Origin of the sequence: Pantoea brenneri, from assembly GCF_038594305.1 — a bacterium.
Taxonomy (GTDB): Bacteria; Pseudomonadota; Gammaproteobacteria; order Enterobacterales; family Enterobacteriaceae; genus Pantoea; species Pantoea brenneri.
Genome location: NZ_JBCGBG010000008.1, coordinates 1 through 57671 on the forward strand (window position 1 = coordinate 1; position 57671 = coordinate 57671).

49 protein-coding genes and 1 pseudogene (1 of these 50 running past the window's edge) are annotated in these 57671 nt (G+C 54.7%); 19 read left to right on the forward strand and 31 right to left on the reverse strand.

Translation table 11 applies throughout. The features are described from left to right. Positions 1 to 131: 131 nt before the first annotated feature. The 6 genes and pseudogenes from AABB92_RS20450 to AABB92_RS20475 all read left to right on the forward strand — a co-directional run. A pseudogene (locus AABB92_RS20450) lies at positions 132 to 866 on the forward strand (membrane-bound PQQ-dependent dehydrogenase, glucose/quinate/shikimate family); the annotation flags it as partial. A 143-nt stretch (positions 867 to 1009) separates the two neighbouring features. Next, complete coding sequence (locus AABB92_RS20455; protein WP_031378131.1) at positions 1010 to 1582, forward strand: pyridoxamine 5'-phosphate oxidase family protein; 573 nt, start codon at positions 1010 to 1012, stop codon at positions 1580 to 1582. Positions 1583 to 1645: 63 nt separating this feature from the next. Then, the gene (locus AABB92_RS20460; RefSeq protein ID WP_046289437.1) at positions 1646 to 2575 is read left to right on the forward strand and encodes an alpha/beta fold hydrolase; all 930 of its coding nucleotides are present in this window, start codon (positions 1646 to 1648) and stop codon (positions 2573 to 2575) included. Positions 2576 to 2859: 284 nt separating this feature from the next. Then, entirely contained in the window at positions 2860 to 4323 is a 1464-nt protein-coding gene (locus AABB92_RS20465) for a YsnF/AvaK domain-containing protein (RefSeq protein ID WP_031378186.1), read from the forward strand. Positions 4324 to 4750: 427 nt separating this feature from the next. Beyond that, positions 4751 to 4981 (forward strand): type II toxin-antitoxin system VapB family antitoxin, encoded by a 231-nt coding sequence (vapB, locus tag AABB92_RS20470; RefSeq protein WP_031378187.1) that lies wholly within the window; start codon positions 4751 to 4753, stop codon positions 4979 to 4981. Beyond that, a complete protein-coding gene (locus AABB92_RS20475; protein ID WP_031378188.1) occupies positions 4978 to 5394 on the forward strand; it encodes a type II toxin-antitoxin system VapC family toxin in 417 nt (138 codons plus the stop codon). Before vapB ends, AABB92_RS20475 begins: the two co-directional genes overlap by 4 nt. A 105-nt stretch (positions 5395 to 5499) precedes the next feature. On the opposite strand, the gene AABB92_RS20480 is transcribed toward AABB92_RS20475, so the two are convergent. Then, positions 5500 to 5793 (reverse strand): MBL fold metallo-hydrolase, encoded by a 294-nt coding sequence (locus tag AABB92_RS20480; RefSeq protein WP_238585863.1) that lies wholly within the window; start codon positions 5791 to 5793, stop codon positions 5500 to 5502. A gap of 596 nt (positions 5794 to 6389) precedes the next feature. Here AABB92_RS20480 and AABB92_RS20485 point away from each other — a divergent pair. Together AABB92_RS20485 and AABB92_RS20490 are read left to right on the forward strand one after the other, a co-directional pair. Continuing rightward, positions 6390 to 8588: an S-type pyocin domain-containing protein gene (locus tag AABB92_RS20485; protein ID WP_275451635.1), complete on the forward strand. Its 2199-nt coding sequence runs from the start codon at positions 6390 to 6392 to the stop codon at positions 8586 to 8588. A 9-nt stretch (positions 8589 to 8597) separates the two neighbouring features. Beyond that, the gene (locus AABB92_RS20490; protein ID WP_031378219.1) at positions 8598 to 8888 is read left to right on the forward strand and encodes a hypothetical protein; all 291 of its coding nucleotides are present in this window, start codon (positions 8598 to 8600) and stop codon (positions 8886 to 8888) included. 152 nt (positions 8889 to 9040) lie between these two features. Here AABB92_RS20490 and AABB92_RS20495 read toward each other — a convergent pair whose 3' ends face one another. The 6 genes from AABB92_RS20495 to budA all read right to left on the reverse strand — a co-directional run bounded on the left by AABB92_RS20495 (position 9041) and on the right by budA (position 16646). Then, positions 9041 to 9880: an MBL fold metallo-hydrolase gene (locus AABB92_RS20495; protein WP_031378218.1), complete on the reverse strand. Its 840-nt coding sequence runs from the start codon at positions 9878 to 9880 to the stop codon at positions 9041 to 9043. Positions 9881 to 10043: 163 nt separating this feature from the next. Continuing rightward, positions 10044 to 11357: a CitMHS family transporter gene (locus AABB92_RS20500; RefSeq protein WP_046289438.1), complete on the reverse strand. Its 1314-nt coding sequence runs from the start codon at positions 11355 to 11357 to the stop codon at positions 10044 to 10046. A gap of 357 nt (positions 11358 to 11714) precedes the next feature. After that, positions 11715 to 13166: a flagellin N-terminal helical domain-containing protein gene (locus AABB92_RS20505; protein WP_031378217.1), complete on the reverse strand. Its 1452-nt coding sequence runs from the start codon at positions 13164 to 13166 to the stop codon at positions 11715 to 11717. A 206-nt stretch (positions 13167 to 13372) separates the two neighbouring features. Then, positions 13373 to 14146 (reverse strand): (S)-acetoin forming diacetyl reductase, encoded by a 774-nt coding sequence (locus AABB92_RS20510; RefSeq protein ID WP_031378216.1) that lies wholly within the window; start codon positions 14144 to 14146, stop codon positions 13373 to 13375. 23 nt (positions 14147 to 14169) lie between these two features. Further along, positions 14170 to 15849 carry an acetolactate synthase AlsS gene (gene alsS / locus AABB92_RS20515; RefSeq protein WP_046289440.1) on the reverse strand — a complete coding sequence of 560 codons (1680 nt, stop codon included), beginning with the start codon at positions 15847 to 15849 and terminating at the stop codon, positions 14170 to 14172. Between the two features lie 14 nt (positions 15850 to 15863). Continuing rightward, entirely contained in the window at positions 15864 to 16646 is a 783-nt protein-coding gene (gene budA, locus AABB92_RS20520; protein WP_031378215.1) for an acetolactate decarboxylase, read from the reverse strand. Positions 16647 to 16750: 104 nt separating this feature from the next. Between budA and AABB92_RS20525 the strand changes: the two genes are divergently transcribed. Together AABB92_RS20525 and AABB92_RS20530 are read left to right on the forward strand one after the other, a co-directional pair. Next, positions 16751 to 17641: a LysR family transcriptional regulator gene (locus AABB92_RS20525; protein ID WP_031378214.1), complete on the forward strand. Its 891-nt coding sequence runs from the start codon at positions 16751 to 16753 to the stop codon at positions 17639 to 17641. A gap of 87 nt (positions 17642 to 17728) precedes the next feature. Beyond that, positions 17729 to 17974, forward strand: coding sequence for a hypothetical protein (locus AABB92_RS20530; RefSeq protein ID WP_031378213.1), 246 nt, complete (start codon positions 17729 to 17731; stop codon positions 17972 to 17974). Between the two features lie 52 nt (positions 17975 to 18026). On the opposite strand, the gene AABB92_RS20535 is transcribed toward AABB92_RS20530, so the two are convergent. The 4 genes from AABB92_RS20535 to AABB92_RS20550 form a co-directional block, all read right to left on the reverse strand. Then, positions 18027 to 21080, reverse strand: a complete 3054-nt coding sequence (locus tag AABB92_RS20535) for an efflux RND transporter permease subunit (RefSeq protein WP_342550283.1) — start codon at positions 21078 to 21080, stop codon at positions 18027 to 18029. Continuing rightward, on the reverse strand, positions 21077 to 22213 hold the full coding sequence (locus AABB92_RS20540) for an efflux RND transporter periplasmic adaptor subunit (RefSeq protein ID WP_046289441.1): 1137 nt from the start codon (positions 22211 to 22213) through the stop codon (positions 21077 to 21079). The genes AABB92_RS20535 and AABB92_RS20540 overlap by 4 nt, the downstream gene beginning before the upstream one ends. A gap of 93 nt (positions 22214 to 22306) precedes the next feature. Continuing rightward, complete coding sequence (locus AABB92_RS20545) at positions 22307 to 23476, reverse strand: sensor histidine kinase (protein ID WP_031378228.1); 1170 nt, start codon at positions 23474 to 23476, stop codon at positions 22307 to 22309. After that, entirely contained in the window at positions 23473 to 24168 is a 696-nt protein-coding gene (locus AABB92_RS20550; protein WP_046289442.1) for a response regulator, read from the reverse strand. The genes AABB92_RS20545 and AABB92_RS20550 overlap by 4 nt, the downstream gene beginning before the upstream one ends. A gap of 130 nt (positions 24169 to 24298) precedes the next feature. Here AABB92_RS20550 and AABB92_RS20555 point away from each other — a divergent pair, with 130 nt between their 5' ends. After that, positions 24299 to 25087: a MipA/OmpV family protein gene (locus tag AABB92_RS20555; RefSeq protein WP_046289443.1), complete on the forward strand. Its 789-nt coding sequence runs from the start codon at positions 24299 to 24301 to the stop codon at positions 25085 to 25087. A 243-nt stretch (positions 25088 to 25330) separates the two neighbouring features. Here the strand turns inward: AABB92_RS20555 and AABB92_RS20560 are convergent, their stop codons facing one another. Genes AABB92_RS20560 through AABB92_RS20575 form a run of 4 tightly spaced genes read right to left on the reverse strand, consistent with a single transcriptional unit; the run spans position 25331 to position 28717 of the window. After that, positions 25331 to 25645, reverse strand: a complete 315-nt coding sequence (locus AABB92_RS20560) for a PTS lactose/cellobiose transporter subunit IIA (protein ID WP_031378229.1) — start codon at positions 25643 to 25645, stop codon at positions 25331 to 25333. Continuing rightward, positions 25642 to 27042, reverse strand: a complete 1401-nt coding sequence (locus AABB92_RS20565; RefSeq protein ID WP_031378230.1) for a glycoside hydrolase family 1 protein — start codon at positions 27040 to 27042, stop codon at positions 25642 to 25644. Before AABB92_RS20565 ends, AABB92_RS20560 begins: the two co-directional genes overlap by 4 nt. 20 nt (positions 27043 to 27062) lie before the next feature. Then, positions 27063 to 28391: a PTS sugar transporter subunit IIC gene (locus AABB92_RS20570; RefSeq protein WP_046289444.1), complete on the reverse strand. Its 1329-nt coding sequence runs from the start codon at positions 28389 to 28391 to the stop codon at positions 27063 to 27065. Beyond that, a complete protein-coding gene (locus AABB92_RS20575) occupies positions 28388 to 28717 on the reverse strand; it encodes a PTS sugar transporter subunit IIB (protein WP_031378231.1) in 330 nt (109 codons plus the stop codon). The genes AABB92_RS20570 and AABB92_RS20575 overlap by 4 nt, the downstream gene beginning before the upstream one ends. Positions 28718 to 29006: 289 nt before the next feature. On the opposite strand from AABB92_RS20575, the gene AABB92_RS20580 reads away from it, so the two are divergent. Then, complete coding sequence (locus AABB92_RS20580; RefSeq protein WP_046289445.1) at positions 29007 to 29960, forward strand: LacI family DNA-binding transcriptional regulator; 954 nt, start codon at positions 29007 to 29009, stop codon at positions 29958 to 29960. Here AABB92_RS20580 and AABB92_RS20585 read toward each other — a convergent pair. The 4 genes from AABB92_RS20585 to AABB92_RS20600 form a co-directional block, all read right to left on the reverse strand. After that, a complete protein-coding gene (locus AABB92_RS20585) occupies positions 29957 to 30841 on the reverse strand; it encodes an ROK family protein (protein WP_046289446.1) in 885 nt (294 codons plus the stop codon). The genes AABB92_RS20580 and AABB92_RS20585 overlap by 4 nt on opposite strands. A 295-nt stretch (positions 30842 to 31136) precedes the next feature. Beyond that, positions 31137 to 32423, reverse strand: coding sequence for a beta-ketoacyl-ACP synthase II (gene fabF / locus AABB92_RS20590; protein ID WP_316554140.1), 1287 nt, complete (start codon positions 32421 to 32423; stop codon positions 31137 to 31139). A 249-nt stretch (positions 32424 to 32672) separates the two neighbouring features. Beyond that, complete coding sequence (locus tag AABB92_RS20595; protein WP_031378225.1) at positions 32673 to 33287, reverse strand: TetR/AcrR family transcriptional regulator; 615 nt, start codon at positions 33285 to 33287, stop codon at positions 32673 to 32675. 146 nt (positions 33288 to 33433) lie between these two features. Beyond that, a complete protein-coding gene (locus AABB92_RS20600) occupies positions 33434 to 35392 on the reverse strand; it encodes a sigma-54-dependent Fis family transcriptional regulator (RefSeq protein ID WP_031378226.1) in 1959 nt (652 codons plus the stop codon). A gap of 189 nt (positions 35393 to 35581) precedes the next feature. On the opposite strand from AABB92_RS20600, the gene AABB92_RS20605 reads away from it, so the two are divergent. The 4 genes from AABB92_RS20605 to AABB92_RS20620 all read left to right on the forward strand — a co-directional run bounded on the left by AABB92_RS20605 (position 35582) and on the right by AABB92_RS20620 (position 39828). Further along, positions 35582 to 37030: a sugar porter family MFS transporter gene (locus AABB92_RS20605; RefSeq protein WP_046289388.1), complete on the forward strand. Its 1449-nt coding sequence runs from the start codon at positions 35582 to 35584 to the stop codon at positions 37028 to 37030. 12 nt (positions 37031 to 37042) lie between these two features. Then, positions 37043 to 38056 (forward strand): Gfo/Idh/MocA family oxidoreductase, encoded by a 1014-nt coding sequence (locus AABB92_RS20610; RefSeq protein WP_046289389.1) that lies wholly within the window; start codon positions 37043 to 37045, stop codon positions 38054 to 38056. After that, positions 38056 to 38835 carry a TIM barrel protein gene (locus AABB92_RS20615; protein WP_046289390.1) on the forward strand — a complete coding sequence of 260 codons (780 nt, stop codon included), beginning with the start codon at positions 38056 to 38058 and terminating at the stop codon, positions 38833 to 38835. The genes AABB92_RS20610 and AABB92_RS20615 overlap by 1 nt, the downstream gene beginning before the upstream one ends. A 72-nt stretch (positions 38836 to 38907) precedes the next feature. Further along, positions 38908 to 39828, forward strand: a complete 921-nt coding sequence (locus AABB92_RS20620; RefSeq protein WP_031378161.1) for a substrate-binding domain-containing protein — start codon at positions 38908 to 38910, stop codon at positions 39826 to 39828. A 330-nt stretch (positions 39829 to 40158) separates the two neighbouring features. On the opposite strand, the gene AABB92_RS20625 is transcribed toward AABB92_RS20620, so the two are convergent. From AABB92_RS20625 to AABB92_RS20675, 11 genes are all read right to left on the reverse strand, one after another. Beyond that, complete coding sequence (locus AABB92_RS20625; RefSeq protein WP_238585856.1) at positions 40159 to 40617, reverse strand: DcrB-related protein; 459 nt, start codon at positions 40615 to 40617, stop codon at positions 40159 to 40161. Beyond that, entirely contained in the window at positions 40574 to 42763 is a 2190-nt protein-coding gene (locus AABB92_RS20630) for a peptidase domain-containing ABC transporter (RefSeq protein ID WP_152659112.1), read from the reverse strand. Before AABB92_RS20630 ends, AABB92_RS20625 begins: the two co-directional genes overlap by 44 nt. A 16-nt stretch (positions 42764 to 42779) precedes the next feature. Next, a complete protein-coding gene (locus AABB92_RS20635; protein WP_046289392.1) occupies positions 42780 to 44039 on the reverse strand; it encodes an HlyD family secretion protein in 1260 nt (419 codons plus the stop codon). A 26-nt stretch (positions 44040 to 44065) separates the two neighbouring features. Beyond that, positions 44066 to 45388, reverse strand: coding sequence for a TolC family outer membrane protein (locus AABB92_RS20640; protein WP_046289393.1), 1323 nt, complete (start codon positions 45386 to 45388; stop codon positions 44066 to 44068). Between the two features lie 35 nt (positions 45389 to 45423). Beyond that, positions 45424 to 46080 carry a response regulator gene (locus tag AABB92_RS20645; RefSeq protein WP_046289394.1) on the reverse strand — a complete coding sequence of 219 codons (657 nt, stop codon included), beginning with the start codon at positions 46078 to 46080 and terminating at the stop codon, positions 45424 to 45426. A 63-nt stretch (positions 46081 to 46143) separates the two neighbouring features. Further along, the gene (locus AABB92_RS20650) at positions 46144 to 47199 is read right to left on the reverse strand and encodes a fimbrial protein (RefSeq protein WP_238585857.1); all 1056 of its coding nucleotides are present in this window, start codon (positions 47197 to 47199) and stop codon (positions 46144 to 46146) included. Positions 47200 to 47210: 11 nt separating this feature from the next. Beyond that, a complete protein-coding gene (locus AABB92_RS20655) occupies positions 47211 to 49805 on the reverse strand; it encodes a fimbria/pilus outer membrane usher protein (protein WP_082097625.1) in 2595 nt (864 codons plus the stop codon). A 27-nt stretch (positions 49806 to 49832) separates the two neighbouring features. Next, positions 49833 to 50570, reverse strand: a complete 738-nt coding sequence (locus tag AABB92_RS20660; RefSeq protein ID WP_046289395.1) for a fimbrial biogenesis chaperone — start codon at positions 50568 to 50570, stop codon at positions 49833 to 49835. Between the two features lie 64 nt (positions 50571 to 50634). Further along, a complete protein-coding gene (locus AABB92_RS20665; protein WP_031378155.1) occupies positions 50635 to 51165 on the reverse strand; it encodes a fimbrial protein in 531 nt (176 codons plus the stop codon). Between the two features lie 112 nt (positions 51166 to 51277). Next, entirely contained in the window at positions 51278 to 51502 is a 225-nt protein-coding gene (locus AABB92_RS20670; RefSeq protein ID WP_031378154.1) for a hypothetical protein, read from the reverse strand. 12 nt (positions 51503 to 51514) lie between these two features. Next, positions 51515 to 51829: a hypothetical protein gene (locus AABB92_RS20675; RefSeq protein WP_031378153.1), complete on the reverse strand. Its 315-nt coding sequence runs from the start codon at positions 51827 to 51829 to the stop codon at positions 51515 to 51517. Between the two features lie 1031 nt (positions 51830 to 52860). Between AABB92_RS20675 and AABB92_RS20680 the strand changes: the two genes are divergently transcribed. The 3 genes from AABB92_RS20680 to AABB92_RS20690 all read left to right on the forward strand — a co-directional run bounded on the left by AABB92_RS20680 (position 52861) and on the right by AABB92_RS20690 (position 54801). Beyond that, positions 52861 to 53451 (forward strand): helix-turn-helix domain-containing protein, encoded by a 591-nt coding sequence (locus AABB92_RS20680; RefSeq protein ID WP_046289396.1) that lies wholly within the window; start codon positions 52861 to 52863, stop codon positions 53449 to 53451. Between the two features lie 45 nt (positions 53452 to 53496). Next, positions 53497 to 54129 (forward strand): helix-turn-helix transcriptional regulator, encoded by a 633-nt coding sequence (locus tag AABB92_RS20685; protein WP_031377958.1) that lies wholly within the window; start codon positions 53497 to 53499, stop codon positions 54127 to 54129. Between the two features lie 117 nt (positions 54130 to 54246). Beyond that, positions 54247 to 54801 carry a hypothetical protein gene (locus tag AABB92_RS20690; RefSeq protein WP_152659113.1) on the forward strand — a complete coding sequence of 185 codons (555 nt, stop codon included), beginning with the start codon at positions 54247 to 54249 and terminating at the stop codon, positions 54799 to 54801. Positions 54802 to 55083: 282 nt separating this feature from the next. Here the strand turns inward: AABB92_RS20690 and AABB92_RS20695 are convergent, their stop codons facing one another. Beyond that, positions 55084 to 57671, reverse strand: the 3' portion of a protein-coding gene (locus AABB92_RS20695) for an autotransporter outer membrane beta-barrel domain-containing protein (protein WP_238585859.1). 316 nt of this gene lie beyond the right edge of the window; the window shows 2588 of its 2904 coding nt (coding positions 317-2904); its start codon lies beyond the right edge, outside the window — the gene reads right to left on this strand; its stop codon occupies positions 55084 to 55086.

Consider the following 57671-nt stretch of genomic DNA (forward strand, 5'->3'; position numbering starts at 1 on the left):
AGTACCAGCGGACTGCCCACAGGATAATATGACGCTCAAAATGTCGGCCTTTGAAAGGATTCATGTGCTGCTCCTTCCGCTAAACAGTGGCATCAGTTTACCATCGCCAAATCTTTGCAACAGTGCCGGGCAAGGATATGTGGGGCGCGACGATGTTCGACCAGCTGGCGTGCCGCGTAATGTTCCATCGCCTGCGATATGAAGGCCCGTTTACGCCACCTTCAGAGCAGGGCACGCTGGTGTTCCCGGGTGATTTCGGCATGTTCGAGTGGGGCGGTATTGCGGTTGATACCGACCGTCAGATTGCGATTGCGAACCCGATGGCGATGCCGTTTATCTCACGGCTGGTCCCACGCGGACCGGGCAACCCGATTGAGCCTGGTGCGGCGGGTGCTGCCGGTTCCGGTTCGGAATCCGGCGTGCAGCATATGTATGGCGTACCTTATGGCGTTGAACTGAATCCGTTCCTGTCACCTATAGGTCTGCCGTGCCTGCAGCCGTCATGGGGCTTTGTCTCGGCGATCAATCTGCAGAATCATCAGATTGTCTGGAAGAAACGCATCGGTACGGTACGCGACAGTGCGCCGGTTCCGCTGCCGTTCAAAATGGGCGTGCCGATGTTAGGCGGCCCGGTGACCACCGCTGGCAATGTCTTCTTTGTTGCCGGAACGCTGGATAACTACCTGCGCGCCTACAGTGTGCGTGACGGCAAACTGCTGTGGCAGGCCCGACTGCCGGCGGGTGGTCAGGCGACGCCGATGACCTATGCAGTCAACGGTAAGCAATATGTGGTGATCATGGCCGGTGGACACGGCTCGTTCGGCACTAAAATGGGCGATACGCTTATCGCTTATGCGCTGCCGTAACCTGCGTTAATCTGTAAAATCACGCCCCCGTCGGTCTCGCCTGCGGGGGCTTTTTTTTGCTGACATTAGCGCGCTGACAGGTGAAGCCGTGGCTTCATTGCTACGCTTGAGCCGCCCCCCTTGCCACTGAGAGAGCAAAACGGATGGATCTGAAACAGATTGACGCCTCTGCCTGGACCACACTGAGCGATGCTGCCGCTGATCCGCAGGCGGAATTCCGCTACCTGACGCTGTGTACGGTTGATGCCGCCAGTCGGCCACAGGCGCGTACCGTGGTTTTACGTCAGGTTGATAGCCGCCTGCGCACCCTGACCTTTCATACCGATCTCCGCAGTCCGAAGTGGCAGGAGATGAGCGCCAATCCGCAGGTGACGGTGCTGGGATATGCCCTGCAGACCCGGCTGCAGTTGCGCCTGCAGGGAGAGGTCGGACTGTATGCCGGGGAGAGCGATATTGCGGATGCTGCGTGGTCCCGGTTACCGGCGCGGACCCGCAGCACCTACACCGGCGGCCCGCCGGGCGAGGTGTCTGACAGTGATGAGCAGGCTGCAGTGCCCCCAGCGGATGACGATGCCGGCAGGCAGCATTTCGGCGTAGTGGTGATGCGGGTCAGTGCGCTGGACTGGTATCAGTTACACCGGGAGAACAATCAGCGGGCGCTGCTGATCTACGCCACTGACGGTGCGTTGGTCAGTGGCCAGCAGATCACCCCCTGAGCAGACGGGTTTAATCCCGGTCTACACTGACTGAACAGACTTTTTTGAAACGACGAGGTCAGGGTGGGTTTAATCAGCAATCGGGGTCCGTCCCCGTTTATTCAGGGTTTTCAGTTGCAGGATGTCACGCTGGATAACGGCATCACGCTGCGCGTCGCCACTGGCGGCAGCGGGCCGGCGCTGGTGATGCTGCATGGTCATCCGCAGAATCACCTCTGCTGGCATAAGGTGGCACCAGTGCTGGCGCAGCATTATACCGTGGTGCTGCCCGATCTGCGCGGCTATGGCGACAGTGAGAAACCGGCCAGCGATGCGCAGCACCGGCCCTATTCAAAACGGGCGATGGCGCAGGATATTGCGCTGCTGATGACTGCGCTTGGCCACCCGCGCTTTGCTTTTGTCGGACACGATCGGGGAGCCAGGGTAGGCCATCGGCTGGCGCTCGATTATCCGGATCGCGTCAGCGCCTGTACCTTTATCGATATTGCACCGACAGCCACCATGTACCAGCAGACAGACAGGGAATTCGCCACCCGCTATTTCTGGTGGTTTTTCCTAATCCAGCCTGAGCCATTACCGGAAACGCTGATCGGGTCAAATACCGAATTCTTCCTGCGTCAGCATATCCGGGCGCAACTCAAAGTCGCTGATGCCACGCCTGAAGCGATTCTGAAAGATTACCTGCGCTGCTATCAGCATCCGGCAATGGTGCACGCGGTGTGTGAGGATTATCGCGCCAGTGCGACGATAGATTTAGAGGATGATGCTGCCAGCGCAGGAGAGCGAATCTGCTGCCCGCTGCTGTTACTGTGGGGAGAGCAAGGCACGGTCGGCCAGCTGTATGATGTGCCGCAAACCTGGGCTGACAAAGCCTCACATATTCGGGGGCGGGCGTTACCGTGCGGCCATTCGCCGCAGGAAGAGGTGCCATCAGCATTGCTGGCGGAACTGCAGGCTTTCCTGACCTCTGCCGAAGAAAAACAGCCTGATTAATCCGCAACCCCACAGCCTGGGCGAGCCACCGTTAATGATGTCATATTCACTGCCAGCCGCTGCGCTGGCATTTTTTTATCTGCCGCATCGCTTAACGGATTTTAGCGCCACGTTATCCTCATATTTCCATCTTTTTACGCTATTTCCTATCTTTTAGCTTCGCTTGTGCCAGGCTTTAAATTCTCATGAAGCAGTCACTTATGCTTCATGACAGGAAAAGTCACCATTATTTCTCTGCACGCTTATCCCAGCATAACTTTCTCAGGACTACGGGCAGGTTAACCATGAACGATCGACCGCCTGAAAAACCGGAGGCAGGGGAAAATGACCAGCGACTCAGGCTGGCGGAAGAGCAGCTTGAGATTTCGAAGCAGCAGGTCAGTGACGGCCATGTCCGGGTTACCCGGCGGGTGACGGAGCATGAAGAAAAAATCGCCCTGTTACTCAGGCAGCAGACAGCCGAAATAGAGCGAGTCCCTAAATCGGAACGGCTGACGTCAATGCCGGAAATCCGCGAAGAAAACGGCGTGATCATCATTCCTGTGGTTGAAGAGGAAGTTGAGATTATCCGCCGGCTGGTGCTGAAAGAGGAACTGCATATCCGCAAAGTGGTTAACCAGGTTCCGCTGGAACAGGTGGTCACCCTGAAAAAACAGCACGCTCAGATAGACAGACATCTGCAACCAAAACAGTCTGAACCCATCACCGAGGAGAAAACTATGGCGCGTGAAACAATCGTAACGATGTTCAGCAATGTCTCACTGGCAGAAGGCGCAAAGCGCAACCTGATCAAAGCGGGCTTCCTGGACGATGACATTGATATTATTTCCGGAGAGCGCCTGCGTACTGAAGGTCAGGAAGCGCGTCATCCTGGCTTCTGGCAGCGTCTGTTCGGCAATACGCTGGAAGAAGATCAGGCCGAAGTCTATGAAGATGCGATGCGGACTGGCGGCGTGGTGCTGTCGCTACGTGCAGATGAAGATCAGTTGCCGCGGGCACTGGGCATTCTTGATGCACATGAAGAGCTCACCGAGCGCAGCGCCGCCCTGCCGGAAGATTACGCCGCCGATGATGGCCTGACCACCGCACCGGGTGCCTCGCTGAATCAACCGACGCCGGGCAGCGATCTCACCGGCAATCCGGCCCATAGCGCGACCGTACGTCCTTCGCTGACCGGCGATGAAAGTGAAGAAGACGTGCTGCGTCTGGCCGAAGAGCGACTGGAAGTGGGAAAACGCCTGGTCAGCGAAGGCTCAACCCGGGTACGCCGCTACACGGTCACCGATCAGGTGTCAGAAAATGTGTCGCTGCGTGAGCAGCATGCGGAGATTTTCCGCCGTCCGCTGAGCGAAACCGGCGCGCCGGATCAGGTCGACTGGTCGGAAAAAACCATCGAAGTTGAAGAGACCCATGAACAACCGGTGGTGAATAAAACCGCGCAAATCATTGAAGAAGTGGTGTTGCGTAAAGAGCAGAGCGATCGGGTTGAAACCATCAATGACTCGGTACGTCGGCAGGAAGTGGATATTGACCGTGCCAGCACGGATAACGTGACCGGCAACCGCACTGCGACCGATCCGCTGCTCGACGCTACGCAGCAGGCCCGCACCGGTCACGACAGTCCGGCTGTATCGCCGGGTGGCCTCTCTGGCCGGGATCCAGCGCATAAAGAGGGCGTAATCGAGAAGGCAGGCGATAAAATTGCCGAAGCCAAAGATAAGGTTGAAGACAAATTCAAAAAGCCATAAGGCTGCGGCTGTATCCGGCTTAGTCCACTGCCCGTATTAGTGAATACGGGCATTTTTTTGCCTTCAGCGCAGCGGGGCGTTAACCCGCAACGCGTCCAGTTTGTGCATGACGACAAAAATTACCCCGCGATAGCATCTGGCCTCGCGCCTCGTTCAGCAAGGCTGGCAGGCTCACTAGAGCTATTCTGGCTGTTGTATGTTCCGGCAGCCGCTGATCTGATTTCAGACAGTTCTTTGCCGTAAAGAGGGCTTGTCTGCCTGTGCCCACTCTTCCCTTACCAATAAAGCGTTCCGGTGGTGTCTGCAATCTGCAGGTGTGCCAGCTATACATATGCTTTGCATCTGCATATACTTGGCCTATGCTTGGGGTGCTTGCTGGTATTGATGCACCCGCTTTGTACAGCATTTACTCTATGGGAGAAAAATCATGCGAACCGTATCAGTATTTAAAAATGGCAATAATCGCGCCATCCGTTTGCCGCGTGATATGGACTTTGAGGGGGTGAGCGAACTGGAGATCATCCGTGAAGGCGACAGCATCATTCTTCGCCCGGTACGTCCAACATGGGGCTCATTTATTCAGGAAGAGAAAGCGGACCCTGACTTTATGACAGAGCGTGAAGACGTTATCAGTGATGAAGGCCGCGTTGACTTATGAGTAAGACTTACATGCTGGACACCTGCATCTGTTCGTTCATTATGCGCGAGCAGCCGGAAGCGGTGATCAGACGTCTGGAGCAGGCGGTGCTGCGTAATCATCGTATCGTGGTATCGGCGATTACCTATGCCGAAATGCGTTTCGGGGCGATCGGGAAAAACGCTTCTCCGCGCCATGGAAAGCTGGTTGATGCCTTCTGCGCCCGCCTTGATGCAATCCTGCCGTGGGATCGGGCAGCGGTGGACGCCACTGCGGAAATTAAAGCGGCACTGGCTTCGGCCGGAACGCCAATCGGCCCTAACGATACCGCCATTGCCGGACACGCGATTGCGACAGGGGCCATTCTGGTGACCAATAATGTCAGGGAGTTTGAGCGGGTACCGGGCCTGGTGTTCGAAGACTGGGTGAAGTAAGCATGGGTTTTCCAGCCCGCTATTTAATCGCTCCGTGGATAAATAGCGGGCTTTATCCGGCTCAGTCTGCTGGCCAACCTGATCAATACAATAATTGGTTTGCTCTTAGCGCAGCGGGGCGTTAACCCGCAACGCGTCCAGTTCGCGCGCATCGTGACTGCAGAAAAAGGTAATCTCGCCGCCACGCTGGCAGGAAAGTTCGCGCAGCCGCTGCTGATTATGCCGGCGTGCCGCGTTATCCATCGCCATCATCCACTGGTAAAAACGCAGCCCCGGCGTGCAGTGGCGCGTCGGCTGGCGCATTTCAGCGCGATAAAACCAGGCGTCACCGCCGTGCAACAGCCAGCCATCAGGTTGCTGAATCGCTATAGCATTTCCGACTGCGCTTTGGTTCATCATATTCAGCATTATTCCTACAACGTTCGTAATCTCTTACTGAGTAATCAGGCTAATCATGGCGCTGCTGCGCATTGAGTTTTTTTATCGGTCTTCAGCGGGCCAGGATTACCTGTCTGTCTCAGCCGCTACCGCAAAACGCGTTTATTACAGCTATCAGCCTGCCCCCTTTTTATTTAAAAAAAAGTGAGATTTAACATCAAATATACAATTAAACCCCATGAATAACTAAAGTAGCAACTTATTGACGATGTTGGTTATTAAATGGATGGAATTTTAAGGTGAGCATAACGATCAGAATAAATAACGGAATGACGATCGCAAATAGACAAAGTGTGAACGGCTATGATTAAAGGGTAATGGCATATCATCTGTGATTATTAATCAGTGAAGGGCTATAGTGGTTAATATGAAGGTTCCTTCGACAATTAGTGAAGGTTAATAATTTCCGGCGAGGGGAACTATTCTTTGTGACGATTTTCAGGAGAGGCCCTGCTGTGCTTCAGAATACCCGGCATAGGAGTAATAACTGATATATATTCAGTCGATGCTCTATGGATTTAATGCTCTTATCAACCATAAGGAAGAGGTAAAGTAAGATGAGTAACAGCAACGACAAGGGTTCGATGACGGTTAGCGGATCTACATCTGATCCTAGCTCACAAAGTCCACGCGGAAATAGTGGTGGTTCTGGTAATACCCATTCTGGTGGAGGGAATACGTCGGGGAATATTAATTCAGCAAGCCTGCGCTCTATCGGAGATAAAATGGCGAGATCATCAGGCCTACAGCCCGTTGAGTTTATATCTTATTTTATCGAAGAGAACATAATGTATGGGCTGAGTAAAGTTGCCATAGTGGAAGTTAACGGAGATATTTCGCCTGCCTGGGTCGAGTTAGGGCCTGTCCCGGCAGACCTGAGAAATACCAGTAATAGTAAAGATATAATAGCGCAAGCTAACAGCAGTATCAGTGACACTTACCAGGCCGATATTTCAGACACACGTATAGCAGTCTTAAAGAAAATTATTGACGATAATGCCAACCTGGCAAACAGCACACAGGCAGGCAGGAGGATTACTGCAGCCCGGAACAAATCCTGGGAAGCAAAAAACGAACTCGGAATTATTCATTTTGTCCGCCAAAAGCGTCATGAAAAAGTGGCCTTAGCAGAAGCCCGCGCCAGAGCCGAAGCAGAAGCCCGTGCCAGAGCCGAGGCAGAAGCCCGCGCCAGAGCAGAAGCAGAAGCCCGTGCCAGAGCCGAGGCAGAAGCCCGCGCCAGAGCCGAGGCAGAAGCCCGCGCCAGAGCCGAAGCAGAAGCCCGCGCCAGAGCCGAGGCAGAAGCCCGCGCCAGAGCCGAAGCAGAAGCCCGTGCCAAAGCCGAGGCAGAAGCCCGCGCCAGGCTGGAAGCATTGCTCTCCTATATAGAAAGAATGAATAAAATAGATGCAGAAATGGCGGCCAGATACGTTGAAAGAGAAAGGATCAGAGCCGAAATGGATGCCAAATATGAACTCTTTGAAACAGCCAGTGTGATAAGAGCACCTTCTTATACGCCGGAAATGGTCAGTGCTGCTGAAGATGCATTGAATGCTGCGGGTGTGATGTCACTAAACAAAGCTCCAGCTACTGTACAGCTTTCCCTGGCAGGCAGAGGAGTATGGGGGGGGACGGGTGACACCATTGGCTTTATTGAGGCGAGTATTAGTTCCGCGTTAAGGCGACTAATAGCGAATAGTTTTATAGGTATAGCTGGCGTAACATTACCCTCCGTTTCTTTGCTGCTCTGGTCGACACCTGCAGGAGAAGGTTCCGCTAAAGTGCCAGACAGGGATATAGGGGCAATGTTTGCGCTTAACGCGCAGAATCTTATCGATAAAAATATAAAAATAGAGCCGGGTGTCACAAGTGTCAGCATGCCGGTACGCGGAAATCTGGTTTGGCAAAACCAACAGCTGGCGCTTCAGTTACTGAAAACAGATGATATATCTCTTTCAGCCACAGTACCTGTTCTGAATGCAATACGGGATAACATTACAGGCTTGGATCTTATTACCGTTCCAGCCGTACCCGGCGCACCGTCGCGTACTATCCTTGTAAACCCAGCCCCCATGTCAGAAGGAGAGTGGGATACTGGTAACCAAAATCCACAAGTACCATCGAACCCTATACTTGCCGGGGTGACAGTAAACCCGGTCGATTTCAACACGACAATTGAATCGATACGCATAGGGAATAGAAATTACTTCGTACAGACGCCTCTGATAACCGCAACACCGATTGCAGACATCAAAGGATTACAGGACTTTATTTACTGGCGTCCTGATGCGGCCGGAACGGGCGTTGAACCGGTCTACGTGGTACTGAGTAACCCCTATGGTGAAACCAATGCTACAGGAAAATATAGCGGTCGTGACTACAACACCGATAAAGCCGGAGGACCCATCCAGGAACTGGACTGGAAAACGGCTTTAATTGAACGTGAAGGTGTGGATAAAGTGAAATTGCATGTCGGACGGTTTGAAGAAGCACCGGAAAATGCGGTGATGATCGACAGACTGGAAAAGATTCTGACAGGAGAATTACAGGTTAGCGATACGGACAAGCGTTTTTATACGCACGAAATCCGGGAGCTGGAACGTTACAGGGCCTTAGGTATTGCAGATGTTACGGTTCCTGAAAATTGCTATGAAGTCTGGAACAACACCCACACGGCGACGTTAGAAGATTTCAAGTTGAGTTCTGATGAAAAGCTGTTGTATGTGCCTGAATCCTTAAATTCACAGAATAAATATTGAGGTATTAAAATGATTGATTTTGACACGATGGTCAAAAATGAGGATATGGCGGATGTTATTTTGTTTTTGGTTAGTCGTGGAGAAAACGGCATGGCGTATCCATCTATAGATCGTTTTTTTGGCAGGCATAATGCTGCCGAAAAGTATGGGTCGTATAATATTAAATTAATTCATGAGATAAAAAAACTTGAGATAAGTGGGCAAGTTTTCTCTGACCGATCTTATGGTTCTGGATGTCGGAAAGGCCCTGACTGGAAAGCCCCGGCTTTCGTGACCGAGAAAAAATACGGTATCGAGTAAATCATTGCTGCATAAACGCCATCTTTACGGATGGCGTTTTTATCATTACACCAGCCTGCTTTCTCATCACGGATCAGATGGAGAGTTTGCTGGTAATCCTGGTGTCTTGCTTAATCATTGGGAGTATCCACTACTTCGGCAGTTTAATGCTCTTAGCGCAGCGGAGCGTTAACCCGCAACGCGTCCAGTTCGCGCGCATCGTGACTGCAGAAAAAGGTGATCTCGCCGCCACGCTGGCAGGAAAGTTCGCGCAGCCGCTGCTGATTATGCCGGCGTGTCGCGTTATCCATCGCCATCATCCACTGGTAAAAACGCAGCCCCGGCGTGCAGTGGCGCGTCGGCTGGCGCATTTCACCGCGATAAAACCAGGCGTCACCGCCGTGCAACAGCCAGCCATCGGGTTGCTGAATCGCGATACCGGCATGGCCAGGCGTATGTCCCGCCAGCGGCACCAGCAAAATTTCCGGCGGCAGATCGCGCAATCCGTGCACTGCCTCAAAGCCAAACCACTTTTCCCCCTGCGGCTGATAGGTTTCCCAGTTGCTGATCCCGCCCCACTGGCCGGGACGATAGCGCTCACGCGACAGCCAGCTATGCCGCTGATGGGCAGTATCAACCTCTTGCTGAAGCAGATGAATGCGCGCCTGCGGGAAGTCCGTTAAGCCGCCAGCGTGATCAAAATCGAGATGGGTCAGAATAATGTGGCGCACATCCTCTGCCCTGAAACCCAGCGCGGTAATCTGTGCCAGCGCGGTCAGCTCATCGCGGCGCTGAATGTTATTCATGGCGCGGAAAAAACCGGACAAGCGGCTGCCGGGTGCCCGCATATCCTGACGGCCAAACCCGGTATCGACCAGCACCAGACCTTCGCGGTCGGTCTCAATCAGCAGACAGTGGCACACCAGTTGGGCCGTCAGGCCTTTGCTGAATCCGTCATAGAGCACGCCGCCCAGCGGGCACATACAGCCACAGTTGAGGTGGTGAATTTTCATCTGGCCTCCATAAGGTCAATACACAAGATACGACGCGGCCCGGCCAGCCTGGCGCGTGGCACGTCTGTCTGGCTTTAGAGTGTAGAAAGGGATGACGCAGTAGGCGGAGCGGTGCAGCGGATAACCGGGCAAAATTGCCGGTTATCCGCCAGAAATCTGTGATTTAGCGGTGGAACAGCGGGAATGCGCCGGTCAGGAGACCGCCAGCTATCAGCACCAGGCTGACCAGAATCCCCCACTTAATCGCAAAGCGCTGGTGATCGCCGATATCAACTTTCGCCAGTCCGACCAGCAGGTAGACCGACGGCACCAGCGGACTGAGCAGGTGGAACGGCTGTCCGACAATCGACGCGCGGGCGATTTCTTCTGCCGAAATGCCGTAACTGGCGGCGGTCTGGGCGATAACCGGCAGGATACCGAAGTAGAACGCGTCATTGGACATGAAGAAGGTGAAGGGCAGGCTGACCAGCGCAGTGAATAGCGCCAGATAAGGCCCGAAGCTGTGCGGGATCACCGCCAGCAGGCTCTTCGCCATCGCATCGACCATGCCGGTGCCGGAGAGAATGCCGGTGAACACGCCAGCGGCAAAAATCAGCGCGGTGACTGCCAGCACGTTACCGGCATGGGCACCAATACGCGCTTTCTGCTCTTCCAGTGACGGATAGTTGAGCATCACCGCAACCGCAAACGCCAGCATGAACAGGATCTGGATCGGCATCAAGCCAATCACCAGCAGCACCAGCAGCACGGTGGTCAGGATGAAATTAGGCCAGAACATTTTCGGTCGGCGATTAGCGGCACACTCTTCGGCATCACCCAGCCCCAGTTCGATATTATCCAGATGGTGATCTTTCAGGGTCATCACGCCTAAACGCTTACGTTCACGCAGGCCAAACAGCACCGCCATCGCCACCAGACTCATGCAGGCCATCAACATCGCGGGCAGCATCGGAATGAAGATATCGAGCGCATCAATGCGCAGTGCGGCTGCGGCGCGCGCCGTCGGTCCGCCCCACGGCGAAAGGTTCATAATGCCGCTGGCCAGGTTGACCAGGCAGGTCATCGCCAGCACGTTCATGCCAAGCCGCTGATAGAGCGGTAAGAAGGCGGCGATAGCAATCATGTAGGTGGTGGAGCTGTCGCCATCCAGTGAGACCAGTAGGGTCAGCACCGCGGTACCGACCAGCACCTTGAGCGGATCGCCGCGCACGATTTTCAGGATAAAGCGTACCAGCGGATCGAACAGGCCGGCATCAATCATCAGCCCGAAATAGAGAATAGAGAAAGTGAGCATCACGCCGGTCGGGGCCAGCGTTTTGACACCGTCCAGCATCATGGTGCCCAGGCCCTGATAAAAGCCGCCAATCAGCGCAAACAGGGTCGGGATCAGGATCAGCGCAATCAAGGCTGACATGCGTTTGGTCATGATCAGATACATGAAGCAAACAACCATCGAAAATCCCAGTATGGTCAGCAAATTAATGGCCCTCGTCATGGCTAAAAAGTAATAGAAAAGTTACGTAGTGCGATAAAAACTCACGTTATACTTAGCGCATTAATGGTTAACCTGTTGTTTTAATTAACCATGCACCTAAAGATGATAATAATTAGTTATCAGGATTTAGCATTTATTTAACAAAAAAGAGTGATCCCGATCGTTATTAAACGGTTGTTAAACGAGATTGTGTGATTGCGATCAACTGAGGCGCGCGATTTACCGGCTTTTCAGGGCCAGAGAAGGCGCAAAGCAACGGGTGAGTGTCTGGATGACGGGAGAGGGAACGGCAGCATAGCTGAGCCGGAAAGCTCAGCTATCAGGTGGAGAGTAACGGCGTTAACTGCCTAACAACTGCATGATCAATTCAGGCGACTTATTCGCCATTTTCATGACCGCATTCTGGCCCTGCTGAAGGATCTGACTGCGCGCCAGCTGGCTGGCTTCCTCTGCATAGTCAGCATCCTGAATCCGGCTGCGGGCCGTCGAGGTATCCACGCTCTGCTGAGACAGCACCGTGCGGTTGGACTCATAGCGATTTATTTTCGCGCCATAGGTCGACTGATAGCGGCTGACTTTGTCCAGCGCGCTATCCAGCGCGTGCATGGTGCTGCTGATATCACCCGGTGTCAGCAGAGTAGTGTTATTCAGCCCGAGCGCTTTGGTATCCGACGGCGTAGCCGGAATATGATCAGACTGTATCGGCTGACCGAAGTCGGCGCTGGTGATCACTTCTAATGGCTCGCTCTGATGCGGCGGCGTAACCGGACTCGCTTTTGGCTCAGGCAGATTTCCCCAGGTCAGGTTACTGGTGAATGAACCATTGCCGACCACCACCACAATCAGATCTTCGCTGACGGTATCCAGCGTAATGCGCTCCAGCCGGGTGCCGGTATTGGTGCCGTTGTTGAAATCGCCGCTGGCGACATCTTCATAGCGATCGCCGTCACCACTGTAGGTGATATTCATCCCGTTATAGCTGCCACTGTTACTGCCAGCCAGCGACCAGCTGGCTCCGCCTTCCAGCAGCTGCGAACCGTCATAGGCCGCGCCGCTGGCGAAGCCGTTGTTACTGGTCAGCAGGCGAGACTGCGCGGTGGCGTCATCGGTGATGCCTTTACTCATCCAGGTATAATCGGGCGCGCTGCCGTCAATCGGGGTGCCGGCCAGATGCTTACCGTCGCGGGTAAACAGCTGCAGATCATCATCCTGACCCAGTGAGTCAATGGAGATGGTGATGGCGGTCGAGCCGGCCGGGATATAGGCCAGCGGGATCACCCCGGAAGTAAACGAATAGCTCTTTCCCGCAACCGGGAATTTGGTGTTGATCGGCTGGACGTTGCCGAGCAGCGCTGGCGGCAGGTCCGGATCGTTAGTGGCTAACGGGTATTTACCGAAAATCTCCGTCTGGTCGGCAATCTCGTTAATGCCGGCCAGAATCTGCTGGTATTCGCCGTTGACGCTCTGGCGGTCGGCATCCGACAGCGTACCGGTCGCGGCCTGGATAGAGAGCGTTTTAGCCCGAATCAACAGGTCCGCTATGCTGCCCAGGCCACCGCCTGCCGTCTGGGCATAGCTAATGGCATCGTTCAGGCCGCGAGCGACCACACTATCGGCGCCAATGTTGGCCGTCATGCGGTTGGCAATCGCCTGGCCCGCTGCATCGTCTTTGGCACTGTTTATCCGCATCCCTGATGATAACCGTTCAATCGTTCTTCCCAGAACTGACTCAGTGCTGTACCGCATATTGTTCGTAAATGCGGCGGTTTCGTTATGGTTGATCGTTAACATAGTCGCTTCGAACAGGGAGTAGGGTCTGTGTTTTATCGGCATGACGATTAGCAGCTTTAACCTGCGAAGACGCATATTGTGGCTGTTATAGCGGTCGTACGGGCAAGTGGCTGAAGGCAGTGGGCTTTTTTGATAAAAAAATTTAACGATTCAGCAAGGGGAAAGCCTGCTACGCGCGGGCGCAGCAGGGGAGGGCGATGCGGCAATCAGTTAAACACCATGCCGCCGTCAATCAGTAACGCCTGTCCGGTCATGTAATCGGAGTCGGGACCGGCGAGGTAGGCGACACAGGCCGCCACATCTTCCGGCTCGGAGAGGCGTCCAAGGGTGATGCGTTTGGCAAACTCACGGGTGCCATAACCGGCGGGCTGACCGGCCGCATCGGAGATCTGCCGGTCAATCTCATCCCACATCGGTGTTCTGACAATGCCAGGGCAGTAGGCGTTAACCGTGATGCCTGACGGAGCCAGGTCTCGGGCCGCTGTCTGGGTCAGGCCCCGTACCGCGAACTTACTGGAGCTGTAAACGGCCAGTTCCGGGTTACCGACATGGCCAGCCTGTGAACAGGCGTTGATGATTTTACCGCCGTGTCCTTCCGCGGCGAACGCCTTGATGGCGGCCTGCATGCCCCAGATCACCCCTTTCACGTTGACGTTGTAGACTTTATCCACCACCTCTTCGGTGATCCCGGCGATCGGTGTTGAGGGCGCGATGCCGGCATTATTGACGATGACATCGAAGCCGCCCAGCGCCTGACGAGCCTCCTCAACCGCATGCATCACCTGATCACGCTGGGAGACATCAACTTTCAGCGCCACCGCTTTACCGCCACTCTGAATGATCTTTTCTGCCACCTGGTGGGCAGTGTCAGGATTGAAATCGGCCACGGCCACGGCAAAACCGTCCCGGGCCAGCCGCAGGGCGATAGCTTCACCTATTCCCTGTCCTGCACCGGTAACAAACGCTACGTTGGTTTTCATCATCATATCCTTTCAGGTTGAAATTAAAGAAGCTGGCTCAGATGCAGCTGGCCCATCAGCAGAGGGTTGTCGGCATAATCGACCGGTACCGCCACCACGGCAGGGCCCTGAACATCCATCGCCTTACGCAGGGTCGGTTCAAGTTCTGCCGCACTGTTGACTGCAAAACCGGCGGCACCAAACGCTTCGGCGTAGACTTTGAAATCGATCGGGCCAAAATTCACCCCGGAGACGCGCTGGTATTTTTTCTGTTCCTGCATCGCCACCATGTTGTAGGCGTTGTCGACCCAGACAATGTGCAGAATATTGGCTTGCAGCCGTACCGCGGTTTCCAGCTCCATGCTGGACTGCAGGAAACCGCCGTCGCCCGATACCGACACCACTTTACGCTGCGGGTCGACCAGCCAGGCACCAATCGCCCACGGCAGCGCCACGCCCATGGTCTGCTGACCGTTGGAGATCATGATCTGGCGGGCGCGGAAGCTGTAGAGATAGCGGGCGATCCAGATGTGGAAGCTGCCCATATCGACGGTCAGGCTGACGTCACTGTTAATGATGTCCTGCATGGCGCGCACGATGCGTAACGGGTGCAGAGCAAACTGATTAAGGCTGGCACCCTGCATCGCCAGTAATTTGCGCTGATGTTGCCGATCTTCCAGCACGCTGGCCGCTTCCGGGCTGAGCTGAAGCGGTGCCGTGATCCGGCTTGCCAGTTTGCGCAATGTGGCAGCGATATCCCCGACCAGCTCGGCGTCCGGCAGATAGCGGTTGTCGGTTTCGGCGGGCATCACGTCAATGTGGATCAGGGTGGCGTTGCCGGTGTTCCACATTGCCGGTTCATATTCCACCGGGCTGTAACCGATGGTAATAATCAGATCCGCCTGTTGCAGCAGCCGGTCGCCCGCCTGGTTGTTGAACAATCCGACGCGTCCGGCAAAGCGGGAGAAATGTTCCTGTCTGACCGCGCCTGCCGCCTGATAGGTGCTGGTGACCGGAATATGGCTGCTGTTTAGCAGATGGTGAATCGCCTCGCTGTTTTCTGGCTGGCTCGCCATCAGGCCCAGCAGGATCACCGGGTTTTTCGCCGCGGCAATGGCCTGGCCGACGGTGTCGATCATCGCATCAGGCGCTGCGCCAAGCACCGGGCGGCCTTTGCTGCTGAGCGCCTTACCGGTGACCGGCTGATCAACGATATCCTGTGGCAGGCTGATGAACGCACCGCCGCCGCGGCCATGTTCGGCGTGGCGAAACGCATTCGACAGACATTCAGACAGCGCGGCCGGGTCGGTTACCTCAACCGCATATTTGGTGACCGGACGAAACATCGAAACGGTGTCCATGCTCTGGTGCACCTGCTTGGCGCTGTCAGAACGCTTCACGGCACCGCCAATCGCCACCACCGGATCGCCTTCGCTGGTGGCGGTTGCCATGCCGGTGATCAGGTTAGAACAGCCGGGACCGGAGGTGACCAGCGCGACGCCAGCGTTGCCGGTCAGCCGGCCCACCGCTGCCGCCATAAAGGCCGCATTGGCTTCATGGCGCACCGGGATGGTCTGAATCGAGGAATCCAGCAGCGAGTCGAAAACTTTATCGATTTTTGCGCCGGGAATACCGAACACGTGGCTCACGCCCTGTGCTTCAAGTTGCGCCACCACCAGGTCGGCACCGCAGGTCCAGAGTGTGTTATCGGTTGGGTTTTTCATCTTCATTCCTCTGTTTAGCTTTCAACTGCACGAATGGCGGCGTCAAGATTGGCGGGATTCAGGTTGGCATTAAGAAAATCGCTGTCCTGCGGCAAATCAACCACCAGCTTGCTGATGGCGCCAAAGGTCAGGGTGCCTTTTTCCAGCGCATAATCGAGAATGTGGCCGCCGCCTTCGCGATCGTCAGTAATGAAATGTTCGTGATAGCCCGCTACGTTGATGCCCTGCATATACTGCGGCGTGCGGAAGCCAATCAGCTCGCCGCCGCGCTGGCTGAAGGTAAAGGTCGGCTGATTGCCAAGCACTTCCGGCATCGAACGGTAAGGGCGGCACTGGCAGGGCACGGTGCGGGTCTCGACGCGGCTAAAGCGTCCGCTAATCCGCAATGCGCAGAACTGGTTATCAGAAGTGATTTCGCTGTCGATCACCCGGTGAATCTCTTCACGTGAGACCGGCCGTTCAAATTCGTACAGATGCTGCGGTTTGAAAAAAGTCATTACCGCAAACGGGGTTTTTTGTTCCGGATCGGCAGGGTGCGCCGTGCCGTCTGAATGCAGCTGATAAACCTGGCTGTCAAAGGCGATCAGTTCGCCATCCAGCCGGTTAAAGGTGCCCAGACCGAAATCCCCCTTGCGCAGCAGATCGGCAATCCGGGTGCTGCCATCGTAAACGCCGCTCAGCAGGGCGCTCATCAGTGAGGTCTGATAGATAACGCTTTCTGGTGCATCCTGTGCCAGTTTTCGCACGGTATGCTTTAGTTGATCCTCACAGGAACAATCAGTTACATAATTGCTCATTTGGTGCCTCATCAGTTAACCGTTAAGCCGTGTTAACCTAAGGTTGAACCGATTCAGTCGGTGGGTCCAATAGCAAAACCTGTTAACTTTGAGACGTTTTTGATATGGAACTTCGCCATCTGCGTTATTTCGTCGCCGTCGCCCAGACGCTTCACTTCACCCGGGCTGCTGAAATGCTCGGGATATCACAGCCGCCGCTGAGTCAGCAGATCCTGCGGCTGGAGCAGGAGATCGGGACGCCGCTGCTGAAGCGGCTGACGCGCGGCGTTGAGCTTACCGAAGCGGGTGAGGCTTTCCTCGAAGAGGCACAGCAGATTGTCCAGCTGGCCGATCATGCGCTGGAAAATGCGCGAGGCATTGCCCGGGGGATCAGTGGACAGATGTCGCTGGGGTTTGCCAGTTCGGTGGCGTTTAATCCCCGCATATTTGCGCTGATCCGTCAGTTCACCGCGCGCTATCCGGCAATGGAGCTGCTGACGCGTGAAGAGAACATGGCGCTGCTGATGCAGGATTTACAGGAAGGCTTGCTGGATGCGGCGTTTATCCGCCTGCCGTGCGAGAGCAGCAAGGCGTTTAACCTGCGGGTGATTTCCACCGAGAAAATGCTGATCGCGCTGCCGCGCCAGCACCCACTCAGTCAGGCTCCGGCGGTGGCGCTGTCGGCACTGGCACAAGAAACGCTGGTGATCTTCCCGCGCGAGGTGGCACCCAGCCTGTATGAACTGATCGTCAGCGCCTGCCTGCGGGCCGGCTTTTCGCGCCAGGCTTTTCAGCAGGCACCGCAAATCACCTCTTCACTGGGAATGGTCGGTGCCGGATGCGGTATCGCGCTGGTGCCGGAGTCGATGCGCTGCGTTGATAATCCCCAAATCTGCTTCTGCGAAATCGAAAATAACACCTTATTCACCGACGTGGCATTCGCCTGGCGGCGCTACCATCCGTCAAAAGCGGTGCTGCATTTGCTGTCGATGCTGGCGGAAAAACCACCGGCCTGAGGCGAAGCGGCGTTGATAAGCGCAGGCTATTGAACTGAACACAATAACCGACTGGCTACGCGGGTCCGGGTTGCGAATAATCGAGCCATGACTACATACCGCGTAAGAGTCGGGTTTCACAACCCGTCAGCCCTGACATTCAGGCAACTGGATGAGATTCTGGAGCCGCAGCGATTCTGGAGAACAGCGTCCGCCAGCGGCAGGTTCCGCTATTTTATGGAGTATGAGTATCAATCTGACATCCGCGATCTCTGTTCAGTCTGCTCACTGGCCTACAGCCAGGCCTGTAAGGTCCGGAAGTGCCCGCTGATTCTGGTTGAAGTGATGAAGTAAGCCTGCTGGCCGATCCCGCCGTCGCGTGGCGGGATCGGCGTTCCTGACTGAATCAGCCCGGTTTTCTGTTCATTAACAGGCTCAGCGCGGCGGGCAACACCGTCAGCGTGACCAGCGTGCCGCTTACCAGTCCGCCAATAATCGCGAACGCCATCGGTCCCCAGAAAACCTGATGCGAAATGGGGATCATGCCAAGGATCGCGGCACAGGCGGTCAGCAGAATTGGCCGGACGCGATGGTGTGCCGCCTGCCGGATCGCCTCATCAGCCGCCAGTCCGGCGCGGGTACTGGCGTCCACTTCACTGATCATGATCACCGCATTGCGGATGATAATACCGGCCAGCGCGATAATCCCGAGCAGGGCCACAAACCCCAGCGGGGTAGCCGCCGGCAACATGGCTAACACGATGCCCGGCAGGCCAAACGGTGCCATGCAGAGTGCCAGCAGCATGCTGGAAAAGCGCTGAAGCTGGATCATCAGCAGCACCAGCATGGCGCAGATCGTCACCGGCAGCAGCGCGAACACCGAACCGTTACCTTTGTCCGATTCCGCCACCACGCCACCTTCCTCAATACCGTATCCGGCGGGCAGGGTGGCACGCAGCGCGTCGACCTGCGGTGCGAGCTGCGCTGACACCGTTTCAGCACGCTGGCCCGGAGCGATATCGGTCTGCACGGTAATGTAAGCCAGCCGCTGGCGTCGCCAGATCACCGGATCGTCGACGCCCCACTGCAGAGTTGCCACCTGACTCAGCGGAATTTTCTGCCCGCTGGCGGTGGTGAGCATCAGACCGGCCAGCACCGCCGTATCCTGCCGACCGGCATCATTGCCGCGCAGCACTACATCGATTAACCGGTTGCGGTCGCGCAGTGTGGTGACCACGCTTCCGGACATCACGGTATTCAGCGTGCGGGCAATGCTGTCGGATGAGACCCCGACCGCGCGGGCCGCGGTCTGATTGACCGCCAGGGTGATCGCCCGTTCCGGTTCGCCGGCGGTGAGATTGACCTCACGGGTGAGCGGCGAGCGGGCAATCACGGCCGCCAGCTGATCAGCAGCCTGACGCACCCGGGCATTATCCGTACCGGTAATGCGGTATTTGAGCGGCCAGCCGACCGGCGGACCAAGTTCGAGCGGCGAGACCCGGGTGGTGATGTCGCCGAAGCTGTTTGCCAGTCGTCTTTCGAGCCGCCTGCGCAGCCGATCGCGTGCCGCCAGATCTTTCGCCACCACCACCAGCTGGGCGGTATTTTCATTATCCAGCAGCACATCCATCGGCAGATAAAAGCGCACCGCACCGGATCCGATGTAGCTGGTAAAATTGGCGACGTCAGGGTCGTTATGGAGGCTCTGTTCCAGCCGTTCAGTGCGGCGCGCGGTTTCGGCCTGGGCGGCATTGGCGGGTAGCGTCAGGCTGACCAGCAGTTCGGGGCGATCGGAGGAGGGGAAAAATTCACCCTGCATAAACGTGGTGGCGTAAAGGCTGACGGCTAATACCGCCAGCGCTGCGCCGAGGGTAATGAACCGTCGCTGCAGGATCGCCGCCAGCAGCCGGTGGTAGGCACGCATCAGGATACCCGGCGGCCGGTGTGCCTTGATGCTGCCCACTGACAGCAGCCAGCTACCGGTCAGCGGTGAAAACAGAATGGCGACCACCCACGAGCAGAGCAGGGCCAGGGCGATCACCACAAACAGCGAGTAGCAATATTCGCCTGCGCTGGAGGCGGCGAATCCGACCGGAATGAAGCCGGCTATCATCACCAGCGTACCGGTCAGCATCGGGAAGGCGGTGGTTTTAAATGCATAGGTGGCGGCCTGCCATTTGCTGTCGCCCGCTTCCAGCCGCGCGACCATCGCTTCCACGGTAATCATGGCGTCATCCACCAGCAGTCCCAGCGCGATGATCAGCGCACCGAGCGAAATGCGTTGCAGCCCGATCCCTGCCAGCAGCATGCCGGTGAAAGTCATCGCCAGCACCAGCGGGATCGCTGCGGCCACCACCAGACCGGCCCGCAGCCCCAGTGACACAAACGAGACGGCCAGCACAATCACAATCGCCTCACCCAGCACCCGGACAAAGCCGCTGACCGCCGTTTTGACCACCGCAGACTGATCGGCCACCCGGGTCAGGGTAATGCCGTGCGGTAGCTGACTGGCTAATCGGGTCATCCGCCGATCCAGCTGCTGGCCAAAGTCGAGCATATTGCCGGTCGCGGCCATGGAAATAGCCAGTCCGATGGCCGGTACGCCGTTAACCCGAAATTCTGGCGCAGGCGGCTCGGCGGATTGCAGGCTGATGGTCGCCAGATCGGTCAGCGGAATAAAACGCTGGCCGATATGCAGCGTCACCGCCTGCAGGCTGGCGACCGAGGTCAGAGTCCCGCTCACCCGCAGCGCGATGTTTTCGCGATCGGTACGCAGGCTGCCGGCAGGCACTACGTCATTTTGCGACCTGAGCGCATCGCTGACCTGTTGTAAATCCAGCCCCATCCCATCCAGCCGGCGCGGAGAAAAGGCAATCACCACCTGCTGCTCCTGTACTCCGAGTAAGCGGGTTTTGCCGATGTCCGGCAGATCGGCCAGACTGCGCCGCAGATTATCGACCCGATCGCGCAGCTCCCGCGAGGTGAAGCCTTCGGCGGTAAAACCATAAATGGTGCCGAAGGTGTCATCAAATTCATCGTTGACGGCAGGACCCTGCACGCCCTGCGGCAGCGAAGGCGCGATATCCTGCATTTTTTTACGCAGTTGATACCAGATGCCTGCTACCGCAGAAGGTGAGGTGTCATCGCGCAGATTGACATAAATCACCGTCTGCCCGGCCCGGGTTTCGCTCTCAACCGCGTCCAGTGACGGGATCTCCTGCACCTTTTTTTCCAGCACGTCGGTGACCAGCTGCACGGTAGTGTCCACGTCCGCGCCCGGCCATTGGGCGGAGATCACCGCCGTTTTGATGGTAAATGCCGGGTCTTCGTTACGCGACAGGTGCTCATAGCTCAGAACGCCTGCCGCCATCACCAGCAGCATGAAAAAGATCACCAGTTGCTGATGTGCCAGCGCCCAGCCTGACAGGTTAAAGCCGGATGAAGAGGCGTGCGCTTTCATGGCTGCTCCTGCTGTAACGCGACCTGTTCGCCCGGCTGCAGCGTACTGACGCCGGCGGTCACTACCTGCTCACCCGGCGCGATCCCGCCGCTGATGAAAATCTGATCCGCCGTGAAGCGGGCCAGTACCACCGGACGCAGCTGCAACCGCCGGGTCGGGCGATCCACCACCAGCAGCGCCGGCTTTTCACCGGCGCGGGTCAGGGCGCTGGCGGGTAAGGCGATCACCGGCGGCTGACCATCGGGCAGGCTGACCATCACCGTGGCACCCAGCGCCATCGCGGGCGGTGGGTCAGTCAGGTTGAGCCGCAGTCGCCAGGTCCGGGTCCGCGGATCGGCCTGCGGACTGATGTCACGCACCCGGCCGCTGACCTGCACCTGCGGGTCGGCAAGCAGCGTCACCTTCAGCGGCGTGGCGTCGCCAGGCCGCAGCAGACCCGGCTCTGACAGATCAAACACCGCATCGCGGGCGTCGCCCGCCGCCAGCGTCATCACGCTTTGCCCGGCGCTGACGACCTGACCTGGCTGAACGTTGACGGCCGTGATCCGGCCAGCGGCTGGTGCCCTGAGCTGGGTCCAGCTGAGCTGATCTCCGGCATTTTTCAGCGCTGCTTCACTGCTGAGGCGACGGGATTGGGCGCTCTGAAAGTCCGCCTGCGCGCTGTCCAGCTGGCTGCGGGCGATAGCACCGCCTGGCATCAGCAACCGCATCCGGTGCAGATTGAGGGCGGCAACACGTTCGGCGGCGCGGGCGCTGTCCAGATCGGCCCGGGCGCTGCTCAACTGGTTTTGCGCCGGGTTGTCCTCAAGCATGGCCAGCGGCTGACCGGCTGTGACGCTGTCACCCAATTCGACCGTCCGGCGGATAACGCGGCCGTCGAGCCGGAAGGCCAGCGCCACCTCCTGATGGGCATGGATCTCACCGGTCAGGGAGGCAGAGGCATCATTGCTGAAGGGCGGCGCAACCACGGTGTTAACCGGCCGCAGCGGGGCAGCGGGCGGGGCGGAATTATCATCACGGCAGCCGGTGATGATCAGTACGCCCAGCAACACCAACACTATCGGGGCAAAGATGTGAACATTGAGCAGATGACGCCACAGCTGTCGGGCAGCATCCGGAAGTAAGTCTGTCATAACCGGGTTCCTGTAATGAGTTGTGCTCATTGAACCCGGCTTGTGTCCAGAATCCTTCGATGATCCGTCAAGAAACGGTCAAGTTGCGCCGATTCAGCTCACCGGCAGGGTCATACCGATTAACAGACCGCCTCCGGCGGGCAGGCTGGCGTGGAGGGTTCCGCCGTGCGCGTCGACTATCGCTTTGGCGATCGATAAGCCGAGGCCGCTGCCGCCGGAGTGGCGGGCACGTGACGAATCTGCCCGGGTAAAGCGATCAAACAGCGTCGGCAGGAAATTAAGATCCACTGCCTGGCCGTAATCGCGGAAGGTCAGAACCGTGGCGCGATCGCTCTGGCTGGCGTGGATCTCCAGCCGTCCGCCCTCCGCGCCGTAGCGCAGGGCGTTTTCGCAGATGATGGTCACCACCTGACCCAGACGAAACGGATCGGCAGTCAGGTAAAGATCCTGCGCCGGCGTCACGCTGATGGCGACACCCGCTTCCCGCGCCTGTGGCATCAGCCAGCCGGTCCGCTCCCGCAGCAGTTCACTGAGATTAAAGCGATCGCGGTTCAGGGTCAGCTGGCCGGCATCCGCCAGTGACAACAGATGCAGCTCATCGGTCAGACGACTGAGCTGCGTCAGCTGTTTCATGATCATCGCCAGCTGCTGCGGCTCAGGCTGGAACACGCCGTCGAGAATTCCCTGTAACCGGCCGATAGCGGCCGTCAGCGGCGATCGCAGTTCGTGCGCCATCGCAACGTGCGAGGCACGCAGTTCGCGCTCGTAGCGCGCCAGCTGTTGCGTCATCTGGTTGAAGTCTTCGGTGAAGCGCACCAGCTCCTGCGGTGCCTCTTTCACCAGCGCTGCCGATCGACCAAATTCCCCTTTTGAGACTGCACGCGCCGCCGTTGCCAGCTGGCTGAACTGCGCAGACAGCGGACGGGCGAAACGCAGCGCCATCAGCACCATAAACGGGATCGTCACCACCACCAGCACGATCACCGTAAGCCAGTCTGACGAAGCCAGCGACGGATCAGAAAAGTTGATGCCCCACCACTGATCGATAATTTGATGGAAGCGGGCCGGATCGCTGGCGGGATGTTGCCGCAGCTGGGTGAACTCTTCCAGCACCGCGGGCGGCATACGGTAATAGACCCAGAATGCCTGTACCGCGAATCGCAGCCACATGCAGATGGCGATCAGCACAACGCTGCCTATCGCCAGAAACAGCACCCGCAGGCAGATCCAGCGCCAGAGTGAAGGATGAGAAGTGTTTTTCATGGTTGTCTGAACCGGTAGCCCACGCTGCGTACCGCCGGTAACACGTCGGTAATACCCGCCACTTCCAGCTTGCGCCGCAGGTTATAGACGTGGGTATCCACCACCCGCTCCAGCGCATCGCTTTCCGGCAGGCAGTGCTCCAGCAGGAACAGGCGGGTAAACGGGCGGGTTGGCGCACGCATCATTGTTACCAGCAGAGAAAACTCGGTTGGGGTCAGATCGAGGCGGCGGGGTTCGGCACCGTCATGCTTTACCACGGCGATCAGCGCCAGCGGATCGACCTCTAACCCGGCCCAGCGTAAGGTTTCCGGCTGCGGTGTTGGGTTCTGACTGCGGCGTAATACCGCCTGAACCCGTGCCACCACTTCGCCTGGGTTGTAGGGCTTAACGACGTAGTCGTCCGCGCCATAGCGCAGCGCACCGATGCGGTCCGGTGCATCGCCCATCGCGGTGACCATAATCACCGGCGTGTCGTCGCGCCGCCGCAGCGCCGCCAGCACTTCGGTGCCGTTCATGCCGGGCAGCATGATATCCAGCAGGATCAGATCGGGCTGCCAGCGTCGGGCCGCATCCAGACCGCTCAGGCCATCTCCGGCAATCGTAACGTCATAATTTTCACGTTTCAGATAGGCCTCAAGCACGCCGGCCGCATCCGCATCATCTTCAATAATCAGTACACGTTTTGACTGCATTTTCGCACCACCTTGACTGTTTCTTCATAAATCCCTGGCCGTTCATTGATACGTGCCTCGCATACTCCGGCCAGAAACGCGGCACTGACCCCCTCAGTTCCGCAACGTGATGTGATGATGAGGAAAGGTGATGATAACCGGAAAAATAAAGCTTCACATGGTCTGTTTTTCGCTGAGCATAAGCGCAGCGGCAGCCATGGCCGATCAGGGTACAACGCCCGCGCCCAGCCTGACGCTGGGCATCGCGGGTATCAATGCGCCGCGCTACAGCGGGGCGGATAAACGCCACTGGCAGTTAATGCCGCTGATTCAGGCGCGTGACGGCGCCTTCTTTCTCGATACGCAAAAGGGTGTCGGTTATGACCTGCAGGCGGATAACGGTCTCTATCTTGAACATACGCTGGGTTACGGGCTGGGGCGGGCTGATAGCCACTCTTCGTGGCGTGACGGCGATGATCGACTCAAAGGCATGGGCAAGATTGACGCCACGGTTAATACGTCCCTGGCGGTGGGCTGGTCGATCACATCCTGGCTGACGGTAGAAGGCAAGGCGACCCTGCCATTGAGCGACAGTCAGGGCGTGCAGTATCGCCCCTCTGTCACCCTTATTCCCTGGCAGACCGACAGCGACACGGTCGCCCTGCAGGCAGCAGGCCTGTTCGGCGATGGGCGTTACCTCAATACCTTTTATGGCGTTAACAGCCAGCAAAGTGCGCGCAGCGGTTTTGCACGCTATAACGCGGCCGGTGGATTTTACGGCACTGACACCAGCCTGACCTGGAGCCATCAGTTCACGCCGGCGTGGGCCGCCAGCGTGATCGGTGATTACACCTGGCTGGATAAACACGCCTCGGATAGCCCGATCGTTGCACGGCGCAACGGGGTCTCCGCCACCCTTGCACTGAGTTACACCTTCTGATGACGACATGGCGGGGAGGATGAGATGCGCAGCCATCGAACGCTGCTTGCCGCACTGCTGCTGTTGTATCTGCTGGTGTTTGGGCTGCTCGGACTGGCGATCAGCCTGTTTGATGCACCGCGGGGATAATGCCCGATGAACAGATGGCGAAGCCTGCGGTGACGGGCGGCGTGCGCAGAGGGGCTGCGCCACGCCGCCAGTTTATAACGGTGTTTACCCGGCAGCACATCGGGCTGCCCGCTATCAGGCGCGCGGTTGCCGCTGATACAGATGAATAATCTCTTCAGACAGTTCGCGCGCCAGCATCGACGTCATTAAGTGATCCTGGGCGTGGACCATAATTAAGGTCATCGGCTGGCGGCCTTCACCGGCATCCTGTTCAATCAGCCGGGTTTGCATTTTATGCGCCTGGCGGGTGAAGGTATCGGCCTGCTGCAACAGTTCCCGCGCCTGCTCGATCTCCCCCTGACGCGCCGCCTGCAATGCTTCAAAGCAGAGACTGCGCGACTGGCCGGCATTAACAATAATCTCCATTACCGCCTCTTCCTGATCGATCATGATAAATTCTCCGGGTGGTTAAAACCGTTACGGGCCGAGGTCGCCGCAAACCATTCACCGCTTTTTTTCACCGTGCGCTGCTGAGTGGTGATATCCAGCTGAACAAAGCCATAACGGTTCTTATAGCCGTTACACCATGACCAGTTATCGATAAAGGTCCACATGTGATAACCGAGACACTGGCTGCCTTCGGCAATCGCCCGGTGAACCCATTTAAGGTGTTCGGCGACAAAGTCGATGCGGTATTGATCGTTGATCTGTCCGTCCTCAACAAAACGCTGTTCATTCTCTACGCCCATGCCGTTTTCTGAGATAAAGCAGCGTGGATTACCGTAATTCAGCCGCAGGTTGGTGAGAATGTCATAGATGCCGGGCTCATAGATTTCCCAGCCGCGGTAAGGGTTCATTTTCCGCCCTGGCATCTCATAGCTGTCAAAGAACCATTCCGGCATAAACGGCGCAGCGGGATTGATTGCGCTGTCGCGGCATTTTACCCGACGGGGCTGATAATAATTGACCCCGAGCAGGTCGATGACGCCGTCGGCGATCAGCGCCTGATCCTCCGGCTGGGTTGGCGGTAGCTGGTCATACTGCCTGAGCAGCGCCACCAGATCCGCCGGAAATTCGCCGCGCAACACCGGGTCGAGAAAGCTGCGGTTAAACAGCAGATCGGCGTGATGCGCCGCAGTCAGATCGGCCGGGTTCTGCGAACGTGGATAAGAGGGCGTCAGATTGAGCACAATGCCGATTTCACCGGCAAACCGGCCGTCCCGGAAGGCGCGGACCGCCGAAGCATGGGCCAGTACAGTGTGATAAGCCACCGTTGCCGCCCGGCGGAAATCGACTACGTTGGGATAATGGAAGTCATACAGGTATCCGCCCTCAACCGGCACAATCGGCTCATTAAAGGTAAACCAGTGCTGCACCCGATCGCCGAACAGCTCAAAACAGAGGCGGGCGTAGCGACTGAACGCTGCAACGACCTGACGATTCTCCCATCCGCCCAGCTGCTGCATCGCCATCGGCATATCAAAATGAAACAGGGTGATGAACGGCGTGACGCCCTGTGCCAGCAGTTCGTCAATCACATTGTTATAGAACGCCACCGCCTGCGGATTGACGTCGCCATTGCCGTCCGGGATCAGTCGCGACCAGCTGATTGAGGTGCGAAAACTGTTGTGATTCAGCTGCTTTAGCAAGGCGATATCTTCACGCCAGTGCTGATAAAAGGTCGAGGTGTCAGCCGGGCCAATCTGCTGATGGAAACGCGATGGCTGTTGCGTATACCAGTGATCCCAGATGGTGGCGCTTTTGCCGCCGGTTAAGCTATCGCCTTCAGTTTGCAGGGCGGAACTGGCGCTGCCCCACCAGAAGTTATCGGGAAACGTGTAGTGCATGGTGCCTCTCTCCTGCGGGATTAGTGAGTACTGGCGCTTTCAGCCAGGGGGGCTTGCGACTGCGCCTTTTCCAGTTCGGTTTTCATCAGCGATCGTTCGTAGGCGCGCAGGAACGGCAGGTAGCACAGGGCGGAAAGCACCATACAGACCAGGCACATCACCACCGGACTGATGGCCCAGTTGGCTGCCCAGGATGCGCCAATCGGTGCGGGCGTGGTCCACGGCGTCAGCGAAACCACCTGTGCCAGCCAGCCGAGTCGGGTGGCGGTGTAGGCCAGCACGGCGTTCAGCATGGGTACGCAGACAAAGGGAATAAACATCAGCGGATTCATGATGATTGGCGCGCCAAACAGGATCGGTTCGTTGATATTAAAGAAGCTCGGCACGATACCCATTCTGCCGATGGTGCGCAGATGGGTGGCGCGGCTGCGCAGCAGCAGAAAAGCCAGCGGCAGGGTAGAACCGACACCGCCAATCAACAGGTAGTGATCCCAGAAGCCTTGCAGATAGATGTGCGGCAATACCGTGCCCGCCGCCAGTGCCGCCTGGTTAGCGGAGAGGTTAGCCATCCAGAACGGGTTCATAATGCCGGTCACAATCAGCGCACCGTGAATACCGGCGAACCAGAAGATCTGACACAGCAGCACCGACAGCAGAATCGCTGGCAATGAATCAGAGGCGGAGACCAGCGGTGCCAGCAGATGCATGATGGCCTGCGGAATGATCATCCCGGTTTTTGCCTCAATCAACAGATTGAGCGGATGCAGGGTGCCGATAATCACCACCACCGGGATCAAAATTTCAAACGATCGCGCCACCCCGGTCGGAACCTCTTTCGGCAGGCGGATAGTGATATTGTTGTGTTTCAGCCAGGCGTAAACGCGGGTGGCATAAATGGCGGTCAGCAACGCGGTAAAAATCCCCTGACCGGAAAGATATTCGGTAGAGATGGTGTGATTGGAGTAAGGTGCTGCCACCAGTAAAAAGGCCATAAAGGCCAGCAGGCCGGACATCACCGGATCCAGCGAGAACTGTCGTCCCAGGCTGGCGCCGATGCCTACCGAAATAAAGAAGGTCATCACCCCCATGCTGAGGTTAAACGGCAGCATCAGCTGGTCACGGTAGGTAGCGGAAAAATCGAGCCAGGCCCGGGCCACACTGTTGGTGCTGGTGGCTGAGAATGGGGGAAAAATAAACACCAGCATAAAGGAGCCGATGATCATAAACGGCAGCGCGGCGGTAAAGCCGTCACGAATGGCGATGACATATTTTTGCTGGCCCAGCCGGCCGGCCAGCGGCGTAATCGATTGCTCGATCACCGCAATCATCGATTGATAAAGTGAGCTCATAGGGCCGCCTTTTCATTGGCAGTCGTAATCAGCGACAGCGCAAAGTCCAGTACCTTGTCACCCCGTTGCATGCCGTAATCCATCATATCGATCGGCTGTACCGGCACATTCTGGCCTGCCGCTTTGTCGGCCAGGCTTTTCAGCATGTATTTCACCTGCGGCCCGAGTAACACCACCTGATAGCGGGAAAACTGCTCATCAAACTCCGCCACGCCAAACGCTTTAATTTCAACTTCAAGCGCCCGTTGCGCGGCCGCTTCTTCCATTTTCCGCACCAGCATGCTGGTAGACATTCCTGCTGAACAACACAACATGATTCTGTACATGGTTACTGTTCCTCACCTTTGACACCAAAGTGAGGCTGATTGGATATCATATGGAAACCGGTTTCCATTGGCGGTGCTCAGAAGTGTGATGTCGGTCAATAAGCCGATGATGCGGGGTTTTTTTATTGGATTCCGGTCACAAAAATGGCTGTAATAGCGCAGCCTTTTCGGGCATTTGGAAAATCGGTTTCCATAGAATGCTGAAATGGCTATACTTTGCCCGGCGAACAAATGGGCAGTAAGCACAGGTTGGCTTTTTTTGGCATAGCGCCGTTTTCAGGGGAATAACATGTCTACTATCAACGATGTATCACGGTTAGCTGGGGTATCGAAAGCCACAGTTTCCCGGGTGTTGAGCGGTTCACGCGGCGTGAAAGAAGCCAGCCGGCTGGCGGTACTGAAGGCAGTCGAGGAATTGAATTACCGGCCTAACGTAATAGCTCAATCGTTATTCAGCCAGACTACCCACTGCATCGGCGTTATCTGTGCCCAGGAAAACGTAAACCAGATCACCGCCTGGCTTTTTGCGCTGGAAAAGCAGCTGCGCCAGCATCAGAAACATCTGCTGTTGCGCTTTGCCCGCAGCAAAAGTGAGGTTCTGACCGCGCTGGACGAGCTGAGTTGTGGCCTGTGCGATGATGTGCTGATCATCGGCGCGCGCTTTCCTCTTAACATCGATGATGAACATGTCATTCTGGTTGACTGTGCCGAAGCCGAAGGGCCGAACAGTATTCAGTTCGACCACGCGTTTGCCGCTGAGACGGCCTGCAATTTCCTGATCAATCAGGGCCGCCGGCAGATCGCCTTAATTCAGCCTGAGAACGGGGGCACCGCAGGGCAGCTATTACTGGGCTACAAGCTGGCGCTGGAAAACAATCTTCTGCCCTTTAACCGCAATCTGGTGATCACCGAAGCGGTCTCCTCGTCGGTGGCAATTCAGATGCTGCTGAATAATGCCAGCAGCCGGAGTTTTAATGCGCTGCTGGTGGCTAACGAGCAGGAAGCGCAAAACGCCATGGCGCAGCTGCAGGCGTTTAATAAAGCGGTGCCGAAGGACGTGATGGTATTCAGCCTGGCGGGATCGGTTAATTTACCCGGGTTACCGACCATTCCGGCTATTGAATATTCACTCGACCTGCTGGCATCACGCATTGTCGGCTGGTTAACTGCCACTACCCAACAGATGCTGGGTAGTTCGGTGTTACGCGGCGATTTAATCATTCCGGACTGGCGACAGCGCTAAGAGAGCTCACTCTGCTGGCTTTGCAAAAAGTGATAGGCTGCGCCCAGCATGCCGGAGTCGTTGCCGTAGGTGGCGGTATCAATGCGGATATCGATTTGATATTTTTCCAGCTGCTGTGAAAGCTCCTGCAGAAAGGATTCGCGTTCGGTTATACCGCCGCCGATGAAAATGGTCTGCGGGTCAAACACGCTGAACAGGTTATATAAACCGGCGGCAAGATGCTGGTAAAAGGTATTAACCACTTTTTGTGCTAACTCATCACCTTGCTCAAAAGCATCGAACACATCTTTACCGCTGATATCATCGGCGGGCTGGCCGCTGAGCTGAGCGTAATTTTCGCGCAGCGCGGTCATGGTGCAACTCTGGGCCATGGTATGCGGCTCGATATTGCTGTCGGTCGGACGCGAGGTCAGCAGACAGCCAAATTCTCCGGCCCGATTGCGTCCCCCGCGGATCAGTGCGCCGTTACAGAACGCTGCGCCACCGAGTCCGGTGCCAATGGTTAACATCAGAAAATCATTCAGCTTTTTCGCTTTTCCCAGCCAGCGCTCTGCCAGCAATGCACAGTGCGCATCGTTTTCAACCGTAGCGGGCAGGCTGGTTTTTTCGGTCAGCCACTGGCTCAGATGAAACCGATCAAAGTCACGCACCGTCCCGCCCATCGCAATATAGCCGTTATCCGGATCGATATAACCCGGCGTGCTGACCGCAATGCCGCTGCAGGACGGGTTCTTCTTTAGCCAGGCGATAATCTGCTCCAGAATCTTATTCCGGTCATTATGGGAGATATCGCTACTGTCGCTCGCCAGAATATTTCCCTGACGATCGATTACGCCCATTTTTAATGAGGTCCCGCCAATATCGAAGGCTGCAATATTCATTCGCTTTCCCTGAGGTTATTGTGGTCGATCTAATTGTAGCGCTGAAATTTAACCGTAAGCGGCGACGGGCGGGCGATATTGTCAGGAAAGGTACAGAAGTATAAAGATAATCGTGCAGGCCCACCGGGGTCTGCATCGTCAGGCAGAGATCGGCAGGCGACCGGGGTTTCAGCACCCGATCTGTCGGGCGCGTAAGCGGTGAGGCGGGTCCCGAAACCGTTAAGCGTGGTAAGAGGACCCGCTGCCGTGCAACAGACAACCGCACGGCAGCGGGACCCGACTCAGTCAGACGTGGTTACCACTTACGCAGCAGGATGCTGGCATTTACCCCGCCAAATCCAAAGCCGTTCGACATCGCATAGGTCAACTCCATCGGGCGGGCGTTCAGCGCCACCAGATCGAGGTTGCCCGCCGCTTCATCGGGATGATGCAGGTTGAGGGTCGGTGGAACGCATTGATGACGCAGCGCAAGCAGGGTAAATATTGCCTCTAACCCGCCCGCCGCGCCCAGCAGATGCCCGGTTGCTGATTTGGTCGAGGTAATGGCTACCGATGAATCGTCGCCAAATACCGAGCGAATTGCCGCGAGTTCACCGCGATCGCCGACCTGAGTCGAGGTGGCATGGGCGTTGATGTGCTGCACCGCTTCCGGCCCAATCCCGGCCTGGCGCAGGGCCAGTTTCATCGCCCGCGCGGCACCGCTGCCATTTTCCGGGCTGGCGGTCAGGTGGTAAGCATCGGCGCTGGTTCCGTAGCCAACCAGTTCTGCCAGTGGGGTAGCACCGCGCGCTTCGGCATGCGCCAGCGACTCAATCACCAGCAGGCCCGCGCCTTCAGCCATCACGAAACCGTTGCGGTCGCGATCAAACGGCCGCGAGGCGTGATGCGGATCATCGGCAAAGCCCACCGACAGCGCACGTGCGGCCGCAAAGCAGCCCAGCGTCACCCGATCCAGCGCTGCCTCCGTGCCACCACAGATAGCAATATCCGCTTCGCCACTTCTGATCAGTCGGGCGGCATCACCGATCGCCTGCACGCCTGCTGCACAGGCGGTGACGGGGGCGCCAAGCGGCCCGGTAAATCCATGTTTGATCGAGACATGACCCGCCGCCATATTGGCGAGGAAGGAAGGGGCGGTGAAAGGGGAAAGCCGGCGCGGACCGCGAGCGTCAGTGGTACGCACTGCTTCAGCAATAGCGCCAAAGCCGCCTACGCCTGAGGCGATAATGGTGGCGGTGCGTTCGCGCGCGGCCTCATCTTCCGGCTGAGGATGCCAGCCCGCCTGCTTCAGCGCTTCGTCCGCCGCCAGCAGCGCAAACTCGATAAAGCGGGACATTTTTTTGCGTTCTTTAGGCAGGATAAAGGCTTCAGGATCGTACCCTGCCAGCGGATCTTCATCGACCGTTGGGACGCTACCGCCAACCGAAATGCCGGTGCCGGCACTCATCTCGTCGGACAGGCCACGAATCCCCGACTGACCTGCTGTTAAGCGTTGCCAGACCGTTTCCACGCCGCAGCCAAGAGGCGAGACGATGCCCATACCGGTAATGACAATGCGTTCAGACGCCGCTGAATGACTCATGTGTTTCCTCCTGTGGTCAGTCTGTGCTGTGGCAATTCATCTGCTACAGACGCGTGAGTTTTATCAATGCACGCTTTCAACCTTAGCGTGGATGAGGCAACCCTGCGCACCTGGCGCAGAGCGTCGCCTGCAGGCCATCAGGCTTAACGGGAAGAAAACCGGTGAGCGTAACGACAGCAATGATCTGATCGGCCGATCAAAGTCATCGCTATCTTTGATCAAGTAACCGATTTAGTCAATGGTCACAGTTCAGGGCGCCAGGCTGCGTAATACCAGTGCCGCCAGCTGAACTGAGGCCGCTTCTGCCTCATCGAGGTTATACTGCAGCAGCACCGGGCTGGCATAAGGTTTGATCACCCGATAGATGGCTTCTGCCGCTTCATCAGCCGGGGTTTTACGTTCAAATTCGCCCGCCTCTCTGCCCTGACGAAGAATCTGATGAATCAGGTTCAGCACACGTTCTTCATGCGCCTGGGCTGAGGGCCAGCGATCGCGCGAGGCCACTGCGGCGATGTCATACAGTTTACGATCGTGAAAAAACAGCTCGGTGCCGGTCACCGAAAGGGTACGAAACAGGCGGCGGAACTGTTCAGAAGCGCTGGGCGCATCGGCTATCGCCGCCTCCACCCGCTGCATAATCATCGTCAGCCGGCTGGAGCAGATCACTTCGCCAATCGCCTGTTTAGACTCAAAAAACTTGTAGATATAGGCTTTGGAGAAGCCAATTGCCCTGGCAAGATCAGAGACGGTGGTTTTCTCATAGCCGTAATGGGCAAAGTGCTGCATCGCGGCATCAACAATCTGGTCGCGCACGTTGTGCTCGGCAGGGCCGCGGACGCCGGCATCGGTATGCTGTTCTGACATTTTCACCGCCTGATAAGTGAAGTGGGTTATTCAGTGACCACTGGGTTAGATGGTCACATTTTAGGCCTTTTAGCCGGCAAAAGCCATGATTCCCGCTGTGTGGCGATGACCAGGCGGCTAACCTGCACGTGCCCTGACGCGGCAGGTTACTGGCGCAGGCTGTCGATCGGAATGTTCCACTGGTTCAGCTTGTTGTAGAGCGCAGTGCGTGAAATCCCCAGCAGCTTAGCCGACTGCCGCAGATTACCGCCCTGAGCGCGGATGGTCTGCAGTATGCAGGCCCGCTCATTATCCTGCAGCAGGCTGGTCACCTCGACGACGGCAGGGGAGGCGCTGGCAACAAATTCGGCGGGCAGATCGGTCAGCCCGATGGTGCTGCTCTGGCAGAGGTTGACGATCCGCTCGACCAGATTTTCCAGCTCACGGACGTTGCCCGGCCAGTGCCAGGCCTGCAGGCAGTGCATCGCCTCTGTCGTCACCTGCGGCGGGCGTTTGTTCAGTCGCTGACATAGCGCGCTGATAAAGGTATTCACCAGGTCGGGGATGTCGCTTCGACGATCCCGTAAGGCTGGAATGGTCAGCGAAATGACGTTGAGACGATAGAACAGGTCACGCCGGAAAGCCCCCTGTTCCACTGCGCTCTGTAGATCGCAGTGGGTGGCCGCCACGATGCGTACATCCACCTTAACCGGATGGGCAGCACCGATGCGCAACACCTCATTCTCCTGCAGTACGCGCAGCAGGCTGGTCTGTGCCTCGAGCGGCATTTCACCAATCTCATCGAGGAACAGGGTGCCGCCGTCGGCCAGCTCAAATTTTCCGGCTGAACCCCCCCGGCGCGAGCCGGTAAAGGCACCGTCAACGTAGCCGAACAGTTCGCTCTGCACCAGATCGCGCGGCAGTGCGCCACAGTTAACCGCCACGAATGACTCCTGTGACCGGCTGCTGGCGTTATGAATCGCCTGAGCAAACAGCTCCTTACCGGTGCCGCTTTCGCCGGTCAGCAGCACCGTGCTGTCGCTGCGGCTACTGGCTCGCGCATGCTGTATCGCCTGTTGCAGCGTGGGCGCATTGCCACGAATCATGTCAAAGGTATAACTGGCGCTGACCCCCAGCACCCGCCGGGTGATCGCCCGGATTCGCTGGTTTTCGCGCAACGATAAAATACGTCCGCCATCCGGTGCCGGCATCAGTGATACCAGGCAGGAGACGCTGCGTCGGCCATCCGGGCGAAACACCATCTCACGATCGTTACAGCAGGGAAGGGTGAGCAGCGATCCCGATTGCGGCTGCAGCAGCTGGTCGATCAGCGCACCGTCCGTCGCCATGCCGGCAAAAATCTGACGGGCGTAACGATTCAGGGTTTTGATACGGCCGTCGCGATCGCAGACCACCACGCCTTCATTCAGGGTTTCCAGAATCGACTGCTGCTCAGCCAGCAGGCGGCGCAGGGTCAGTTGCTGCCCAATCGCTTCGGCCGCCGCCTGCACCGTGCCCAGCGTGTGAACGTTGAAACTGTCAGGCGTTGCCGTCAGCGTCAGGACGCCGATCATCCGCCCGCTGGCATCACGAATCGGTGCCGCCGCGCACTGCTGGTTACGCTCGCGAAGGGCCATCTTCCAGTTCTCTCCGCTCAGCACATAGACCAGCCGCTGTTCGCGTAAACAGCGTGCGGTGCAGTTGGTGCCCAGCACCTCTTCACGCAGGATGCTGCCGACTGGCGTCAGATCGCTGCCGCAAAAGCTCAGCACCACGCCCTGCGCATCGGTCAGGTTGATGTGGCCATCCGGATTGTAGGCCAGCAGGTTCTCCATCACGCTGCGTGCCACCGCAATCAGTTCACTGTTCAGGCTGAGAATCGCGGCCACCTCGTCCGAGGCCGGCGCGCTGTAGCTGAACCGGGTCGGATCGATGCCGCGCTGCCGGGAGCGTGTCCAGGATTGCAGGATGCTGCTGCGGATCCAGTGCGGTTGTTCACCCGCCACAAAGGCCTGCCATCCCTGCGCAAGCAGCTGCTCCCAGCGTGCCGCATCGCTGCCTTCAGGCAGGCTGAAAATGGCGTCGCTCTCTTCTTTATTCGGCAATAAATCGTGCAGCGTGGGCATCTCTGCCTCCGGGTCAGAATGGAATGTCCATTTTAATGACATGTTAAGTTGACATGTAAATTTTATTTTCATCCGGCCGCGGTTATCTGAGAGGTCGTTCACATAAAACCCGGTTTAAAAACTGGCACCTGTTTTGCAATCTTCAGGCTAACGCTCACCGGTAAAAATTAACGGGAAAGTTAAGCTGTTATGCGTAAACATAATCTGAAGTTGCTGCTATTTATCTGTTCCATCGCCTCGCTCAGCGGGGTGATCCTTGGCTATGACGCGTCGGTTATTTCCGGAGTGATAGAGCCGTTAACCGAACATCTGTCTCTGTCGCCGTGGCAAAGCGGTTGGGCTGTTTCAAATGTGATCCTCGGTTGTGTGGCCGGTGCCTGGTGTGTTGGCGCACTCTCTGACCGGATCGGCCGTAAGCCGACGCTGGTGATCACCGCCCTGTTATTTACGCTGTCAGCGGTGGGTTCGGCGCTGGCCGATACCCTGACCCAGTTTGTGCTTTACCGATTGGTTGGCGGGCTGGCCGTTGGCATGGCCTCGGCGATTACGCCACTCTATATTGCCGAGGTGTCACCAAAAGATTGGCGCGGCCGCATGCTTGGCCTGCAGCAGATGCTGATGGTGGGCGGTCAGGTTACGGTTTATGTGGTCAACTATCTTATCGCCCGCGGCATGACTCACAGCTGGATCGTCAGCGAAGGCTGGCGCTGGATGCTGGCATCCGGCGTGGTGCCCTGCCTGTTGTTTCTGGCGCTGGTGCCGTTTATGCCGGAATCGCCGCGCTGGTTAGCGCTGAACGGCAAGCGCGATCGGGCGCTGACGGTGCTGACCCGTTTGTCTACGCCACAGCATGCCGCCCGCCTGCTGGCAGAGATCAGTGCTTCCGCTGCCGATCAGCGCGACGGCGGTGCCCGGCCCGCGTTACTGCGTGATGCCCGGGCGCGCTACATCCTGCTGATTGGCTGCGCCATCGCCATCCTGCAGCAGATTTCCGGCATTAATATCCTGCTCTATTACGCACCGTCACTGCTGCAGAACATCTCCTCTGATACGCAAACGTCGCTGTTCCACAGCATTTTCCTTGGGGTAGCGCTGCTGGCCGGCGTGGCCTTCTGCCTCAACGCCGTTGATCGCTGGGGACGTACCCGCCTGCTGCGCTGGGGCGCGCTGGGCTGTGCCGTCTGTCTGATGGTGACCTCGTGGGCCTTTATTGCGCAAACCGGCGGGCTGCTGCCGGTGATCGGGCTGGTGGCCTTCGTGCTGATTTTCGGCATGTCGTGGAGCCTGGGTGCCTGGTTACTGATCTCAGAAATCTTTCCCAACCGCATCCGCGCCGTCGCTATGGGATACGCCTTCTCATCAATGTATCTGGCCAATTTCATTGTCACCCAGAGTTTCCCGATGATGAATCGCAACAGCCTGCTGATGGACCACTTCCACGGCGCGTTTCCGCTGATGCTGTGCGCCGTTGGCTGTCTGGTGGCCTTCTGGTTCGTGCAGCGTTTTCTGCCGGAAACCCGCGGCGTCTCGCTGGAGCACATCGAGCCGCTGATGTTATCGAAATCCCGTCGCTTTGCCGCTGAGGCACAGCAGACATCCGGACCCTCTATCCAGCCTGACTGGGCAAACAATAAATAAACAGGAGCTGTTATGAATCATAAAACTGTGCGTGTGGGATTGATTGGCGCAGGCCGAATGGGCAGTTTTCATGCGGAGAATCTGGCGCTGCGGGTACCCGGTGCCCGCCTGACCGCCGTTGCGGATCTGCAGCCTGGTGCCGCGCAGCGCCTGGCCGATCGGCTGGGGGTTGAGAAGGCCTATACCGACTTGCAGGCATTACTCAACGACAGTGAGATTGATGCGGTGGCCATTGCGACTCCGGCCCGCACCCATGCTGAGCTGGTGATTGCCGCCGCGCAGGCCGGTAAGCATGTCTTTTGTGAAAAACCGATGGCGGTGACGCTGGAGGAAGCTGACCGGGCAATTGCGGCCGCGAAAACAGCGGGCGTGGTTTTACAGGTCGGCTTCAATCGTCGCTTCAGCGCCGGCTTTGCCGCCGCCATCAGCGCAGTCAAAGCCGGTGAAAACGGCACTACCCAGCTAAGCCGCTCGGTGACCCGCGACCCCGCCTTACGCGATCCGGCTCCGATCCCGCAGTGGACCATCTTTCTGGAAACGCTGATCCACGACTTCGATACCTTGCTGCATTTCAACCCCGGTGCCCGACCGGTTGAAGTCTATGCGCTGGCGGATGCGCTGGTCCGTCCCGATTTTAAAGATAAGGGGCTGCTGGATACCTCTGTGGTGACCATCCGTTTCGATAACGGGGCGATTGCCACGGCCGAAGCCAATTTCCAGGCCGTCTACGGTTATGACGTGCGTGGTGAAGTGTTTGGCAGCAAAGGCATGCTGCAGGCCGGCAACATCAATCAGGATAACTGCGTCCGCTATCACGCCGACGGTATTGCGATAGCAACCTCACGGATGGATACCGATCTGCTGCGTGACGCCTACGTGGCGGAAATGACCGAGTTTGCGCATTGCATCCTGCACGGTGAGACACCACGCGCTACCGGCATTGATGCCCGCAATGCGCTGGAGATCGCGCTGGCCTGTATTGAGTCGGTGCAGCAGCGCAAGCCTGTCTTGCTGGGAGCACGCTAATGGCCGGTTATCAGTTATCTGTCTGCGCCGAGATGGTGTTTCTCGATATGCCGTTTATCCGCCGGGTTGAGCGCATTCATGCGCTGGGGTTTGGAGTCGAAATCTGGAACTGGGCCAATAAGGATATCGATGCGCTGGTGGCGACGGGTGCGCGCTTCACCTCAATGACCGGCTATCTGAGCGGTAACCTGACGGATGAGGATCAAATCGAGCCGCTACTGCAAAGTGCTGAAACGTCGCTGGCGATTGCGGAACGGCTTAACTGCCCGAGCCTGAATTTGCACGGCACCGGACTGGACGAGAATGGCCAGGCAATCAGGCCGGTGGAGAGAGTGACCGGGGCGATGTGGCTCAAAGCGGCAGATACGCTGCGCCGCCTCGCCGCACTCGGTGAGCGGGCCGGACGCGTCTTTACCCTCGAGAACCTTAACCTGGCGGTTGACCATCCGGGCACCCCCTTTGCCCGCGCAGCGGATACGCTGGCGCTGGTCGAGGCGGTCAACAGTCCGGCGCTGAAGATGAATCTGGATCTCTATCACGCCCAGATTGGCGAAGGCAATCTGATTGAGCTGATCCGCCGATGTGGTCCGGCGATCGGAGAAATACAGGTCGCGGATGTGCCGGGACGGATGCAGCCTGGCACCGGCGAAATCAACTATCGTGCGATTGCCCGCGTGCTGGAGCAGGTCGGCTATCGCGGCGTCGTGGCGCTGGAAGGCTGGGCCGCCGGTGACAGCGAACAGGCACTGGCCCAGTTCCGCGATCATTTTACCGTGTAATCACCTCCCCGTCGGGTATTTGTCTGTTGCCCGACGGACTTATGATAATAAAAAACCCTACAGGATAAGATCATGAAAACCAGACTATTTGCGATGTTCCTCGGCATGCTGATCAGCGTGTCAGCCGGTGCTAAAACGCCCAAAATCGGCGTGGCACTGGCAAACTTTGACCTCAATTTTGTCTCGATCCTGCGCACCCAGATGATTGGGGAAATCAGCGCGCTGAAGATGGACGGGCAGTTCGTTGATGCCAAAGGCGATGTTGCGCTACAGGTACAACAGGTTGAGGATTTCATTAACCAGGGCGTGGATGCCATTATTCTCAACCCGGTGGATACGCAGGGCGTGTTACCGATGATTAAAGCGGCCCGGTCAGCAGGCATTCCGTTGGTGTTTGTTAACCGCAAGCCGGAAGTTAAGCTGCCGGAAAATATGGCTTATGTCGGCTCAGATTCTGCGCTGGGCGGTGAAATGCAGATGGAAGCGCTGGCAAAGAGGATGAACTATCGCGGTAACGTCGCCATCCTGATGGGCGCGCTGTCGAACGAAGAGGCGCGGGAGCGCACGCGCGCAGTAGAAGCGGTCATCGCAAAGTACCAGCAGATGGCGGTTATTGAAAAGCAGACCGCACGCTGGCAGCGTAATGAAGCGGTGGATGTGGTGTCGGGCTGGTTGCTCAACCAGCGTCCGATTGATGCGATTGCCGCTAATAACGATGAAATGGCTATCGGGGCGATTATGGCGCTGAATCAGGCTAAAAACAGCCATATCCTGGTAGCCGGGATTGATGGTACTCCGGATGGTCAGCAGTTCGTGAAAACCGGCAAAATGGCGCTGACCATTTTTCAGGATGCAAAAGGACAGGCGACGGGCGCGGTAAAAGTGGCGAAGGCGCTGCTGGATAAACAGAAAGTGGATGAGATTAACTGGATCCCTTATAAAACCATTACGCACGACAATTATACGGAATTTGCGGCGGCCAGTGCGCAATAGATTCTGGCCGTTTACCGATTTTTATCTGTTTATCCCCCGCGCCAGGCATGTTGATATTTTGTCTGGCGCGCTGGCTTACCCATTCCGGCGTGGCGTGTTAATCAGGCTATCCGGCTATTTCAGCATAATGCGGCAGCCGTCAGCTGGCGTTATGCTGACTGAAGCCGTGTCTGACCTGTTTACCTGCCCGTGTTTCTGAGGCGTGATAACAGCGGCACAGCCGGAAGCATAAAAAAAAAGCCGCTTAAAAGCGGCAAAATTCATGACAGGCATGAAACAACTGAAAAACAAAAATAAACCAATATTACCCGGCGTGATGCCGGGTAACCGTTAATCGTGCGTTCTGAAACTGTTTAAGGTGTCAGTGAAACACTGCATCTCTTTGTCAGTAATCGGTGACGCTTTCGAGAGGGTGAAAATAAGTAAATCATCTGTATTAAAGGTGAAGATGGCCTGTTTCTGGTACTGACGATGGTTATCAGGGCGTAAAAAGTTATAGCTAATGAGCAGGCCGGTCGCGACGTTATCGCCTAATGTGATGCTCTCACCCGGTGCCTGCTGCCAGTCTTTAACCTGTTTGCTTAACATGCCAAGCTGGCTCTCTATATACTCTTCGGTGCAGTTATGATTGCCTAATGCATCGCGTGACAGCGTAATCGGCGGCAAAACCGATCGCTTATCCGCCAGCGTATTAAGTGTTCTTTCTGTATAGCCTTCCGGAATCGTAACCATACCTTCACTAAATTTACATATCTGGTTGTTCATTTTCTTTTTCCACTTTTCTTTCATTGTCTGCGGGTGAAAATAACTGGTCGGCAGTTATTTCGCTGAATTTACCGTTGTTCAGCATAACGATTCGGTCTGCACTGCGGATAGTTTCCGGGCGGTGCGCAATAATTATGCGCGTGATGTTCATCCGCTTAATGGCGTTATTTATCTGTTTTTCATTATAAATATCCAGATGGCTGGTCGCTTCATCCAGCACCAGGATCTTCGGCTCCCGATAGAGTGCCCTGGCAAGTAAAATACGTTGTAACTGTCCGCCGGACAGGAAAGATCCCATATCGCCTACCAGACTCTGATAATTCATCGGCATTTTCATGATATCGCCATGAATTTGAGCCAGACGCGCAACCCAGGTGATTTTTGCATGGTCAGGTTCATTATCAAAAAAGCTGATATTTTCACTGATCGAACCAGAAAACAGAATATCATCCTGCATCACACAGCCAATACGGTTGCGGTGATGCTGTAAGCCGGTCTTGGTTATATCCATGCCGCCAACGGTGATGACGCCACTCTCCGGATGCAATAAACCGAGAATAATTTTCGCCAGCGTGGTTTTACCCTGACCAGACGGACCGACAATCGCCACGCTTTCACCGGCTTTGATTGTCAGGCTGATATCGTCAATAACCCAGGGTTCGGTGGGTGCATAGCGAAAGCAAATATGCTCCAGTGCGATATCCTGAGGGATCTCGGGTTCGTCGCTGTGATCGAGCAGACTCGGGCTGGCCTCTTCGCAGGGTTCTGTCTCCGACAGTACGATGTCGGCCAGACGCTCGCCGTGCATGCGCAACATGCGAAAATCAATAATTGCATTGATTAAACCCGCCCCGCGGCTCATGAACTGGTCAGAGAAACTGATGAACGCGGTGAGCATACCGGCAGAAAAGTTGCCATCCAGCACCTGCAATGCCGCCAGCCACACCAGCACCACCCGACCCACTGAGGTCAGTATTCCCTGCGCCGATCCAAACAGGATATTGAGCTTCTGCATCACGATCCCTTTATTGGTACTCTCCACCAAAAAATTCATGTAGGCAGAGAGACGCGGGATCTGCTTGTTGTTAGTTTTAACCGCCTGGATACCGCGTAGCGTTTCCAGCAACGACGACTGGGTGCGCGCTGAGCTGATGATCTGCTCCTCATTAGCACGGCGCACCGGATCATAGGCCAGGAAGCGCAATAATCCATAAGCAACGAACAGGGCGATCACTAACCAGGCCAGTTTGGCATTGTAGATAAACAGCATCATGACGGTGACGATCGACATGACCCCATCCAGCACGGTGCTGATAAAACGCGAGGTCAGGGTACTCTGAATGGTATTCAGTGAACCGTAGCGTGACAGGATGTCGCCGACGTGACGTGACTCAAACCAGTCGAGCGGCAGCTTCAACATATGCTGGCAGACGTTGACCGTCCACTGCACGCTAAGCTGGCTGGAGAACCAGCTCATCACCCAGGAGCGCAGGGCGGAAATCATTGTCTGGAACAGCGCAATCATAATGAAGCCCACCCCCAGCAGGGTAAGCAACGAATAATCGGCCGAGACCAGCACCATATCCATTACCCACTGCATAAAGAACGGGGATAACACGCCGAACAGCTCCAGCACTACCGACAGAATCAGCACCTGACAGAATGCCGATTTGACGCCGGTGACGCTGCCGACCAGCTTCATCATTGAGATGCTGGCTTTTTCTTCCTTCACTTCAAAGGTTGAAGAGGGAATCAGTTCTAACGCCACGCCGGTGAACGCTTTCGAGGCCTCTGCGAACGTCAGCTCGCGGATTCCGCGTGCGGGATCGTGCAGCGTGATCTTATTGCCGCGGACTTTTTTCAGTACCACAAAGTGGTTCAGTTCCCAGTGCAGAATACAGGGCATGCGCAGCTTAGACAGCTCTTCAAGATCGACCCGCAGCGCGCGCGAACTCATATTCAGCTGTTGTGCCATTGCAATCACATCGGCCAGCGTGGCGCCTTTGAGCGAGGTAGCAAACCGCCGGCGCAGGGTGATCATATCGATCTCATGCCCGTGGTAGTTGGCAACCATCCCCAGGCAGGCCAGCCCGCATTCGGTCGCTTGTGACTGGCGGATCATCGGCAGACGGTTAAACCATCTGAAATTAAGTTTATCTTTTAACAACACAGCACAGACCTTTTAATCAGAGCGAAATTTTGTGGCCGAGCGCGAATAACGGCTCCAGGACCCACTCGTACAGACGACGTTTGTCGACAATAAAATCGGCGTCCAGCGCCATACCGGGTTTCAGCGGTTCGTTTTGCAGGTAGGCTTTAATGGTCTGCTTATCCAGCGCCACCAGTACCCGGTACTGCTGTTCCTGGATATTGTTTTTCCCGGTTAAGGTTGAAACTTCCTGCGGGGTGAGGGCTGTGCGTGAGACTTCGATGACTTTGCCATATTGCTGACCGAACTTTTGATATGGGAAGGCTTTGTAACGCAGCACAACGCGTTGTCCGGCCTGGATAAAACCGATCGATTGGGTGTTTACCATGATGCGCGCCACCAGTTCACTGTCACTGGGAAGGATCGCCATGGCTGACTGGCCTGCACTCAGCATCTGACCGTTCTTGATCATAATCATGCCAACGTAGCCGCTTTTCGGCGCACGCAATTCAAACGAACGGCGCGCTTCATTTTCAACCTGTGACTGACGGTTGTCCGCCAGCTGTCGCTCAATATCGTTACGCTTTTTCGCGTCATCAAGCGGCTTCTCGTGCAGTTGCTGCTGCGCCTGCAGGATCTTCTGAGCAATATCCAGCAGCTGCCGTTGATACTCCTGGTAGCGGGCCTGACTGTCGAGCAAGGCCGACTCCTGCTCTTCCATTTGACGATTCGAGGCATAGCCCTGGTCATGCATCGCATTCAGCTTGGTTAGCTGCAAGCGCGCCAGCTCAACCTGTTTTCGGCGATGGGTCATCTGCAGCCGCAGCTGTTCTTGCTGTAATTTCAGGCTGTTGATGGTCTCTTTCAGCCCCTGCATTTCAACCTCATGCAGCTTGCTGAGGGTTTTCAGATCCTGCTGCAGACGTTCACGTTGTGCCGACAGGTTTTCAGCCACTACCTGGCGGGTCTGGCCAAATTGCGTCGAGACTTCTGATGACAACACCATCAGTACATCGCCTTTCTCGACCCGCTGGCCTTCTTTAACCGGAATATCGATAACCGTTGCGCTTACGGGCGGCGGGATGATCAACATGCCGTTTTTAGGTAATAACTCCCCGGTAGAGGACTCATATTTGGTATAGCTACCAAAAATAAAAAAGAGCGTTGTCGCAGCAGTAATGACGACCACGATGGAAATAACCAGCCATCGGTAGGGCGGACAATAAAGTGCGACGGTGCCCAGACTGCCGCGATTGGCAGCATCAAGTGCTTCCTGGCGAAAAAGTGACTGTTCCATTTAACTATTCATCGTAAGAGGGTGAATTAACGACACTGAAAAAAATTCAGCATTTCGATTGATAACGATCCGGTGCTTTGGGCCAGATTAAGCAGAGCATTGAGATAATTAAATCGAGCTTCCGCCTGATCTTTCAGCGCGCTGTAATATTTTTGCTGAGCATCCATTTCGTCGTTAACCGTGCGAAAACCCATCTCGCGGCCATATTTCACCGAGACGACTTTTTCCCACGCCGATGAAACTGCATTTTTTTCAGCATTGATCAGCGCTTTGCCATTAGTGAGACTAAGCCAGGCGGAACGTGTTTCCTGCACCGCTTTGCGCTGGGCTTCAATAATGCTGAATCGCGAGGACTCGCGGCGGTAGGCCGCCTCAAAGGATTGTGACAATTGACTGCCGCCGGCAAACAGCGGCACAGAGACGTTTACTCCATATTGCAGGTTATTCGTTTTCGAGTTAGTACCGAAAATAGCGTCATAGAGGAAGTTCTGATCATTATCGTTGCGGCTCCAGTTGGTGCCATAGCTGGCATAAAGCGACACCACTGGCAGGTGCGCCGCATCGGCGGCCAGCACATCGGCATCCGCCTGATCGTGCTGGAACATGGCAACTTTAATATCGTTGTTACGCTGCTGACTGGCGCTGATCGCTTCAGATAAGGTGGAATAGGGGGCGGCGTTAAGGCACTGAAAGTTAACCGGCTCCAGCGTATCCGGATTAACGCCTGACAGCCGCCGCACTGCTTCACCTGCCAGTAACAACTGATTGCTGGCTTCGATCTGTTTCGCCTGTGCGATAGCGTAGTTCGCTTTCGCCTCATCTACCTCGGTACGGGTGTTCTGGCCGTTGTTCAAACCGGCCTGCAGCTTTTCCATCTGCTGCTTGAAGTTATGACTTGCCGCTTGCGCGGCCTGTAAAACTTCCTGCTGATACAGCACGGTAAAATAGGCATTAGCCACCGTGCCCAGCAGTTTTTCTTCAGCCTGACGGGCCTGAGCGTCGGCGGTATTGGCAATCGCCGCGCCTTTTCGCCAGCCCGCATATTTGCTCATGTCAAACAGCGGTTGTCTGACGCGAACATTATAATTATGCGATGTCACGCCACTCTGGTATTTCTTGTCCGGCTGCTCCTGACGATCCCAGCTTCCTTCAAGCGTGAGTGTCGGCAGCATTCCTGACATTCCCTGCCAGTATTTCTGTTTATCAGCTTCGCTGGTTTGCTTACTGGCCTGTAATGCCGAATCGTAATTTAACGCCGCCTGCGCGGCTTGTTGTAAATTTGCGGCGTGCGTATAAGCCGGCATGCAGATAACGGCCAGCACAAGTCTGTTTAAGTAATAAGTTTTCATATTATTCGCTGTTTCATACAGTAAAAATGCCTGGGTTAAATTAATTCCTGGGCAAAAACATATTTGATCAACTCGGTATTGGAGTGCAGGTGAAGCTTTCTCATTGCATTATATTTTTGCGTGGCAATGGTGCTGACGCTGCGCTTTCGTATTTTGGCAATATCCATCAGGCTATGCCCCATCGCGAATAATCGAATTATTTCGTTTTCTGACGGCGATAGCAGACTGTTGGTTGTGCCTGTTTTCATCTCATGGGCCAGGCATTTCATTTTTTCAGAATAATAAATCCCTTTGTTGGATGAGCATATCCACCTGAAAGCATCGACCAGTTGCCTGCAGTCATCCCGTTTACTCACAATGCCGATGACGGGTATCTGCAAAAGCTTGTTTAATACCGCCTGGCTGTTCTGCGCAGTAAAGATAATAATGTTCAGCTCAGGTAGCTGCTTATGGATCTCCTCAATTTTCTTCACGCCATTTAAATCATAGCGTTCAAAATTAAAATCGGTAATCAGGATATCGGGTGTGTCCTCCTTAAGATGTAAAAGTAAACCTTCTTTCTCAACCGGATAAGCATGAATTTCATGCTGAACAAATTCGGTTGAGAAAATCGACTGGACTGCGTATACAATGAATGGACTCTCATCAGATACACCAATCCGTAGCGTATTTTTTGTTGGGGGTGAAACCACTGAAGAATCCTTTGATCAGTCAGAGCGGGATAAAAGCAGGGCAGATAAATGCCCTGCGCCTGTTTACTGGTAACTTAATGTATAAGTCGCTACTGCATTAGCACTTCCTGGACCTACCGTCTCCGCCGTCTGATAATAACGAGCATATAAAGGTACGTTGATTAACGCTGCGGAGATCGGATACGAGGCAACGGTAAAAGGTACGGCCAGGGGAATCGGGTGCTGGCTTTCATTCAGTATCTGCACGCCGACGCCACGCGCTGTTGAACTGCTATTCAGGGCCACCACACCGGAATCTGCTAAACCACTGACCGCATCGCCATCGAACTGCATCAGTACATCAAAGGTGCCTGATAACAGCGATTCACAATTGAGCTGGACATCAAAAGAAACCAGCTTGCTGGTCTGTCCAACACCGGCGCCTAATCCACCGCTTTTACTCAGGGAATAACTCCCTAAGGGGACTTGCTGAGTGACATTACCGGCGACCGAGCAGGTTTCATCTTTTACCGTAATCGCGTTATTTCTGAGATTAGTAGCGACATATTGTTCATCGCTGCCTGTCACCAGTGAACCTACCCGGAACATACTGAGGGTGGTGCGCGTAATCGGCGTCAGTGAGGAGGAGGTTCGCACAATTTTGAATGGGACGGTCAGTGAGAACTCGGTATAATTATTCAGAATACCGCCACCGGTGATCCCAGCATAGGTGCTGACCATCTGTCCTGTCGGGATGTTGCCTGCTTCATTAGAATATTCACCGCCATATCCCAGATACAGCGTTAGCCCATACCCCAGCGATCCTTCAGCAATATTCAACCGTTTGAAATAAACTTCACCCGTCAGACCGTCTCTGTAGTCGAGGAAGTTGATGCCGCATTGCACATCAACTTTCATTTCCCCCTGATAAACCACGGTACCAATAGGAATGGCAGATGACAGCGTAATCCCGAGGGTTCTCAAATCCAATGCGTTGGTGGTCATCGGTGCTTTACAGATTAATTCGGTATCTGCATCCGCGTAGGTATTCGTAGCCGACAGCATAACGCCAGTGAATGCAGTCAGGGTTAGCGTAAATATTCCGGCCACTTTTTTTATCGTGTTAATAAAATTCATCATGATTCACCCGCTTAACCCTGACTGTCATTTTCGTTTACGCTATTGGAAACATAGCGAACAGGCTGATTCTGATCGCTGCTACATATTGTGGTGAGTCTGGCCAGTGATTTATTATCGCTGGTCTGCACTGCACCCGATTCAAGGTTTACCAGGCAATTATCCATTGGCGCTTTACCCCATGAGACATGCAGGCGGCTGACATCTTTGTTCAACCTGACGTAAATCTGTCCACCCTGAGAGACGGTGGTAACCAGGTTGCCATTTTCATCATTAACCGAAGCGCCAAAAGGTAATGCATTTCCGTTGAGCTGATTCGCGCGGATTAGCAGCGGCTTACCTTTACTGGTTTTATAATCCAGTCTGACCACCGCGCCTTCTACCGGAATGACCCGCTGCTGCGTTGATTCCAGTTCGACATCAAGCGGAATGCCCTTCGGATCGATTGCCAGCTCGTTTATCCGATACGGGTTCAGATTGGGTACAATCGCCCGACCACGGCTGTTAAGCACGATATTGGGATAACCCAGAACCCGCGCCCCCTCTGCATCATCTGCGCTCACTACGGCATAGGTTGATGACTGATAAGCACTGAACGTCAGACTATCCGGTAAGGCAATCACGGTACCGCTGGCTCCACCTGATGCGGAATAATAGTTTTCCCCTTTGGTATAAGAGGCGGTCAGCGTGCTGTAAGGCGACCGATATTGTCCACCAACCGAGGCCGATTGATTATTTTCAACATCACGGGCAACGCCAGCGTTATAATTAATCTGATTCTGATCGCCCAGAACACCATTAATTGCCGTTTGTGCATTGACGCCATCTTTTGTTTGCGTCGCACTGCCGGTTAAATAATGTCGGTTATCGCTGCCTAATGGAACAGAGAAATCAAGTGATAGTTGTGTGTCCTGTCCGCCGGTTGAATATAATAATCGGTTCGCGGAAATTGTATAGGCGACACGGCCAATTATATTATTGTAGCCCAGCTGAAATTGCGTATTGGTACCGGTATCATTCCAGTAGTTTTGAATGAAACCAGTAAGATAGAGACTCCCAAATGAATCTTCAAAGTTTTGGCTGGCGGTCATTGAAAAACGTTGCTTAGGACGCGAAAGGTAATTTGCGGTGCCATTTTTGCGGCGTTTTTTATAATAGCTGTTAATTTGCAACGCATTGTCAAAACTGTAATAGCCGGATGATGAAAAGCGATAAGCCGCGAGGGTGAAGTTGGTGTTGGTCTCAGAGACTTTCTTACTGTATGTCGCGCGATAACTGACACCCTGCTTCTTCTCATCGGCATATTTTGTCTGCGCGGTGGTGATATCCATCGAAAGGGCGCCAATCGGTAAACCAAGCGCGCCACCGATTAACAGTGAGGCATAATTATCCGAAGCCAGAAATCCGGTGTGGCCGGTCAGAATATTACTGAAGCCATGCTGAAGGGTGCCCTGATAAACTGACGGGGTATACGCCATATTATCGCGCCGTGATACGCCACCGGTCAGGGAATAATAGGTCATGCCGGGACGTTTTAATCGCGCCATCGCTGCGTAAGGAACCGAAAAACGGCTTTCACTGCCGTCAGCTTCTTTAACGGTAACCTCTAAATCTCCACCGTATCCGGTCGGGTAAAGGTCGGTAATACTAAAAGCACCCGGTGAGACGGTCGTCTCGTAGATTTTGCTGCCGTTCTGGCTGACGGTGACCTGAGCATTGGTTCGGGCTACGCCACGAATTTCCGGCGCATAGCCACGCTGTGAATCGGGCCACATCTGATCGACCGTTGAAATCTGCACGCCCCGAAAGGAGAGGGTATCGAAAATGTCACCGCTGGTATTGCCTTCACCCAGCAGTAAACGCGATTTCAATCGGGGAATATCACGCTGTACATAAGTATTGATGTCGTCGTAATGGTGATTTTCGCTACCCTGCTGACGTTGCCAGCTGAGCGCACCATCGTGACGGAACATCCAGCCGCCCACGTTGAAACCTGCCAGCGCCCGACCATAGAATGAGTCATATTCACGGCCGCCGCTGTAAACGGAACGATAGTAGTTGGTGTTATAATTCAGGGTTAAAGCCGTTTCACCATTATCCCAGAATTCAGGTGCGACATAGCCGCGTGCCGAACGCACTAAATAGATTTGCGGAATAGATATATCTATTTGCATATCCGCACTGTTTATTGCAGCATTACTGTCTTCGATAACGTCTTCGAGTGACAGGCAATCTTTTCCGGATCGTAACGCTTCCGCTTGCTTCGAATTAAAAATGCTCTCCCTGAGGGAAAGGTTTTTTACCAGTTGGTACGAAAGACACACCCGTGCCGCGTTACCCTCTCGAACAACCCGGACATTATCACGGCTGACCTGCCGGCCATTAAGAAAGATATCCAGCGTATAAATACCGGGGTCAATCGGGTTACCATTGGCGTAACGGGATACATCAATCTTCACCCCAGGTAAATTCTTTACAAAGGATTCGTCAAAGTCGAAATTATTGTCAGCCAGGGCTGAGGTTGTTACTGCGGTAAGACATAGCGCTAAAAAAGAGCGACAGAAATGTCTGCCCACTGGCGGTTTTACAGAGACTGTCCTTGCCATCATGATTACCCTTAATGATCACCATCCGGATTACTGGCTGATTTTTCCTTCGACTTCCTGCGCGGCACCATAATCATCCAGATACTGGTAATGGAACGTGGATTTTATAAGGTTTACGTTTGCCCCTTTCAGGGTGAAATCTTTGCTTCCACCGGGTTCCAGCATGTCGCCTTTTTCACTGGCGATTTTACGGCCGGTCGTATCTTCCGCGGTAATTTGCGCCACGTTTATGTAATAAGGCGAGTTATTTACTGCGGTTAATTGGTTGGTTTTATTACCCTTACGCCAGACCAGCATATTAGCCGCGGCTAGCGCGCCTTTGTAGTCTAAAGGAGTTGGTCGATAAAAGAGTTTAATACGGCTTCTGATCGCCATTTGCAGCTGGTTTTTATCAGCCAGACTTTTATCGCGGGGGGGAATATCCAGCACGTTGAGCCAGTATATTGACTCTTTAGTGGCAGGAAGATCGCTGCCGGTAAATACGATGCGTAACGTTTGTCCTTTATTGGCTTCCATACGGAATACCGGCGGCAGTAAGACAAAAGGAACGTTAATTTTATCCATTGCCTGATTTACATCGCCATCGTCGATCCATGCCTGAACCAGCGCAGGACGCTCGCTACGGTTATCCAGCCGCACCGTCACCTCTTTTTCGGCAGCAGGGTAAATTACCCGGGTACCGATAATGGTCACACTGGCGAGAGAGGGCGCAGAAAGGGAGCCGGCAAGCAGCAGTGAAGCGATGAGGTTAAAACTTTTTTTTTTCATAAGATGAATGAATATCTAAAAAAGAAGAGAAAAGGCGGGGAGGATGACTCCCCACCCTGATCAATTAGAGGTAATTGATTGAATAAGTCACTGATGAAGCAACGGTACCTGAAGAGGCAGCAGCCGTTGCATAGTACTGAGCGGCATAGGTCAGGGTTGCCGCACCTTGATCCAGTGCTGCCGTGGTCGGAGAAGTAGTCTGCTCGGTGCTACCGGCGTTCAGCGCATTGTTAACCTTATCCAGCAGCTGCAGATCAACGTTTGCTGCGGTGCCGGTGTTGATCAGACGGCCATCGGCATTAACGTTAGCACCCTGTTCGAAGTAGGCATAAACGTTACCGGTCTTGGTAGCACACTCGGTCAGATCGATAGTGAAGCGGGTGCTTCCTGCCGTCTGACCTTTTGTTTTCAGCAGGCTAGAAGAAACGGTTGGCAGTACTACGGTACCGGTGCTTGAGCCACCGTTGACGCTAACGGTACAGGTCTGGCTGTTGATCTGACCATTAAAGCTGATGGTGCCATCAGACGCTTCTGCTGCATTAACCTGAGCCGCTGCCAGCAACAGACCGAGAGAAATCATTGATACCTTTTTCATATACTTTCCTTTGTATAAAAATAAAAAAATGAATTGCACTAACAATGAGTCGTTACGATAAGCCGTAACTGCTCATAACGGATTTACCGGAGAAATAACCCTCTCCTGTAAATTAAAAAAACAGCAGGCCAAACACCAGCGCAGTAACTACACCGACAATACCCATGCCAAAGGCTTCACCACTGATGGTGTTCACCGGAGGAATACCTTCCGGACGGGTCCGTTCGGTGGATTCCTCCTGCGAAGGGGAATGCAGGCCTTTAAAAAAGTCGAGGATCATTGAGGTCAGTGATCCGCCGCTGACGGTTGAAATCTCATTTTGTTTTAATTCACGCATGTTATTTCCTTATCAGGTAACGGGCTTGGTATCTAAATCAAACTGATTTTCGACAATCTGGTTAAACCAGGCGACTGTGGGATCCCAGCCATTTAGCGCGCCATACATCGCACCCATCACCAGGCCGACAGAGGCACCGATAATTAAGCCTGCGGCGCCGGAAATAAGACCTACACCCAGGACGCCGCCCGCGCTTCCGCCGCTCATTGCCCACTTCAAACCGAAAGCGGTGACGCCAGCCAATGAGCCAACAACAACTGCACCAACAAAATCAAAAAAACCTGCGCCTGAAACATGCTGCATTTCAAAAGAAGTTAACTCTCTCACTTACCTATCTCCCTATATTTATTTTTTTGCCCTCTCATTTGAGCTGCGTTATTAAATGGATTAATTGACTCAATTTAAATAGTAAATTATCCATAATTTAATGGGTTTTAATGCTGAGTAATATTCCTGTTATTTTGACTACAAAAATTTAACCTTCATGATGATAATATAATGCTTATGGGGTATTGGCATAAGCGCTACTTTTTCCAGGTAATATCTGCGGTTTATTGGTCAGCTATTATTACCGCTTTCGTTAGCAGTCATTAATGTCTGTTCTCACCGAGGGTAGGGCCACGTTAAATGCAACTACATTTGTCATTAAGCCAGGCAGGTCCCTGACAAGTTAATCCCTTTAGTTGAATCATCCTTTCTTAATGCCACATAACTTTACAGCCTGCCTGCCTCCTGTTTGGTGTTTTAGGCTTATTGATCTCAAATTATCAGAATAAAACCCTAAGTAAATTTGATTCGACTCTTTAAATCTCTGTTTTGAGACTCGCCTGGTTAATTTTAAGAATGATGACTCTTTCAGACCAGGAATTGTTTTTGTTCGCGTATTAACATTGGTTCCAGAAATGAAAGGGGTATTTCAAATGTACTTTTAGAATTAAATGTTTGTGATATTAAATGTTTTACACACCGACCAGGTAACATAGGTATTCATATGATGATGTAAAATACAAATTTTCAGAAAAAAGTTATAACACAATAATTATATCTCAGTTTCGCGGATATATGATCTGAAAAATAAGTTGTTAGCAGTGTATGGTGTGGTTGTTTTCTTTGTTGCTGGAATTTGATCCTTCCTTTTCACGGGTTTGTGGGATTGAATTTTACCGGACTGATTTTATTATAGCGAAACCGATAACCCACTTTTCTCATAATTCGGATTTTAAGGATAAGTAGCTATAGAAATCGATTCGCCAGCACTAAGCAAAGAGAACAGCGCAGACTGGTTTTTTTATAATTGAAATACCGATAACGAGGTAGTCAGCCTTGCCTTGTCTATCAATTGGATTGAGTTAATCGATATGCATAGAGTGACTGAAAATCATGAGCGAATCATCGACGCATTGGCGGGTTATACCCAAATCGCTAATCCCGATGAGATATCGCGTGGAAAGCGCCGCTATCATTTAACGAAGGATAACGTTCGCCGGGTAATGTTCATTCTGGATGGCGATTTTCTGGTTAAAATTAAAGGAGAGAATAAAGTCCTCAACATCTTATCCGCGCCGGCGGTAGTTGGGGTAACACCGGCGCTGGATGAGCCCCCGATATATCTTGAAAGGGTTGATTACGGCAAGATAAGCTTTATTGACTATGAAAAGTTCTGGATGCTGGTTTTTGAAAAAAATCTGTTCAACGATGCGATGTCAATTCTCTCGGGTCAGTATTCTGATCTGATGAGCTACATCCAGTTACCGAAAAGCAACTCTTACGATGAAGTGCTTTCTTTAATTGGCCGCTGGACGAAATTACCTCCGCACCTGAAGCGGCGTTTCTCTGCACTTTACCTGATTGAGCATAGCTCTCACCTTTCAAAAAGTTCTATCTGTCGGGTTTTAAAGGATCTGAAAGAGAAAGGGGAGCTGGAATTGATTAACGGTAAGTTTACCTAGCAGGACGCCTTAAGGCTCGGATATCTGGATGTTAAAGGAAAAAAAATGGATGTTAAGATTATCTGCAAGGACGATAACTATTATTTCAGATTCGGCATATCTGAGCTGATTAATGAGGCTTTCCTTTTTAGCGCGAACGTCGGCTTTCTGACCGGCTTTGATAGTGAGAACCTGGCAAAGGCAGACATAGTAATCATCAGTGTCTCGCTATGGCGACTTTATTTGTGTCAGCCTGCTTACCAGTACCGCAAAAGCGGGAGTGTACTGCTGGTCTTTACCGAGCAGCCTGACAAAATTATCGCTGAACATATGCCGGTGTGCTATCAGTCATTAACCGTGATCTCATGGACTGAGAACGTCACCAATATCAAAAATAAGATCATTAAAGCCTGGTTGAAGGCGCATGATGATTCAACGCATGACTATCATCCATCAGACTGTAAACGCTGCTGCTTTTCCCGGATTTCACTGGTGCAGTTACAGGTAATGAGTTTTCTCAAGAAAGGGAACAATGTTCAGCATACGGCACAGTTCCTCGGCCTGTCAGTGAAAACGGTTTACGCGCATAAGTATAACGTGATGAAAAAATACAATATCAAGGGAGATTACGAGTTTCATGCTTTCCTCAATACTGTTTCTTTAATCGAATTATATAAAGGTGTAATAAAAGATGCGTAGCGCGGATGCACGTTGTTAAACGTGCATCCGCTATCCACATTTCATCAGCGTTCACCACCAGGCGCCATTCTGGCGCAGTACCGATCAGTTTCTTTTCGAATTCTTTGAGATCCTGTTATGAAAGATCATTCTCAAATAAACGTCACTCCCCTTGCTGTTCCTGTCAGGTTCGTCACCGTTATCATCATCGTTATGCTGATCGTTTTAGGGAGCTATCTTTACTGCAACTATGCCGTCGCTGCACCTCCGGTACAACCTGAACCTGCAGTGAACGAACCGGATAACTATGCGCATGTTATTGTCTATCGGGTAGATGAAGATAACTCACCGGTTTCAAATAAAGTGGTGAGTATCTTTATTAACAATCAATACCATACCAGTATTCTTCCCCACAACCGTGCGGTGGAGCTTATCCTCTGTCCTGGAATCGGCACGCTTGATATCGCTATCGGCCAGCTGGATAAACATCGCTTCGGGCGATCTGAAAATATGCCAGCGATTACGCCTACCCTGCAGGCAGGAAAGCGCTATTTCTATCGGATTATGTTGAACAAGCTGGAAAGGATATCGGCACATTGGGTGTCTGAAAAAGAGGCAGATAACGCACTGTTTAATCAGAAACCGCAGTTGCTGAGATTGTTTAGCGTTGGCAATGAACACTGCCTGAAATAAGTGATGCGATAGGTTAAGCCGTTCCGGCAACCCGGATGCTGAGCTATACCGCACTCAGCATCGGGTTTTGATGGCTATGTCGTAGCATTCCGTCCGGCAGCTGCAATCACCCTGTCCGCTCATGATATTCGTTAACGTGACGTGCCGACCGTCGCCCCTGTTTTTGCTTTAATCATCCTCCTGTTGTGCCCAACAGGAGGATGAACCTTAGAAGGCGCTGCGCATAACCCGTTTTCCTGACTACCCGCTGCTGCGAGGGAGATAAGCTAACGGGGCTGCAGGTTAAAAACTAAAACGATAACCCGCATTGATTTGACGCTGTCTGAAACGGCTTCCATCATCGCTATCGGCTTCGATAAACAGGGTGTGATTATTGCGCTTAGCGCTGACGCCAATGCCGTTATTCCAGCTGTTCCCTTTGAATGACAGCGTTTCACGAGATCCATTCAGCGCATAATTTGCGTCGCCGGCGAATTCGCGCATCATGCCGGTTTTGAGGTAGCCGTTGAACTGGTAGCCCCGTTGATTAATCTCATAACCCGCCAGCACGCTTGCCCGGCCGAGAACGGATTTATAGTTCGACAGATCAATGTTCAGACCATTCGAGGCACGCAGCGAACTGCCATTCTGGTGTCCCGCCGTCATCTGCATCTGAGGTTCCAGGTAAAAACCGTTGGCATTATCGGAGAAGCTGAACTTCTTACCGGCTTCCAGCGACAGGCTGAAACCGGACGAGACGCCGCTCCCGGCCACCCGGTTCTGCTGCGTATCGTTGACGCTAAACTGATTTTTCAGTCGGTTGAATTTCACCACACCATCAATGTAGAAACCCTCCTCATTCATCCAGTTGCTGTAGAGACCAAAATGGCTGGAGCGGGTGGTTCCGTTGCCGCTTTGATAGTGGGGCGAGCCTGTCGTCGCTCCCATAAACAGACCGAGATAAACCGGCACCTCATCGGATAAGCGTTTATCCACCCCGAACTGATAGCCGGTATAGTTCAGGCTGAAGTGGCTTAATTTGCCCGTCGCAAAACCGCTGAAACGGCCATCAATCCCTCGCAGCCAGACATTGCCATCCGTTTTACCCTGACGAATATCACCCATACGCTGCATCAGCGTTTGCGTTTCGGCGTAGTTGATCAGATAGCCAATATTAAGGAAGTTCGCGCCAGCATTGGCACTGCTGCTGATCACCGATGGGCCGCTGGCGTCGGGCGGAATAACTGCCGGGGTAGCGGGTGAGGGACTTTCGTTATCTCCGGTGATGACCGGTGCGGCTTCTGCGCTGTCTGGCGGAGTGGCAGGTGCGGCTTCGGTATCCTCAGCCGGCGCGACGGGAACGGTTTCAGGCTTCTCAGCCGGAACGGTGGGGATGATTTCCGGCGCTTCGGCTTCAGCCGCTGGTGAAGAGAGTACCCAATGAGTGCCCTGCTGATTGACGGTATAAACATAACCGCCCAGTTCAACAGCCGAATCTCCGGTGAAGCGTGCGACGCCATCCGGCGTTTCGACCACCGTCAATACTTCATCACCGTTTGTGGCAGCACTGCCCCGGTTCTGGATTAACAACCGGTAATCACCGGCACTGCTTTCGGTCACCACCACCTTATCGCCAATGTTATTAACTCCATTGCCGTCACCCGCGAGATCCGTGCGCAACGCAAAATCCCCGCTGCCGCTCAGGTTAGCAACCTTCAGCGTGGCGTAGCGGCTATCGTCGCTGGCGGCAGTCAGATCGACCAGAGAATGCTGCATTTGCAGCTTATCGACTACGGAATCACCGGCAACCCGCCATTGGCTATCGGTCAGCTGGATGTTGAGATGGCCGCCGTTCACGTTATCGCTGACCGCTCTGCCAGACCAGAGCGAACCTGGGGCAAAGTTAAGGTCGATTAATCCGCCCAGCGACCCAACGCTACCGGTGATGTTCATCCTGCCGTCAGCATCAATCGCGCCGGGTGCAAAGCCATCAAAGTGCTCGGTAGCCATCGCAACGCCATCTGGCGAACCCATATCAATCTTCAGGTCGCCCTGAAGATGAATCTGACCGCCGGCCACGGCATAAACGCCATAGGTACTTTTCGCCAGGCCGTTGATAGTCAGGTTCTGACCGGTGATCTGCCCGCTGATTGCCAGCAAGCCATGCCCAATAATATTGACACTATTAATGGCAATATCGGTGTTACGCAGATTTACCGTCGCGCCTGCCAGCTGCGCCATCGCACCATATAATCCGGCGGATTTTAGCGTGCTACGTTCTGCCTCAGTGCCGAAAAAATTTAACGTGGAACCCTCATCCATAGCCACGATGGCACCGCTTTGCGCTGACGCAACCTGGCTACCTGCGCCAATGTTGGCAAGCCCGCTTCCTCTGACAGACAGACCCGCCGAATCATCACCGGCGGTGCTGATGGTCAGGTGATCTGCCGTGACAGTCCCCATGTTCACGATGCCGACAGAGGTAACGCCTGAGGTGATGATGGTTGAATTGCTGCCCAGCCTGACCTCGCTGTCTGACTGAATATTGATGCCGGGCGAACTGTTGCCCAGCGTATTGATAGTGAGATGATTGGCTGTCAGTAACGGCGAGCTGCCGGTGGGATTGCCTGTAAAGGCATCAATCCGCACGCCATCGCTGTTGTTGCCGTTGGTCTGAATGGCGCTGTTATTCCCCAGGCTGACCTGCGTATCGTAGCCGGAAATATGCAGGGCAAGTCCATTAATGCCCTGGGTAGAGATTTGTAGTTGTTCTGCTGTGAGGCTGGAAGCATTGCTCACCGTCAGGCCTTCCGCATAGGCAATGCCGGTTGCCGCCGTGTTTAGCGAACTGCCGGTGCCTAAATCAGCCGTGGACTGTTTACCGGTAAGCT

Bases quoted from the DNA above. Each gene is read 5' to 3' on its own strand.
- AABB92_RS20455 (WP_031378131.1), top strand. From the start codon at position 1,010: ATGGATCTGAAACAGATTGACGCCTCTGCCTGGACCACACTGAGCGAT.
- AABB92_RS20465 (WP_031378186.1), top strand. From the start codon at position 2,860: ATGAACGATCGACCGCCTGAAAAACCGGAGGCAGGGGAAAATGACCAG.
- vapB (WP_031378187.1), top strand. From the start codon at position 4,751: ATGCGAACCGTATCAGTATTTAAAAATGGCAATAATCGCGCCATCCGT.
- AABB92_RS20475 (WP_031378188.1), top strand. From the start codon at position 4,978: ATGAGTAAGACTTACATGCTGGACACCTGCATCTGTTCGTTCATTATG.
- AABB92_RS20480 (WP_238585863.1), bottom strand. From the start codon at position 5,793: ATGATGAACCAAAGCGCAGTCGGAAATGCTATAGCGATTCAGCAACCT.
- AABB92_RS20485 (WP_275451635.1), top strand. From the start codon at position 6,390: ATGAGTAACAGCAACGACAAGGGTTCGATGACGGTTAGCGGATCTACA.
- AABB92_RS20490 (WP_031378219.1), top strand. From the start codon at position 8,598: ATGATTGATTTTGACACGATGGTCAAAAATGAGGATATGGCGGATGTT.
- AABB92_RS20495 (WP_031378218.1), bottom strand. From the start codon at position 9,880: ATGAAAATTCACCACCTCAACTGTGGCTGTATGTGCCCGCTGGGCGGC.
- AABB92_RS20505 (WP_031378217.1), bottom strand. From the start codon at position 13,166: ATGTTAACGATCAACCATAACGAAACCGCCGCATTTACGAACAATATG.
- AABB92_RS20510 (WP_031378216.1), bottom strand. From the start codon at position 14,146: ATGAAAACCAACGTAGCGTTTGTTACCGGTGCAGGACAGGGAATAGGT.
- alsS (WP_046289440.1), bottom strand. From the start codon at position 15,849: ATGAAAAACCCAACCGATAACACACTCTGGACCTGCGGTGCCGACCTG.
- budA (WP_031378215.1), bottom strand. From the start codon at position 16,646: ATGAGCAATTATGTAACTGATTGTTCCTGTGAGGATCAACTAAAGCAT.
- AABB92_RS20525 (WP_031378214.1), top strand. From the start codon at position 16,751: ATGGAACTTCGCCATCTGCGTTATTTCGTCGCCGTCGCCCAGACGCTT.
- AABB92_RS20530 (WP_031378213.1), top strand. From the start codon at position 17,729: ATGACTACATACCGCGTAAGAGTCGGGTTTCACAACCCGTCAGCCCTG.
- AABB92_RS20535 (WP_342550283.1), bottom strand. From the start codon at position 21,080: ATGAAAGCGCACGCCTCTTCATCCGGCTTTAACCTGTCAGGCTGGGCG.
- AABB92_RS20540 (WP_046289441.1), bottom strand. From the start codon at position 22,213: ATGACAGACTTACTTCCGGATGCTGCCCGACAGCTGTGGCGTCATCTG.
- AABB92_RS20545 (WP_031378228.1), bottom strand. From the start codon at position 23,476: ATGAAAAACACTTCTCATCCTTCACTCTGGCGCTGGATCTGCCTGCGG.
- AABB92_RS20550 (WP_046289442.1), bottom strand. From the start codon at position 24,168: ATGCAGTCAAAACGTGTACTGATTATTGAAGATGATGCGGATGCGGCC.
- AABB92_RS20555 (WP_046289443.1), top strand. From the start codon at position 24,299: ATGATAACCGGAAAAATAAAGCTTCACATGGTCTGTTTTTCGCTGAGC.
- AABB92_RS20560 (WP_031378229.1), bottom strand. From the start codon at position 25,645: ATGATCGATCAGGAAGAGGCGGTAATGGAGATTATTGTTAATGCCGGC.
- AABB92_RS20565 (WP_031378230.1), bottom strand. From the start codon at position 27,042: ATGCACTACACGTTTCCCGATAACTTCTGGTGGGGCAGCGCCAGTTCC.
- AABB92_RS20570 (WP_046289444.1), bottom strand. From the start codon at position 28,391: ATGAGCTCACTTTATCAATCGATGATTGCGGTGATCGAGCAATCGATT.
- AABB92_RS20575 (WP_031378231.1), bottom strand. From the start codon at position 28,717: ATGTACAGAATCATGTTGTGTTGTTCAGCAGGAATGTCTACCAGCATG.
- AABB92_RS20580 (WP_046289445.1), top strand. From the start codon at position 29,007: ATGTCTACTATCAACGATGTATCACGGTTAGCTGGGGTATCGAAAGCC.
- AABB92_RS20585 (WP_046289446.1), bottom strand. From the start codon at position 30,841: ATGAATATTGCAGCCTTCGATATTGGCGGGACCTCATTAAAAATGGGC.
- fabF (WP_316554140.1), bottom strand. From the start codon at position 32,423: ATGAGTCATTCAGCGGCGTCTGAACGCATTGTCATTACCGGTATGGGC.
- AABB92_RS20595 (WP_031378225.1), bottom strand. From the start codon at position 33,287: ATGTCAGAACAGCATACCGATGCCGGCGTCCGCGGCCCTGCCGAGCAC.
- AABB92_RS20600 (WP_031378226.1), bottom strand. From the start codon at position 35,392: ATGCCCACGCTGCACGATTTATTGCCGAATAAAGAAGAGAGCGACGCC.
- AABB92_RS20605 (WP_046289388.1), top strand. From the start codon at position 35,582: ATGCGTAAACATAATCTGAAGTTGCTGCTATTTATCTGTTCCATCGCC.
- AABB92_RS20610 (WP_046289389.1), top strand. From the start codon at position 37,043: ATGAATCATAAAACTGTGCGTGTGGGATTGATTGGCGCAGGCCGAATG.
- AABB92_RS20615 (WP_046289390.1), top strand. From the start codon at position 38,056: ATGGCCGGTTATCAGTTATCTGTCTGCGCCGAGATGGTGTTTCTCGAT.
- AABB92_RS20620 (WP_031378161.1), top strand. From the start codon at position 38,908: ATGAAAACCAGACTATTTGCGATGTTCCTCGGCATGCTGATCAGCGTG.
- AABB92_RS20625 (WP_238585856.1), bottom strand. From the start codon at position 40,617: ATGAAAGAAAAGTGGAAAAAGAAAATGAACAACCAGATATGTAAATTT.
- AABB92_RS20635 (WP_046289392.1), bottom strand. From the start codon at position 44,039: ATGGAACAGTCACTTTTTCGCCAGGAAGCACTTGATGCTGCCAATCGC.
- AABB92_RS20640 (WP_046289393.1), bottom strand. From the start codon at position 45,388: ATGAAAACTTATTACTTAAACAGACTTGTGCTGGCCGTTATCTGCATG.
- AABB92_RS20650 (WP_238585857.1), bottom strand. From the start codon at position 47,199: ATGATGAATTTTATTAACACGATAAAAAAAGTGGCCGGAATATTTACG.
- AABB92_RS20655 (WP_082097625.1), bottom strand. From the start codon at position 49,805: ATGATGGCAAGGACAGTCTCTGTAAAACCGCCAGTGGGCAGACATTTC.
- AABB92_RS20660 (WP_046289395.1), bottom strand. From the start codon at position 50,570: ATGAAAAAAAAAAGTTTTAACCTCATCGCTTCACTGCTGCTTGCCGGC.
- AABB92_RS20665 (WP_031378155.1), bottom strand. From the start codon at position 51,165: ATGAAAAAGGTATCAATGATTTCTCTCGGTCTGTTGCTGGCAGCGGCT.
- AABB92_RS20670 (WP_031378154.1), bottom strand. From the start codon at position 51,502: ATGCGTGAATTAAAACAAAATGAGATTTCAACCGTCAGCGGCGGATCA.
- AABB92_RS20680 (WP_046289396.1), top strand. From the start codon at position 52,861: ATGCATAGAGTGACTGAAAATCATGAGCGAATCATCGACGCATTGGCG.
- AABB92_RS20685 (WP_031377958.1), top strand. From the start codon at position 53,497: ATGGATGTTAAGATTATCTGCAAGGACGATAACTATTATTTCAGATTC.
- AABB92_RS20690 (WP_152659113.1), top strand. From the start codon at position 54,247: ATGAAAGATCATTCTCAAATAAACGTCACTCCCCTTGCTGTTCCTGTC.